Below are 57,671 nucleotides of genomic sequence, written 5' to 3'. Positions count from 1 at the left end.
TGCAGCAATTCTTTCATGCTACTTACCATCTCAAACTGCTCACGAATCAAGCCAGCTGATCGACGGCCCGTTACCGCTTCGATACGGCGTACACCAGCTGCTACAGCAGATTCACTCACAATCTTGAAGAAGCCGATTTTGCCTGTAGCCGACACATGCGTACCGCCACACAATTCTTTTGAGAAATCATCATCAAAAGTGATCACACGTACGTAATCGCCATATTTCTCTCCGAATAAGGCTGTCACGCCAGATGCAATAGCTTCTTGATATGGCGTATTGCGCTCTTCTTTCAGCGCGATGTTTGCACGTATTTTGGCATTGACAATATCTTCAACTTGTTTTATTTCTTCGTCTGTCACTTTCGAGAAATGCATTATATCGAACCGGAGTACATCTGGCGATACCAACGAACCTTTTTGCTGCACATGCGTGCCCAATACTTCGCGTAGCGCAGCGTGCAATAAATGCGTTGCAGAGTGATTAGCTTCAGAATCAGTGCGCTTTTCAGCATCTACCGTTGCAACAAAATCTCCTTCTAATGAAGCAGGAAGTTGGTCGACAAAGTGTACGATTAGCGCATTTTCCTTTTTGGTCGATACAATATTTATTTTTTCCTGTGTAACGGTGTTGACCAAAGTACCCACGTCGCCCACTTGGCCGCCACCTTCGGGATAGAAAGGCGTCACGTCCAAAATTAATTGGTATTGATCTTTGCCTTTGGCTGTTACTTTACGATATTTCACGATCTGAGCTTGTGCAGATAATGTATCATAACCCACGAATTCGGTTTGTACATCGTCTTGCAATACGGTCCAATCCGATAAATCCAATATGGTTGCCGCCCTCGACCGTTCTTTCTGTTTGTTTAGCGCCGCTTGAAAACCTGCCATATCTACCGTCAGGTTTTTCTCGCGAGCTAACAGTTCGGTCAGATCGATTGGAAAACCGTAGGTATCAAATAGCTCAAACGCAAATTCACCATCGATTTGCTTGGCAGTATCATCATAACTCTCAAACCGTTGTATCCCTGTAGTCAGCGTTCGTAAGAAAGACAACTCCTCTTCGAGCACTACTTTTTGTACAAAATCTACCTGATCACTAAGCACAGCGAAAACACCTTTGAACTGTTGCGATAATATCGGCACTAATTCGTTCAAAAATGGCTCTTTGAAACCTAGAAATGTATACGCATACCGTACGGCACGACGCAAAATACGACGGATAACGTACCCAGCTTTATTATTAGATGGCAATTGCCCATCTGCAATGGTAAAACTGACGGCACGTACGTGATCGGCCAATACGCGCATGGCAATATCTGTTTGCTCATTTTGCCCGTACGGAATTCCAGATCGTTGAGAAGTAAATGAGATTAAAGGTTGAAATACGTCGGTATCATAGTTAGATACTTTTCCTTGAATCGCGCGTACCAAACGCTCAAATCCCATACCGGTATCTACGTGTTGTGCCGGTAATGATTCCAATGCGCCAGATTTCAAACGATTATATTGCATGAATACAAGATTCCATATTTCGATCACTTGCGGATCATCCTGATTGACAAGATCAGCACCTGAAACCGCTGCACGCTCAGCATCGGGACGCATATCATAATGAATCTCTGAACATGGACCACATGGACCAGTATCGCCCATTTCCCAGAAATTGTCCTTCTTATTTCCTAAGAGAATGCGATCTTCCGCGATGAATGCTTTCCAAAAATCGTATGCTTCCATATCCTTGGCTAGGCCGTCGCCTTCGTCACCTTCAAAAATGGTGACATAAAGACGGTCTACATCCAGTTTATACACTTCAGTCAATAATTCCCAAGCCCAAGCAATTGCTTCTTTCTTGAAATAATCGCCAAAAGACCAGTTGCCCAGCATTTCGAATAAGGTATGATGGTAAGTATCAATCCCCACTTCTTCCAAGTCATTGTGCTTGCCCGAAACGCGCAAGCAGCGCTGACTATCAGTCGCACGAGAATAGCTGGCCACGCGCTCTCCTAAAAACAATTCCTTGAACTGATTCATACCTGCATTGGTAAACATCAGTGTGGGATCATTTTTGACGACGACAGGTGCCGATGGTACAATTTGGTGTCCTTTTTGATTAAAAAAGTGCAAGAATGCTTCGCGAATTTCTCTACTAGTCATTAAAAATGTGCCTAAAAATTTGAATCGCAAATTTACTTAAATTTGCCGAGGAAATGATGCTCAAAGGGCAGGTTTCGAACAACAAATCAAATATATTCCCTATATTTAAAAAACAAAGACACGACTATAAGCTATACTATGCGAAATACAATTCTGGCGCCGACAGATTTTTCACCCAACTCACGTAACGCCATACACTACGCTTGCCAACTTGCTAAACTCAAGGGATATGATGTTCATTTGCTGCACTTTTACACCAGTAATACAGCAAATTTTACTGATGAATCAAATCAAGATGAACTACCGGAGGATAGCCACATACTGAAGGCAGATGTGATGATGCAGGAGTTGAAAACAGAGCTGGCAAACGCTTATCCAGAAATTGTCATTACGGCTGTATGCGAAAGGGGATTAATTGATGAAAAATTGCCGCAAGAAGCCGCTGAGCAGCGTTATGTATTGATTGTAATGGGCGCTACTGGAGCATCAGCGCGAAAATCGATCTATTACGGTAGCACAACAGTCGCCATTACAGCGCAATCACCAATTCCGGTCGTAGCCGTACCCGAAGGCTATACGTCCTTTTCTTTTCAACACATTAGCTTACTTACCAAATTCAAAACTGAAGAACTGGAAACCCTGCGCGCCTTTATTGCGATTATCGGCGAACCTAAAAAGCTTTCGCTGACGCATGTATATCGGGAAGAAAGTGACGTTGATGCGATGCAAGAGCACCTGGAATCTTGGGCTTTCAACATCAGGGAAATGGACATCATCAAACAAGTGGATATTGATTGTGCGCCTATTGCTAAGAATGACGTCAATCTGGATACAGTGCCCGAAGTGGTGAACAGCTTAATTGAGAAGGGAAATCCTGACATCATCCTTGTCACCAAAACACGAAAATCTTTCTTCGAAAGACTATTCAGAAGCTCTGTCTCGAAAGCAATCGCATTAGAATTGCGCAAACCAACATTTTTTGATCGCATTGACGAAGCTTAAGTACTTCTGCCATGCAGACAACAGTCACTTAAAATGGTTAAAAACGATCTAATACCAATCGTATTGCCCGTTCAATAACATCTTGTGGCTGCGTACTAAATGTCGTATTTACGCGACTTGCCAATATTGCATTGATAGAGATAGCTCGATGCCCAAACATATTAGATAAGGCATAGATTCCCGCGGTTTCCATTTCCAGATTTGTAATGTGCCGACCTACCAAATCCAGACTGGCAGCAAGCTCGATAAACTGAGGAACTGTCGTTTGGGTACGCACCTTTCGACCTTGAGGGCCATAAAATCCTGGAGCTGTCACCGTCACTCCTTTATAAAGATCGTAAGCATATTTTTCTATAAGAGCTGTATGGGCTTTGCCTACATAGGGTTTCATCCCCATATCTGCGAATGCTTGAGCCATTATTTTCTGAATTTCCACTTCCTCCTCGGTATACTGCTTCTTATAAAACTGCATTAATGAATCGAACCCAACCGCAAACTCACTAACAATAATCTGATCCACTGGAATATCGCTACGCACCGAACCGCTCGTACCAATTCGAATTATATCAACATACTTGATTTCTGGCTTCAGCATCTTGGTTTGTAAATCAACATTGAACAATGCGTCGATCTCGTTAATGACGATATCGATATTATCGGTACCAATACCAGTTGATACGACCGATATGCGTTTGCCCCTCAAGTACCCCGTATGAGTGATAAACTCACGCTTACCTTTTTTAATTTCAATCTCATCAAAATACTTCGAAACCAAGGGAACGCGTTCCTGATCGCCTACAAAAATAATGGTATCAGCAATATCTTCTGGGAGAAGATTAAGATGGTAAACGCTGCCATCTTGGTTCAGTATTAACTCAGAATCATAAATCATATCGTCTTTAGATAACGTAGGCTAGTCTGCTCAACCTTCTCCAATCGGCCAACAATGGCATTGACTTGTATTTTGCGGATCGAAATACGCACGAGGCAGTCATTGTCGAATTCTTGTTGTAGTAGGCTAATATTCTCTTCCTTAATGATACGCATAATGTCATTCATTTGCAAGTACGGAAATCTCACTTCGTAAACATCATTAATTGTTTTCTCGATAATTGGCACCGATTCTAATGCGATTTGCGCAGCATTTTTATACGCATTGATAAGACCAGGCACACCGAGTAACGTACCACCAAAATAACGCACAACCACTACGAGGATATTGGTTAAATCCAATGATAGTAACACATTTAAAATCGGTCTTCCAGCGGTGCCAGATGGCTCACCATCATCGTTAATGCGAAATACGGATCGATCTGGTGTGAGCCGATATCCGTAACAATAATGCCGCGCTTTGGGGTGCAAAAGCTTCAGCGCAGCGATCAGTTCTTTCAACTGGGATTCATCTTCAAATGGGTACGCAGACGCAATAAATTTACTACCCCTATCACTGAAAACACCTTCACCAGCACTACTTATCGTTCGATATGAATCTTCAAATAAACTCAATATATTTTTCTTTAATACAACAAAAGGATTGTGGACTAGCACACGCAGCCTAACTGCAGGTATGCATGGTCGCTAGCTACAAATATCATCATTACAACTAAGAATCATGGTTTAATATTCAAAGACCACACCGAAAAAATCAGTTCTTCCTGCTTTTCGTACCGCTAAAACTATCGTCAAAATAATTGCACCCTTAGCATTTACTGCATAGATAAAGATTAACTATTAAACTACTCTGTTACAACGAAAAATAATTATTCACGCAAACACGATAATAACTGACTTGCTAAAGCGTTTTTTGTAAAAAAATATTCTTTTTACGAAAAAAATAAAAAATATATAAAAATAGCTGCGTACAATTGTTTAATATAAAATTCTTAATTATGTAAATTTTTAATCTAAACTAAATTATTATGAAAAAATTATGTCTTTTATTGCTTACAGTATTTCTCTTTTCCTGTTCAAAGAACGACGAGATTTTACGGGTTGAATCTCAAGATGAGGCAGATGCTGCGACTCTCCTTTTTAACGCAACAGGTTCAGCTAACAAGAAGTACGGGAAAGCAGGACCGTACAAAGTGTCTACAAATGCCGTACAAGGAGATTGCCGCCAACTACTAGGGATAGCACAACGTATTCTTGGTAAATTCAAACTTATAAATCCGGAAATACGATGCAGTTCGTCATTTCCCTATGGATTTGAACAGCGATTATTGACCGAGGTATCCTATCCTACGAATATTAGCTCGTTGGAAAAACTTCCAGTAATCAGCTTTGTAGGAGGATTATTATCCAATCACGGTAATTACGATGCATTAGTCAAATTGTGGGTTAGCTATGGATTCGTTGTGGTAAATAGCAATAATTTTGGGAACTTCTCACCGTCGGTACATTTGCATGGCCTTCATGAAATTGTACGCTTAAACAACGACCCTGCATCTCCGCTCTATAACAAGGTAGATTTTTCCAGAACATTACTTTCCGGACATTCGGCCGGTGGATCGGGCGCCATGGAGATATCGAAATTACCCGACGGCGCACTTAGTGAAATTCATGCCGACCTGAAATTAATAGGTTCATTCCCTTTAGAAGCTAGCTTCGCGGCAAGTGGAGTTGGCGTCAATGTACCCACATTAATACTGACTGGATCTCTTGACATCGCAGTGCCGCCATACAGCTTTCCACTTACCAATCAGTTTTATCGAATTACTAATGCGCCAGCTTGGTATGCCTGCGCCAGTAAAGCGGATCACGGAAGTCCGATCCTAGAACTGAAAAGAAATGAGTTTGCTGGCATTAGCGTTGCGTTTATACTTTACAAGGCTAAAAATGATGCTGCGGCTGCGAAGTATTTTGTAGGTTCGAAATATGAACTTACTAAAGATAGCCAATTTGTACAAGACAAAAGCTTAGCTCAGAAAGCTATACTATTAACAAAAAGACAAAATATTGCTGTCCAACGGAATGCGCTAGCAAGCAGACTTTAAAAATCCACGAAGTATTAGTAATGAACAAACCTTCTTCCAAAGACAAAAAAATACGTTGACTTGGAAGAAGGTTTTTATTACAAAGAAATTTCTGCTCCAGACCACATCACGCGAGGACATCCATAATAAAAAACATCAGATAAAGATTTACGACACATTGAACCTTATCTGATATTAATAGATTCTTTTCTAACACAGGTGACTTGCACCATCATTATCTGTAGCATTAAAGATTTATGCTTATTTGATAAATCATGCTTTCAGCAAAGTCAGAAAGACCAATGCCAACGAACAATAACATACCCTAAAGCCTATATCTTTAAAAATATTATTCATCATAACGATAAAATATCACCTCCATCTTACACACCTTATTATAACTTCAGTAAAAAATAACAGCTTTTTAAGAAAATAATTATTACAATTGAGAATTTTAAATATGTAAAAATACATGTTTCAGATGGTTTTGATTGCTTTAGTTATATTTTTAATTTATTATTTTATTTATTTTAATAAAATTGATTATCATTATAACAATCAACAGAATGTAAACCTTTATAGCAAAACTTACCACCATGAAAAAATTATGTGTTTTATTCGCATTCCTACTTCTTTTTTCTTGTTCGAAGAATGAAGAAATTCTGAAAGTGGAGACCAGTGAATCTCCCCAAGCTCAGATCCCTCCTGGATTAAGAGTAATATTTCAAAATCTTGTGAACGATACTCGAGCAAATCAGTCACTTAGCAACGCCATTCTTTCTGGTATTTTTAAAAATGATCCTGCCTTTGGTATAGCAAATAATGAGTACAATAGACCAGGTCCTCATCGTGTATCGACGATCAATGTGGAAAGGAATATGTGCAGCGGCCTGGGTGCAATACAAAACTTTTTAGGCTACCTTGGCATTGTAGATCCTGGTGTACAATGTAATAATGCATTTCCATACGCTACGCCGACAGGAGAATCACGGAAATATTTTATCCTTCCGATATTCAATCGCTTGAAAATGTACCAGTAATTAGCTTCGTAGGCGGCCTCCTTTCTAATGCAGCCAACTATGATGCATTGATCAATCTTTGGACGAGCTATGGATTCATTGTAGTGAATAGCAATAATTTTATAAATTTTAGCCCAACGCTACACTTTACTGGGATACAGCAACTTGTTGCCGAAAATAACGATCCTAGCTCCCCGCTATACAACAAAGCTGATTTATCCAAAATCTTGGTATCAGGTCATTCTGCCGGAGGAGGTGGAGCCTTATTAATCTCATCTTCGCTCGTGAGACCGTTTTTAAGAGCTGTTGATCCAAATATTAACATAGCCGGCTCTTTCCCGATGCAAGCTAGCTTTAATGCTACAGGCCTGACCGTTGATGCGCCTACACTAATCTTAACTGGCCAAAATGATCTAACAGTTATCCCATACCTGCAAGGGCTTTTAACACAATACAATCTTATTTCCCGAAGTCCAGCATGGTATATCTGCACAAGGAATTCGACACATCTTACTCCAACTGTAGAACTTGCACGCAACGACTACGCTGGCATTACAGTGGCATTTATACGTTTCTTAGGACAAAACAATCGTGACGCAGCAAGATATTTCGTAGGCACACCATATAGAGCAACGCAAGACCCAGCATTCATTCAAGCAAGCACGTCCATTATTCCAACTCCTACTCATCCTATAAGAGTTCAGCGAAATAACCCAGCAAATTTGTTACCTACACCAGCAACAACAGAAACAACAGCCACATCTATACCATTTGAATAGTAAGCTAGTAGGCGTTTAATCTTTTTTGTATCGAATAATGTACCATCCCCTTTAATGTCAACTATGAATAAGTTGGGCATTAAAGTGGATGGTACATTGTGTTTAAAAAAGCTATATCAAAAATCAATAGAAAACACGATATGGCTTAACCACAACAAAATACTTTGTTACAATCAGAATATGTATAAAACAGAAATTCACGAATGAGATATAATTAAACGAATTAACTTAAAAATAATAATAAAAAATAAAAAAAATATCATAAGATTGATTTCAATTAACACGTATAATGAGTTTTTTATCATTTAATTAAAATCACTATTATGAGAATCTTAAGCATCTTATTAATGACATTGATTCTTTTTTCGTGCTCGAAAAAAGGCGATCTACCACCGGTTCAGATTACTGAAGATGATGCTAACGCATCGTTATTATTCAATGCCACTGGCGACGCAAATAATGAATATGGAAAAATGGGGCCGTACACAGTATCTACTAATGCCGTTAGAGGTGATTGTTTACAATTAGTCGGAGTAGCCACTAAAGTACTGGGCACCATAAGGATATTAGATCCCGGCATACGTTGTAGCTCATCATTTCCTTATGGATTCGACAGCCAGTTTTCCACAGAAGTTTTTTACCCTGCAAATATTAAATCACTTGACAAGCTACCTGTCATAAATTTTGTAGGTGGTATCCTATCAGATCAAGGACATTACACCACACTAGCAAGTTTATGGGCTAGCTACGGCTTTATAGTAGTAAACTCTGGAAACTTCATAAACACGGTGCCTACAATGCACATTTTTGGAGCTAAAGAAGTGTCGAATTTGAACAATGATCCGTCTTCAGATTTATACAACAAAGTAGATTTGTCAAAAATGATAATAGCAGGACACTCTGCTGGCGGAGGAGCTACATTATTAACATCGAGCTTGAGTCAGACAGCGCTGAACTTAATCGATCCTCATATACGCATCATTGCCTCACTTCCAATCCAGCCAGGCCCATTAGCTTTGGGCTCCACCGCTAAAGCCCCTACTTTTTTACTGACTGGTTTACTAGATCTTGTCGTACCTGCTTGGGGATGGCCACAATTGCAAGGAAACTTTATTAGATCTGTGCCAGCTTGGACTGCTACCGCAACAACTGCAACACATTTGAGTCCTACAGAACCATTAGGTAAAAACGAATATGCCGGCATATCCGTAGCATGGATGCTATACAATGGCAAGAATGACAAAGACGCAGCAAATTACTTCATTGGCAAGGACTTCAGACTATCGTCAGATGAGCAATTTGTTCAGGGAGGCTCCACACCTAGGCTTGTACCATTGAGAGTTCAACGGAATAGTTTGGCGGAAAGGTTGTAGAACGCTATTTTGAATAAGGTTTCAATCATTAAACGAAGCCACACTATCGAATCTTTTCCCGTCATCATATTCAGTATTATCATGTTATCTTGACGGGAATTGATTTTCGCTTAGTATTACAAATAAGAAATCATCAGTACCGAAACGATGGCTAGAGCAATCCCTATCATATTCATCTTCGAAAGCTTTTCATTAAATAGCCACACGCCTACTATTGCACCCAATGCGATCACGCCAATATTCATCCCGGTAAACACAACAGATGGGCTATCGGCAAGAGTTTGATGTGCTTTCATATAAAATAAGATATTACCAAAATTGAGCACACCCAAGATTAACCCAAAGAAAAGTGCGCTTTTCGATATCCTACGGTTATGCATAGCGCGATCATAAGTGAGCTTACAAAAAGCAAACAGCATAGCGCCACAAAATATGAAAAACATAGAGGTAGTGTAAGGCACGCTGCGCTCTAGCGCCACCATCTTAAATAAGATATCAATAGCTCCATAACCCACAAATACAAGCAGTGGAAATAATAGATAATGTGATTGACCACGCGACTGCTGCCCCTTTCTCCAACCTATTAATGCAATTACAGCCAAGAATCCGACGACAATTCCTGCTAAACGAATAAAACTAAACTCTTCGTGAAACAACCAAGCCGCAGCAAGAATGGATATCACGAGCGATAGCCGCTGTGCCACCTCGGTACGTATCAAACCTGCATGACGTAAAGATTGTGATAAAATCATAAACAATGTAGGCAACAATATCGCGACAGCTACGTAGATAGCCCAAGGAAGAGACGATAGCTGGATACCGGAAAAGCTAGGTTGAAAAATGAAATAGGTAAGACATACCGCTGCTGGATAATTCCAAACGATCATTTGCCAAATATCCAAGCCATTCTGACGTGCGTACTTTAGTAAGACGGCAACCGAAACAGAACATAGAACGCTAAATAATACAAAATGCATGATTTCGCAAAGCTAAAAAACAAATTCCAAACTCTGAACAACCATATTTCTGGTCAAAACAACAAAAATATATCACAGTAAAAAAGAATATTTAGACGCTTAAAAAACGCATTTTTAACCATCATTTTTTTAACAAAAAATAAGGCTAATTATTACATTAAAAAATCATACAAAAAAAACATAAAAAAACACCTTAAACTAATTTAAACAAATCTTAAGATAAGTAATCACGTAAATTCAATGACTAAATTCCGTCAAAAAAAGACCTATTTTAAGCGATTTTTAAAGCAAAAAAACAGCACAATTTATCATTGATATTACAACACTTTCAAACAAAAAAGTCAAATAATTTTGCAATTATCAATTTTTGAACTACTTTTGAAAACAGAACGAGACGAATGAACAGATTTTATACACAACCGTATTTTAGCTTCTTTTATTATCACGAATAATAACAGGGATACTATTGTGTACATACTATAAAAAGTAAACAGAGGTCCCGCAGCAAAACGGGGCCTTTTTTTTTGAATTACATCTACATGGAACCAGAGAAATTAAAGATTGCAATACAGGGCGTGAAAGGCTCTTTTCATGAGGAAGCCGCCTACAAATACTTTGGCAACGACATCGAAACCTTGGAATGCGAATCCTTCAAAAGAACCTGCGAATTACTGAAGCAGGGCAAAGCAGATTTCGTGGTAATGGCGATCGAGAATTCTATTGCTGGAAGTATTCTCCCGAATTACAATCTATTGCGCGATTATCGCTTTCACATCTTAGGCGAAGTGCACTTACATATTCAGCAGCATTTGCTCGCATTGCCGGGCACAAAACTGGAAGATATCAAATTTGTAGAATCTCATCCGATCGCTATTCGCCAGTGCGACGAATTTTTGAGCGAACATCCTGAGTGGATAGTTAAAGAAGGAATGGATACAGCAGCCTGCGCACAAGCTATCGTCTCAGACAAGCTGACCAATACCGCAGCTATTGCTGGTGAGGCCGCCGCAAAGATTTACGGACTTGATATTATCGAGCGCCGTATCGAAACAAATAAAAAAAATGCAACCCGTTTCCTAATTCTTTCTAACGATGTAGTTGAACAGAAGAATGCAAATAAAGCTTCCCTATCATTCCAAACGGGCAATGCAGTAGGCTCGCTAGCGATCATATTGCAATGCTTCGCCGAGCAAAATGTAAATCTGAGCAAGATCCAATCTATGCCAGTAGTAGGCAAACGCAATGAGTACGACTTCTACGTAGATGTAGAATGGAAGAAACAATCGGATTATGACGCTGCAATCCGTAAAGTATTGAAGCACTCGGTGAATTTTAACATCATGGGCGAATACATTAAAAACGAACGCGTTTAACTTTTTATCAGAAAAAATAAAAACATATATACAATGAAACATTCATTAGACATTTTGCCATTAAGTTCATGGATTGATACGGGCGACAAGCCTTTGGTAATTGCAGGACCTTGCAGTGCCGAAACTGAAGAACAAGTGGTATCAACAGCTCACCTATTGGCGAATACCGGAAAAGTGCATGTATTACGTGCCGGAATTTGGAAACCACGTACTCGTCCAGGAGAATTTGAAGGAATCGGAAGCGTTGGATTAGAGTGGTTGAAAAGAGCAAAAGCAGAGACTGGATTGCCGACGGCTACCGAAGTTGCAACTGCAAAACACGTGGAAGAAGCGTTGGCAGCAGGAGTAGATGTGCTTTGGATTGGCGCACGTTCTACCGCTAACCCATTCACGGTACAAGAAATTGCCGATGCTTTGCAAGGCGTAGATGTTCCCGTGATCGTGAAAAACCCAGTAAACCCAGATTTATCGTTATGGATTGGTGCCTTGGAGCGTGTAAACCGTGCCGGCATCAAAAAACTGGCAGCAATCCACCGCGGGTTCTCCTCTTTCGAGAAAACCGCTTTCCGTAACGAACCAATGTGGGATATTGCAATTCAGTTGAAAACCATTGCACCAGAATTACCGATTATCAACGACCCAAGCCACATCTGTGGAAACCGTGAATTGCTTCCATATATCTCACAAAAAGCGTTAGATATGGATATGCAAGGATTAATTATAGAATCTCATATCGACCCTTCAGTAGCTTGGACAGATGCCAAACAACAACTCACACCAAGTGCACTAGCTGATATGCTGAGCAATATTGCAGTACGCCAAGCGGAATCCAACAACCCTGCTTTCGAAGATAAACTATCGGAACTACGTCAAAACATTGATAAACTTGACAATGATATCATCAAAATGATAGGCGATCGCATGAAAATTGCAGAGAAAATCGGCGAATACAAACGTGACAACAATGTAACCATCTTACAAGTTAACCGTTGGGACGAAATCGTACAGAAACGCGTACAATTAGCCAAAGCGTTGAATATCGGCGAAGACTTCGCGGTGAAATACTTAGAGTTATTGCATAACGAATCTATTCGTAAACAGAATGAGGTAATGAATAGCAAAACGATTGCAGAAGCATAATGAGCGAACTTAAAAAAGTCTCCTTATCGCATGCTAATAAGACTATAAGCGGAACGGTAGTGCTCACGGGTTCAAAATCCGAGAGCAACCGCGCCCTTATCATTCAGGCGCTCAGCAAAGGCAGCGTTAGCGTAGCCAATCTTTCGGAAGCGGCTGATACGGTTACGATGGGCGAAGCCCTTGCTATTGCAAGCGAAGCGTCTTCTAATAATGATCGGGCGAAAATCGATATCGGCCCTGCGGGAACAGCGATGCGATTCTTAACATCATTTTTAAGTTTATCGAACGGATCATTTGAACTGACCGGAAGTGCTCGAATGCAAGAGCGGCCAATCAAACTTTTGGTAGATGCTTTACTATCTATCGGCGCTAAGATCGGCTATGCAAAGCAAGAAGGTTATCCTCCACTGCATATCGAAGGCCCATTAGAGCAAACGCAAAACGCCGTTTCCATCGCAGGCGATATTAGCAGTCAATACATTTCGTCGTTGCTACTGTTAGCTCCGGCGCTGCCACAAGGACTAAACCTTCAAATTGAGGGCGAGCTAACTTCCAAACCATATGTGAGCATGACGCTTGATATGCTACGCGAAGCAGGAATAGAATATCAATGGAATCAACAAAAGATTAGTATTCCAGCGCAATCATTTGGAGAAGCAACCTTGTATATAGAGCCCGATTGGAGTGCGGCATCCTATTGGTACGCGATCGTTGCTTTGGCCCAAGAAGCTTCCTTGTTTTTGCCTGGCTTAAAGAAAAGCAGCTTGCAGGGAGACATTGCCATTGCTAATATTATGACACATTTTGGCGTGCATACTACTTTTGGAGAAGATGGTATTGCATTGCAGAAAGGTGCCCCTACTAGCAAACCAGTATTCTTAGATTTAAAAGAATGCCCAGATTTGGCTCAGACTATTATTGTCATTGCGGCAGCACTAAAGATCCCGACGACTTTAACCGGATTAGAAACCCTTAAGATCAAAGAGACGGATCGCATCGCGGCACTACAAAACGAAATCGGCAAATTTGGCTGTAAACTTCATGAGAACAGCGGCACGTACACGCTCGATACTACGGCATATTTTGTACCTGAAGAGCTGGTGATCGACACCTACGAAGACCATCGGATGGCTATGGCATTTGCGCCGCTTGCGCTTCATTTCCCGCTAGTTAGCATAAATGACCCTGCGGTAGTCAACAAGTCTTACCCTGACTTTTGGCAACATTTACAAGATCAGCAATTCAACTTAGTTTAGTGATCGATTCAACGATCACGATCACATAATTACAAATAATTCGGCATCAAAAATTTCACTTTTGATGCCGAATTGATATATTTACAACCTAAACTTAACTATGGCAGGAAATTCTTTTGGCGATCTGTTCCGTATCACGACGTATGGTGAATCTCACGGAAAGGCTATTGGCGTGATCATAGACGGATGCCCGTCGCAGATTGATATTGATGAAGAATTCATTCAGGCGGAGTTAGACAAACGCAAACCTGGGCAATCAAAGATCACGACGCAGCGTAAGGAAAGCGACATAGCTCACATCTTATCTGGTGTGTTCGAAGGAAAATCTACCGGTACTCCGATTGCGATCAATATTCCAAACGAAGATCAACGATCCAAGGATTATTCTCATATCAAAGATAAGTTTCGTCCATCGCACGCCGATTACACCTATCAAGTGAAATATGGTATTCGTGATTATCGAGGAGGTGGGCGTTCTTCCGCGCGCGAAACCGCTGCCAGAGTAGCAGCAGGTGCGATTGCCAAATTATTTCTAAAAAAACATGGCATAGAGATTTTTGCTCATGTTTCTGGCGTAGGGCAGCTGGAAGCTCCAAATGTGGACGTATCTGACCTCGCAGAATTGCTAAAACTTCGCGAAAACAATATTGTACGATGTGCTGATCCGGCAACTGCCGCCGAAATGATCGAATTCATTGATCAGGTTCGCAAAAATGGCGATACTGTTGGTGGAAGAATATCTACAGTTATCCGCGGATTGCCAGTCGGGCTGGGCGAGCCAGTATTCGATAAGTTACATGCTGATCTGGGTAAAGCTATGTTAAGTATCAATGCTGTACATGGCTTCGAATACGGATCGGGTTTTGCTGGTTCAGAAATGTTGGGATCAGAACATAACGACATCTTTGTAGCAGAAGAAGGCAGACCTGCGCGTACTAAAACCAATTTTTCGGGAGGCATACAAGGCGGGCTTTCCAACGGGATGGACGTTATGTTTCGTACCGCTTTCAAACCAGTTGCTACCATTATGCGTGATCAACATACGATCGATGATAAGGGTAGCGAAACAACTATTTCAGGCAAGGGCCGACATGATCCTTGTGTGGTGCCACGTGCCGTCATCATTGTCGAAGCAATGGCTGCCTTGGTGATTGCCGATCATTTATTAAAATACCAAACTAATGCGCGATAATCGCTTTGTTCTAGCCTGTGATATTGGCGGAACGCACATAACTTCTGCTATTGTAGATACCGAAACTTGGCTTATACTATCGGATACAATTACGCGGCAACACGTTGACTCATCTACAGATGCTAAATCGATTTTATTGAGTTGGACAGACTGTATGCACGCCTGCATAAACAACAGTAAAAAAGAAATCAACGAAATAGGCATTGCCATGCCCGGTCCATTCGACTACGAAGAAGGCCGCTCTTTAATGATAGGTCAAACCAAGTATGATAGTTTATATCAAATGGTGGTCACGCAGCCAATCATAGAAAATTTGGTTGGACTACCGATAAAAAAAATCTCCTATATCAATGATGCTGCCGCATTCTTACAGGGCGAGATATTTGCGCAAGGTTTAGATTACAAAGACAAGATCTTGGGCATAACCTTAGGTACAGGGCTGGGAAGTGCCGTCTGGAGTAATGGTCAAAAAGCATTTGATGCGGCTCTATGGGAAGCCCCATTTCGAGATACGATATTTGAAGAATTTCTGGTCACAAGATGGTTTACTAAACGTTTTAACGAACTGACTGGGCTAACTAAGCCCGGTTTGAAGGAAATCCTCGAAGAACATGGAGAGCTTCGCGAGACCGCAATTCTATTGGACGAATACGTTAAGCATTTACTCGACTTTCTCGCTTATTTCAGCAGCCAACACGGAGCTACAGATTTTATCATTGGAGGCAATATCACGAAGGCATGGAATAAGATTTGCGCTAGCCAAAGATCAGCTATAGCGCAGTATAATATTGAGCTTGGCAAATATCAAGAACACGCTGCCATTATAGGCGCTGCCTCGCTATTTAATACGCAGCAATCGATCGCTAGTAGTAACGCTAGATGAAAAGTTGAAAAAGAACAGTCTAGGGACTGTCCTTTTCAACTTTTGTGAAACCATTAAAGACCCGTATTCAACCTTTAAAAAATAGCTGGATACTTTTGAGGATTAGTTTCACTAATCATCGCATATACCATTTCAATAACATCATCTACAGAAGGTTTGGTAAAATAATCACCATCGGAGCCATACGGAGGACGGTGTGCCTTTGCCGTCAAAGTACGAGGTTGGCTATCTAATGAGTAATAACCTTTTTGATCTTCCAGAATTTTATTTAATAGGTAAGCTGAAGCACCGCCTGGAAAGTCTTCATCTACCACTAATAATTTATTGGTCTTTTGTAGCGAATTAGCGCAAATCTTATCACGATCAAAGGGAATTAAATATTGGGCATCAATAATCTCCAAAGAGATACCTAACTTATCTAATTCTAACGAAGCTTCTTGCACAATTCTTAAAGTAGAACCGTATGATACCACGGTGATATCATGGCCTTCGCGTACCACTTCTGCCACACCCAGAGGAACGGTAAAATCACTAACGTTTTGTGGCATCTTCTCTTTCAATCGATAGCCATTCAAACACTCTACAACCAAGGCTGGCTCGTCAGACTTTAGCAACATATTATACATACCTGCCGCTTGTGTCATATTGCGTGGCACGCAGATGTGTATACCTCTTAAAGCTCCCAGTAGTACAGACATTGGCGAGCCAGAATGCCATACGCCTTCTAGTCGATGACCACGAGTGCGTATGATTAGTGGAGCCTTTTGTCTACCTTTGGTGCGATAACTAAGACTTGCAAGATCATCGCTCAGTACGGGTAAAGCGTAAAGCAAATAGTCTAAATACTGAATCTCTGCAATTGGCCGAAGGCCACGCAAAGCCAGACCAATACCCTTTCCTATAATAGTAGATTCACGTATACCGGTATCGAAAATTCGATCTACACCAAACTGCTCTTGCAGGCCGGCAAATCCTTGATTAACATCTCCGATTTTACCAACATCTTCTCCGAAAGCTATCAATCTATCATCTTTGGCAAAATGCTCACGAAAACAGGCATTAAGCACTTCTCTCCCATCTACGACGGGAGATTCGCTTTCGTAACTCGGTTGAATGGTATCTACTAAGGAGGGCTGTTGACTGGTATTAGAAAACAGGAAATCATTGTACCTATCTTTATTAATTTCTTGCTGTTGACGATACCAACTTAATAAGGCTTCCTTACCTTCAACGACCTCGCCGCGAAGCTCTCTCAATGCGCGACGTATATTCCCGTAAATTTCATGCAATGAGTATTCGGTTAAGGATTGTAGCGTCTTGAGTGGAATCTCGACACGCTCGTCATCAATACTATTCAACAACGCGACTGCTTGATCAAAGTCTTTTTGCAAATGCTTTTGGTAATCAGTCCACGCCCGTCGCTGCTCGGCGCGTACTTTTTCTTTACTCTCCTTTTCGATACTTACGAGTGTGTCTTCTGTTGCGATTCCAGACTCCATGATCCAGTTACGCATTTTTAAGTTACAATCGTATTCTTCCTCCCATTTCAAGCGGTCGCCAGTCTTGTAACGCTCATGCGAACCTGAGGTCGAATGCCCTTGCGGTTGCGTCATCTCACATACATGTACGATGCATGGTTGATGTTTTTCTCTTGCCAAATCGGCAGCTTTTTTATAAACTTCGCAGAGGCCCGGATAGTCCCAACCACCTACTTTAAAAATTTCAAAGCCCGCACCATATTCATCCCTTTGAAACCCTTTAAGTACTTGAGAAATATCTGACTTAGTAGTCTGTACATCATTTGGAACGGAAATTCCATAACCATCATCCCAAATAGATACGACTATCGGCAGTTGCTTAACGCCAACAGCATTAATTGTTTCCCAAAAAACCCCTTCTGAGGTAGAGGCATTGCCTATATTACAAAACACAACCTCATTTCCATTATTTGAGAAATACTTCAAATAGCTCAGTGCATCATTATCTCTATAATGTTTGGATGCTAAGCCCAAACCGACAGAACGCGCCATTTGGCCTCCTGTTGTAGAAATATCTGAAGCCGAATTTTTTTGCTGTGTCTGATTCAACCATTGTCCTTGTTCGTCTAGCAGCTGAGTCGAGAAGTGGCAGTTCATCTGCCTACCACCAGAAGCTGGCTCGATATCTAAATCAGGCGTTGCGTATAATTGACTAAAAAATTGATAAATATCTGTAAAACCTAAGGCAAAGGCCATCGTTTGATCGCGATAATAACCCGAACGCCAGTCACCATCTTGAAAAACTTTAGATAAAGCGATTTGAGCTAATTCTTTGCCATCTCCAAATATTCCGAACTTCGCTTTACCAGTAAGCACCTCCTTTCGCCCTAATAAACTTACCTGCCGGCTCTCTACAGCTAGCCTGTAATCACTAATTATCAGATCACGAAACTCTTCGAAACTGAGCTTTGATGAATCAAAATCTACGGTGTGGGTCGCGTTCGTATTAGACATTATTTAATATGGTTTCTAACAAAAATAGTAAAATTTTATATCGTTCTTATCACGTTACTCTAATAAAAAACAGCCATATTGACATACTTGAAACGAAATTCCGCAAAGATTCATTACTTTTAGCATCTTTGAAGCAATATGAGTACGATACACTTTTTTGATGCCAATAAACATTCTTCCGGTTCGATGGGTAACTTGGAAAAGACGATCAATCTGCAACATCTACTAGACATTCCTTTGGCTAGTCGGGATCCGAAATGGGTGGCAGATTTTTTAGATAATATCGATGAGTGCAATCTGCAGTTGGCGGAGCCTGAGGTAGCGGTTGCCAATGATAGCTTTGCGTACATGAATGCGCATACAGTTGATGCCGAAAAGAACTTTAGAGCTTTTGTGATTCGCAATGAATTGGATACGATATTGGCCAACGGATTTGGTCTAGTGATTAATGCACATAAGGATCAGCCTGATTGGATATTTTCTCATGGAGATCTTCTTAATCTGAAGCTCAACAATGAATTTTATACGGATGATAGTGCTTTCTCCGAGCACGGCAAAGATTTTGTACTTCCTAAAGATGAAAGCGTACTGGTTGGGCAACCTTCGGAAGATATTTTGCCTACCCAATCCCGCATGCATATTAGATCATTTTTGGAATATACGGGCATAAGTAATGGAAAAGTAATGCTAATTGCTCGTAATTATGAGAACGAAGAGCTGATGACTCAGGATCTTATATTTAATATTACACCAAAGATGTTTGCCACTCAAAATGCATATGTGCAAGTAATGAATACGATCTCGTGGTTTTTACCAAGGCACTATTCTATCGCTGGAGTAGACGAGCTCAGTGTAGAATCTGGCTTCGAACAAATCTAATAATATCTTTAAATACGAAATTTTAAATACATGTATTTATTTAATGTAAGGGTTTATGGAATATTAATAAATCAAGAAAACGAGGTACTTGTAAGCGATGAGCAAGTCGGAAACTTTTGTTTTACTAAATTTCCAGGTGGCGGATTAGAATATGGAGAAGGCTTGCTTGATGCATTGAAGAGAGAGTATTTGGAAGAATGCAATCTGGAGATTGACATCGTGCAGCACTTGTATACGACAGATTTTTTTGAAAAGTCATCATTCAATGACAGCCAAATCATATCGATCTACTATCTTATAAGACCAAAGTCTGGAAAAGATCTAACGGCAGATCATGCGATGTTTATGCCGACACACGTACTTGCTGCGGATAATCCTGATAAGGAGATTAAATTTAGGCTCGTGGCTGCTACACAAGACATTACAGATATTTTCACATTTAGAACTGATAAAGCGGCTTGGGATAGCTACCTAAACTGGAAAACAGCGCAAAGAACAAGATAATTTCCCTAAAAAACATGTTAATAAAAAAATTAAAAAGCTTAAAATCAATTAGTTGTATTATTTAAGCTAAATATTGGGGTTTTTTTCTCATTCCTATTGTATAATATAGCAATACTATTTATCTTTATATATCGCTAAACGAAAAGTTGAGCTAATAAGCGCGAAGCTTTGCGCCGCTTTTTGTATAGCCTTTTAGATTCGAAAAACACCTAGTTCCATAGGGTTTTTATTAATAGTTAGTGTGATTATAGGCGATACTCCCCGTATCGCCTTTTTTATTAATCTTTTCAAAAAGATTGATCTGGCACTATTCAACTTTTTTCAAGAATTATTTCCAAAGCTTTGTTACACACTTTCGCCAAATCGCGCGTGAAGCTTTTCTTACTGGTCAACACCTGTGAACAGTAGGCTAAAAGTGTACTGGTTGATATCAGATCCCCTTTTACTTTTACAAAACCATATAACATTTTTTTTAATAACGCTAAATCTTCTGACTCGAGTGTAGCAGCTATTTTGTTATTAGCTAAATAATGGTCTATAATCTTCTCTGATTCTTCAATCATTTTCAAATATAGAAATTATTTTAACTATATTTACTAATTAGGGTAAATAATTTTTAAATTTAAATACTGTTATTAAATTATAGATTTATTCTTAATAAAAAAGACAAGCATCCAATTGGATGCTTGTCTTTTTTATTAGCTGTGTGCTGTACTTAGCTAAACAACTTGCTCTGGAGTTTTTGCATAGCTATCGTTATGCACATTAGCTACTGCGCGACCTGATGGATCGTTAACATTTTGAAATGATGCGTCCCATGCCAATGCCTCCGGCGTGCTACAAGCCACTGATTTTACAGATGGCACAGTACTCGCTGCTGCTTCAGATGGAAAATGGGATTCAAAGATCGTGCGGTAATAGAACTCTTCTTTATTCTTTGGCGTATTGAGAGGGAAACGCTGTGCCGCCTGCTCAAATGCAACGTCACTTACCTTTGCTTCTGCCTGTGCCTTTAATGTATCAATCCAACTATAGCCTACGCCATCCGAGAATTGCTCTTTTTGCCGCCAAGCAATACTTTCTGGCAAATAATCTTCAAAAGCTTTACGCACTACCCATTTTTCCATACGACCATCTTTGATCATTTTGTCCGCTGGATTGATACGCATCGCTACGTCCATGAATTCTTTATCTAAGAACGGTACGCGACCCTCTACGCCCCATGCAGCAAGCGACTTATTCGCACGCAGACAGTCGTACAGATACAATTTTTTTAGTTTACGAACAGTTTCTTCGTGAAATTCTTGGGCATTTGGAGCTTTGTGAAAATACAAGTATCCACCAAATAGCTCATCAGAACCTTCTCCAGAAAGCACCATTTTGATTCCCATTGACTTGATGACACGCGCCAAGAGATACATCGGCGTTGACGCTCTAATGGTCGTTACGTCGTACGTTTCTAGGTGATAAATCACATCTCGAACTGCATCTAAACCTTCTTGAATAGTGAAATTAATTTCATGGTGAATCGTGCCTATATGATCAGCGGCTTTCTTCGCTGCAATTAAATCCGGCGCGCCTTTTAATCCTACCGCAAAAGAGTGCAAACGAGGATACCATGCCTCTTCTGCATCATCCGATTCTACGCGTTTAGAAGCATATTTTTTCGTGATCGCCGCAATTACCGACGAATCCAATCCTCCAGAAAGCAATACACCATAAGGAACATCAGACATTAATTGGCGATGCACTGCATCTTCCAAAGCTTGCTTCAGATCCTGGATATCAGTATCACTTTCCTTTACCGCATCGTACGATTCCCAGTCCTTGCTGTACCATTTTTTCGGAGTAAGCCCTTCCGCGCTATGGATGTAATGCCCCGGAGGAAATTGCTCTATGCGGGTACAAAAACCTTCTAATGATTTCAACTCTGAGGCAACAAACAATTGTTCGTCCTCGTCATATCCGTAATACAATGGTATGATACCCATATGATCACGAGCAACTAAAAAACTATCGTTGCGTGCGTCGTATAATGCAAAACCAAAAATCCCATTTAAATCGGCAATGAACGAAGCTCCATGCTTTAAATACAAGGCGAGTATTACTTCCGAATCGGATTGTGTCGCAAATGGATAATCAGGTAATGTCGCACGAAGTTCACGATGATTGTAGATCTCGCCATTTACAGCTAAAACCACTTGTTTGTCTTCGCTATATAAAGGCTGGCTCCCCGACTGCGGATCTACGATCGCTAACCGCTCATGCGCCAAAAGCGCTTTAGCAGAGCTAAATATGCCTGACCAATCTGGTCCTCTATGGCGTATACGTTTAGACATTTCTAAGACTTGAGGCCTTAGCGATTCTTCTGTTTTTTTTTATGTCAAATGCTGCAATAATCCCGCACATACAATCTTAAATTTTAATCGAATTGAATCTTCTATCAATACTATATAACAAAGAAACAGATTAAAAAACTAAATTCATAATGTTTTTAATGTTTTGTTGAATTATTTACAACATAAAGACAAAGTGATTAATACGATCGTATTAAATTTTGAAAATACTTGAAACAAACATTAAATAATACCGTGAAGCGGCCCTCCTCTTGTACCTAATTGATCTATGCGCCTTTCTACGGCTGGATCTTTGATCAATGCTGGCGCATGATGAGGTTTTGTACGTGCATCGATGATTAACGGACCATTACACCCCCAGTGTTTGAATCTGACGGAAGCATCTACTCCATAAATGTCATGTGATGGGTTGCTCCGTGTGAAGGTGACCCATACAAAATTAGCTGGTGATGCTGCAGCAAATTCAGCATCGTCAGCTATAACGATCAACCTAATTCCGCTTAACCGATCTACGGCAATCGAATTACTCCAGACATCGATTTTCTGCTGCTCCGACTCATAGCTTTCAAAAACACTTCCATCTACCACTACCACGCCAGGCAAAGCCATTTTTGCGGAGCCAAAAGGTCGCTGAAAATCTAAACCCACAGGTATTTCTGTCGCCAATGTATATTTGGGTGACCCGACAGCAGCAAAAACTACCTTCGACCCGGCATTCAATCCGTCACCAGAGTAATCCAAGGTATCTATTGTCGTATTGGTCTGAAAATGCACATCTCTATCCCACTCTATTCGCTCGAGAATATGACTGAGATAGCCTACCACATCATGAATATCAAGCTTTGGATTGTCCTCAAAAGAAGAAATAAACAAGTATTTTGCTAGACTCAATTGATTCTTACCCAATATCTGATTGGCGATCGTCAAAAGTTCCTGCGGACGGTCCACTTTCTGATAAGGTGTATATCTTTCGCTACCTATAGCGAACAGCAGTGGATGCACACCAGCAGCGTCAACAGCATGTACTGCATGTAAACCATTGATCTCCATCGGAATCGCCGCTCCTGTTATTTCGTGAATTAGCGCACCAAAACTGGTATCTTCTTGTGGCGGTCTGCCCACCACGGTAAAAGACCAGATCGCATTTTTGCGGTGATACACCCGATGTACTTTCATCAGCGGAAATGGATGCGTTAGCGAATAATAGCCAATATGATCACCAAAAGGGCCTTCGGGCTTATTCTCATTAGGATATACGGTGCCAGTAATTACAAAGTCGGCATCTGCCGAAAGGCAAAAACCTTCTTCATCATAGAAATATCTAAATCTTCTGTTGCCCAATGCGCCAGCAAAGATCGTTTCAGACAAACCTTCTGGCAGCGGCATCACGGCAGAAAGTGGGTGAGATGGCGGGCCACCTACAAAAATCGAAACTTTCAATGGCTTACCTAACGCATTAGCTTTAGCTTGATGCACTCCTATTCCACGATGCAATTGATAATGTAAACCAATCTCTTCATCGGGAATATACTCATTGCCAGAAAGCTGAATACGATACATGCCCAAATTGGCATTCATGATTCCAGGACGATCTGCATCTTCTGTATAGACCTGAGGCATTGTGACGAATGCACCGCCGTCCATCGGCCAGTTGACAATTTGGGGCAAAGCAGAAATCGTAGTACGCCCGTGAAGAATTGGAGCACCACTTTTCTTCTTCCAAGGTAATGCACCAAGAGCAGTCATTGCCGAACCTGCGTAGTAAAATGGTTTTTTTACTACCGACATGGGATCCATTTTGACGTCTACTAGCTTTTTTACATTGGCTAGTGAGTCGCGGAACATAAACTTCGATCTATCTAGCGTACCGAACAAGTTTGAAACTGCCGGAAATTGACTTCCCTTAATACGCTCAAAAAAGATTGCTGGTCCAGCAGCATCATACACCCGCATATGTATCGCAGCCATCTCTAGGTAAGGATCTACCTCTTCTTTTATTCTAATAAGATGACCATGCTGTTCTAGATCTGCAACGCAATCGGCTAAACTTTTGTATCCCATATCATATTCTATGTAGCTAACACAAAAGTAACAGTATAAACACCGTCTTTTTATTAAAACGCTAAAAAATACCTATTAAAGTTTTTGGCGATTTACTGGTCATACAATATGACTTCTTCGATTGGTGTGAAGGAAAAGGAAACACGTTTGGCCCAAGCTGAATTATCAAGAGGATATTCATAACGAAACATTCGTTTGATTTCGAAGTGATCCTCTTTATGTAATTTTCTTTTACGCTGAAAAAACAAGTTGTATAAAAAGTGAGGCACAGCGACGCGACGTTATTCACCTTATTGAGGCTTTTATACAATCGAAATAGCTCTTTAACGCTCATCTTCTGCACACCACCCAACTCGAGTATCTGATTGATGAACTCAGTCTTCCAGCTGATCGAACGAATCCACCGAAGCACATCAAGCGCAGCTATGGGTCTAAACTCTACATTAGCCATAGCCTCATCGTACCACACATATTTTTCGGACATAAGTTGTCGGAAATAGCGATCAGCAAGGCTGTGTTTTCCTAAGGCAATATTAGCGATGACAATTGTGTAGTCGATAGCATACTCGATAAATAACTGTTGGATGTATCTGATATAATTTTGGTCTACCAAGCGAGCAAAGTATATAACACGGTTACATTTGTTAGTTTGTAGTAGAGTGATGAAATTTTTGATTCTGGTAAGTTCAACCTGCAAACTTACTTGATCATCAAGGTTGGTTGAGGGTGCAAAACAAATCCCTACCTCAAAATCGTTCACTGCACAATCCATATAAGCATGCTCTTTCCTCAATAAATCGACCGACAGCAAATTAGCTGTTACAGGCTCAAAACCAGTTGCCTCAAACAGCTTTACGTCTCTAATCAGCCCAAATACCTGAAATTCGTCTGAAGCTAAATTACTCGCCGCTCGCCTCCCCAAATAGCTATTAAGTCCGCTAATAAGCATACTCATACTCTGAATTTATTTTTTAGTTCTCGAAGAACTTATAAGTAGAATTATTTTCAAGATTAGAACACCCACGTTTGATGTTTTGTTTTATTACGGTCTCGTTCCCGATTTTATACGTGTTGTACAATGTCTTAATCGTGTCAAATATAAGACCTATTGCCCTATTGCGCTCTTTAAAACTTATATTTGTAATAAGTAAGATTCACACAATTTATGGATAAAAAGAAGGTTGTTCTTGTTTGGTTCAGGAATGATTTGCGCTTACACGACAATGAGATTCTACTCGAGGCAGTCCAAAAAGCTGATTTAGTAATTCCAGTATATTGCTTCGATCCCCGCTACTATAATACCAACAAATATGGTGGTAAAAACACGGGTGCTTTGCGTGCACAATTTATCCTTGAAACAGTACAATCTTTTAAAGAGAGCTTACGCGATTTGGGAGGAGATCTTTTAACTTACTATGGATATCCTGAAGAGATTATACCCCGTTTGGCAGTAAAGTATGACGCAGATGAAGTTTATCATCATCGTGAAGTCGCTCAACGCGAGACACAAATTTCCGAAAAAGTAGAATCTGCTTTATGGCAATCTTGCCGCATCAATCTGAAGCATTTTATTGGGCATACAATGTATCATAAGGAAGATCTTCCTTTTCCGATACGAGATATACCAGAATCATTTACGCTGTTCAAAAAAAGGTGGAGCGCGAGAGCCAAGTAAGACCGGTGCTACCTGCGATTGATCAAATTCTTATTCCAAATCATTTAGAATCTACAGAAATTCCCTCGCTTGCAACTTTAGGGTTTTCAGAGCAAGAAGTTGATTCCATTGCGGGCAAGAAGTTAATTGGTGGTGAGCAGAATGGCCTCAAAAATCTGGAGATGATTTTAGAAGATGCATATAAAGGATTTCATGATTTCACGTTGATATCACCTTATATGGCTACTGGCGTGCTATCGCCCATACTTGTTTATCATCGTTTGCATGCGGCAATGACGCCAACTAACAAAAAGCGTTTGGAGCGAAGAACTGCTCGTCTTTTTTGGCGCGATTACTTTCGCTTTATGCTCAAAAAGTATCCTAATGTATACTTCAAACTATCGGGTCATCATGGCACGACAACTCCAGAACGAGCAAACGTGTTAGATGAAGCAGACTGGAAGTCGGGCCATACCGGCGAGTCTTTTATAGATGAAACGATCGACATCTTAAAAAGCACGGGAAACCTTCCTTCAGAAGCGCGCACGGTTTTATCCCTTTATCTGATACAAGAAACTAACTGCTCTTGGCTAGAAAGCGCTGCTTTTTTTGAAGAATACCTCTTGGATTATAATCCGGCTACTACGTATGGTATTTGGTCTCACGTAGCAGGAGTTGGTACAAGTAAAAAAGACAATCTAACAGGAATTAGTTGGAAAGAAGCGCTTGCTAAACATTATCCCAAAGGATTACAGTATACACAAAATCCCTCAAAAGCTTAATCAGCATTTCTCGTGATTTGATCCATAAGCCGTAGTGCCGCCATATCAGCGACACGCGAGATTATGATCTTAGCGATCAAAATAGGATGCTTGCCGTACTAATAAGCTCGGTATTTATTAAACACGGCGGATTTGGAAACAAAACCTTGATAGTAGCCGTTTTCATCTAATACGGGCAAAATCCACACATCTTCACGATTCATCTTCTGCATCACGAGCTCCATATTTGCATCAAGAGAAACGGTATCGATCGGTTTTTCTGCCAGCTCAGCCATAGTTTTTTTCAAACCTTCTGGATGTTCGCCGAGTAGAATTTCTAGTAAGCGTTCGCTATAGATAACTCCCAAAAACTTACTTTCAAAATCCACCACCGGAAAGATATTACGTTTAGTATGAATAATATCATGACTCCGCTCTTGCGGAAACTCATCAGGCCGCAAGATGGTAAAATTATTCTCCAGTACATAGCGTAGCTTCATCATACTCAACACGGTACGATCTTTATCCTCGTGGCTTATCAAATCGCCTTGCTCAGCCAATCCTTTGGTATATATGGAATGCTTTAAGGTTACTCGATTTATAAAATAAGCTATTGCCGTAACTAACATCAAAGGTACCATCAATGCATAGCCACCGGTGATTTCGGCGATCAAGAATATAGCGGTTAATGGCGCATGCATCATACCTGCAAGAGCTCCTGCCATGCCTGCCACAGTGAAATTCGCAATATTAAGATCTACCACTCCTGTGAGATTCAGACCGTACGAAAAAGCAAATCCCAACAAACCACCAACCACTAGGCTCGGACCAAAAACGCCACCATTACCACCACCATTCAATGTGATTAGTGCGGCAAATGTTTTGGCAAACACCGTACATAGGGCAAATATCACGACCATAATACCGGTCTGACTGTAGTCGGCAAATATGCTATTCTGCAACATGGCCATATGGTTACCATCAAGAATTTGTTGGATTGCCAAATAGCCTTCACCATAGAGGGCAGGGAAGATAAAAATAAGTATTCCCAAACTGATACCGCTAATCCAAACCTTGCGATATGGATTGTGCACCTTATTGTATTGCATACGTAACCAACCGGCAAGCTTGGCAAAATAGATCGAAAAACCTCCTACAATAAAGGCAAGTAAGATATAGAAAAACAAAGCACTAAACACCCAATCGTCGGTGACTAAATGGAATAATGGCTCGCTATAAATGGATCTAGAAATAACGGCTGCTGTAGCTGTAGAAATCAATAAAGGGATAAATACCGGAATGGAAAACTCAGGTAGTAGGATTTCGATAGCAAAAATCATACCTGCAACCGGACTATTAAAAGCTCCAGAAATACCAGCAGCAGCACCGCAAGCTAGCAACAATGTAACTTCGCGATAGCTCAGACCAAAGAAGCGCCCCATGTTTGAGCCAATCGCTGCTCCAGAATATGCAATAGGCGCTTCGAGTCCTGATGACCCTCCGAAACCAACTGTAATGGCACTCGTAACAATCTGTGAGTAGATATTATGAGGTTCAATCTTGCTGGAGTTGCGCGATATCGCATACATTATAGGTGTCATCCCGTGGCCCAATTCTTTTTTGCGGATAAATCGGCGCACATACACTACACTTAGTAGAATACCTACTAAAGGAAAAAGCAGGTACAAATAATATTTATATTGGGAGCGCACTTCATCTTGCAAAAATGCTGCGATGCCGTGCGTCATGCCTTTCAGCAGCGCCGCTGCCAAGCCTCCTACAATACCAACCAATAAGGCCACCAGAATCAAAAAATTTCTATTAGAAATTTTTTGCATACGCCATTTGTTGAGCTGATCGATGAAGCGGTAGAGCTTGGTGGTTATGTTCATTATTATTGAATTATTGACAGGAATGGATAACGTAGTATGTAATTCAATGCAAAATTAGGGATTGTGTTTGGAATTCAGCAAATTTCGGATTTTATTTACGTGCTATCTTTCCGACCTTTGAAATATACATACAATAAGGACATGGAAGACCTGACCGCCGTCAATTACAAACGGATTGAAAAAGCGATTGCATATATCACTGATAATTTTGGAAAACAACCTAGTTTGGAGGAGATTGCACAGCAAGTACATTTGAGCCCATTTCATTTTCAGCGGCTTTTTGCAGAATGGGCAGGCACAACTCCGAAAAGATTTTTACAGTATATCAGCGTATCACATGCGAAAGAATTGTTGAGAAAAGAGAAAGCAACACTTTGGCAAGCTAGCGAAGCTACTGGCTTATCAAGTACTAGTCGATTGCACGATATGTTTGTACAACTAGAAGGGATGACTCCTGCCGAATACAAGCACGGAGGCAAACACTTACAAATCGACTACCATATAAACACGACACGATTTGGCGAAATATTGATCGCCAATACGAGTAAAGGCATTTGCCATCTGAGTTTTATAACTCAAGATCGGGAATCGCAGGTACAGCATTTGATTGCCCAATTCCCTAATGCAACGTTTGCAGCGCAACATAATGAGATACAGGCAAAAGCTCTTCGCATCTTTCAGCACGACTGGACAGATATGCCTCGAGTCAAATTACATCTAAAGGGTACGGAATTTCAACTCAAAGTATGGCAATGCTTATTAGAAATCCCAACAGGATCGTTGTGTAGCTACGGACAAATTGCTCATGCGATAGGTACGCCACTAGCGCACAGAGCAGTTGGGACATCGATCGGAAGAAATCCAATCGCCTTTTTGATACCTTGCCACCGGGTGATTCAGACAGCTGGAGGCATTGGCGGATATAGATGGGGCATTAACAGAAAAAAAGCAATTATTGGATGGGAAGCAGCAACACATCAATAGAATATTTACCAATGGACGGTAGTGCTATCTACTTTGGCATTATCTGGACACAAGAAGACGCTAACGCGCTATTGGAAGAACTACTTGCTAACATTATGTGGAAGAATGATGAGGCAATAATCTTTGGCAAGCATATTATCACTAAAAGAAAGGTGGCTTGGTATGGCGATCAGGCCTATGATTACACCTATTCTAACACGACCAAGCGCGCTTTACCTTGGACAGCAGCGCTAATGACCATCAAAAAGAATGTAGAAAAACTAACTGGAGAGACGTATAATTCCTGCCTTCTCAATCTGTATCATGATGGTGCTGAAGGGATGGCGTGGCATAGCGATAGCGAATCAGCATTAAAGAAGCATGGAGCCATTGCCTCAGTTAGTTTTGGCGCACAGCGCAAATTTTGTTTTAAACACAAAGAATCGAAGGAAAGGATCGATCTTCAATTAGAACACGGCAGCCTGCTGGTGATGTCTGGCGTTACACAACAACATTGGCTACATCGGCTTCCGCCAACCAAAAAAGTACTAACTCCACGTGTCAACCTGACTTTCCGAACCATAATCTAGCACGTCATAAATGCACATACTAAACATGAGATCACGTAATCTCGGCCAACCTGCTGAAGAAAACGCGTACGATGCTCACAAAGTTCTGTAAACTGAAACAAAATGAATGATCTTAAAAAAATACTTAAAAGCATATACCCCCTACCGGATCAATCAGTGGCACTAATGGAAGAAAAAATAAGCTTTATAAAGCTAAAAAGGGTCATTTACTAATGCAAGCACATCGGTTGGAAAAGCATATGTATTTCATTTCAAGTGGTGTTGTACGAGCATATGCTGACTCCGAGAGAGGCGAAATTACATTCTGGTTTGGCCAAGAAGGAGAAGCGGTACTTTCTATGGCAAGTTATGTGATGGATATACCAAGCTACGAAAACATTGCTCTTATCGAGGATTGTGAACTTTATAAAATCGAGAAGCAAGATCTGCAACAACTTTATAACGAAGATGTACATCTGGCCAATTGGGGTCGAAAATTAGCGGAGTACGAATTGCTAAAGGCCGAGCGCCGCGCTATATCACGAGAGCTGATGTCAGCCACAGAGCGTTATGCCAAATTATTAGCCGAAACCCCCAATCTGATCAAACGTATTCCACTTAAATACATTGCGTCTTACCTAGGTATCACACAAGTAAGTTTAAGTAGAATTCGTAAAGGAAATTAGGGATGTTCTATAAAACTATCCCTATCTTTATTTGTTCAATAAAAAAACAATAATTAGGTCATGATGAAATTTTCTAAAGCAACATTTTTAGTAACTGCCTTGCTAATGGGTCAGGCAGCCATAGCACAATTTAAACAGGCGCCCCTTCCTTATGCTTACGACGCACTTGAGCGCGCCGTAGATGCGCAAACAATGGAGATCCACTATTCTAAACATGGCGCCGCATATACTGCTAACCTCAATAAAGCGGTAGCTGGTACAGCAATGGAGAACGAAAGCGTAGAAAAAATTCTTGCCAACGTATCCGCTAATAGCGATGCACTTCGTAATAATGCTGGTGGGCACTACAATCACGAACTGTTTTGGACCATATTGACGCCAAATAAAGACACAAAGCCATCTGCCGCATTAGCCAAAGCTATTGACGGCGAATTTGGATCATTAGACAAATTAAAAGAACAATTAAATAAAGCGGGTGCCGATCGTTTTGGATCAGGTTGGGCATGGTTATCAGTTGATAGCAACGGTAAGTTATTCGTATCCTCTACTGCTAACCAAGACAATCCAATGATGGATATCGCAGAGAAAAAGGGTACTCCTATTTTGGGAATTGATGTATGGGAACATGCTTATTATTTAAAATACCAAAACAAAAGAGCAGATTATTTAGGCGCATTTTGGACCGTAGTAAATTGGCCCGAAGTAAGCCGTCGTTACGAAGCAGCTGTTAGCAAATAATATTGCACATACTTGCAATGTGCTTGAAAGAATAGGGCTTGTTTTCCACCAAAGAAAATAAGCCCTATGTATTTTTATAAGGTATGATGAGATAGCTCATGCCGATCGACAAGCACTAAATAGGTCAATTGGATGTAATTTCTATTAGCGAATGCGACACTTACTTTCAGCTACTATGCACAAGCACATGGCGCAAAAAACTCATTGACAGAACCTAACGTCCAAACGCATAAATCATGGAGCAGTAAAAAATAACTTCTGATTTATAATAACTTTTCGCGATATTTGCATGTATTTTTGCACAGGCAAGTAAGTATGCACTTCCTTATTATAGTTGAGATGATAACGCATACTAGAAATTCGAGAAGATTTGCGTTACAAAAATAGATAACTATACACAAGAATAAACGTTTACAGGAGAGATACAGTTGCAGAGCATGTACAATAAACAATACGCTTCGATCACAGCGATAGGTGGTTACCTTCCCCAACAAGTAAGAACAAATCATGATTTAGAGCAGGCTTGTGCCACATCTGATGAGTGGATTGTAAAGCGTACCGGAATAAAAGAACGACGCATACTAGAAAAAAATTTAGCGACTTCGGACATGGCTGTAGCTGCGATACGGAATATGGTTGCAGAATACAAACGCGACATTCATGATATCGACGCTATACTAGTTGCCACATCTACTCCGGATATGCTGATGCCGGCTACAGCCAATTTAATTGCAGAAAAACTGGGTCTTACCAATATTTGGGCATTCGATGTAAACGCAGCCTGTTCGGGCTTTTTGTATGCACTGGATTTAGGCGCATCTTTAGTAGAAACGAACCGTTATCGCAACGTAGTGGTTGTTGGTGCTGATAATATTAGTTCATTTGTTAACATCGAAGATCGAAGCACCAATATTCTTTTTGGTGATGGCGCAGGCGTAGTATGGCTCGAGCCATCGAAAGAAGAAGGCATTATGGATGCTTTTCTTCAAAGTAACGGAATCGGCAAAGAGTACTTAAATATCGAAGCTGGTGGCTCGTTGTATCCATTTAATGGAGATATCGTAGTAGATAATGATCGAAAATATATCCGCCAGGACGGCAAAGTCGTGTTCAAGCAAGCTATTCAATCCATGAGTGACGCTTGTAAGCATGTGCTAAGCAGAAATAATTTGACAATAGAGGATGTACGTTGGTTGGTACCGCATCAAGCGAACAAGCGTATCATAGATGCCGTCGGTAAGGAAATAAATATTGAGGAAGGCAAAACACTTTCTAACATTGAATATTTAGGAAACACGATTGCAGCAACAATTCCCTTATGTATTTGGGAAAATGTGAAGAAACTGAATAAAGGGGATTTGGTGATGTTAACGGCCTTTGGAGCTGGGTTTTCTTGGGGTGCCAGCCTATTACGATGGATGATCGAGTAAGCCTGTAAGACGAAATTCAAAAACACTTTTATCAAGGCTATTAAGCAGGAACGGTGCAAAGTTCGCAAACTTTACACCGTTTTTTTATCTACGTAAACTCATCTAAATAGATATTAGATACCTGCCAATCCCCACAACGCAATGCCTAGCAAAATCGCCCAGACACCATTATATTGAGCTTGGTTCATTACCCATCCCCACGAAGGATAATACAAAGTAAAATATTTAACGTAGGTATTGTAGGTCATTAAGGAAACAGTGATACTAATCATTGATGAATAGCTAGATCGCTGCTGATTACTACCAATCGGAAAGCTACCGACGGGACTAAAATGAAATGCTGGCTTCTGATATCGACATTGTTTAGAAAAACACTCCCTTAAAGAGACACCAACAGAGACATTCGCGAACAATCATTAAAAGCATGCAAGTTTAGCGTACTAACGTCACATATCACGAATTATCTATTTTCCATCACTCGACAAAATTCACATTTCTCTCACCTATTTCCTCTAGATCTTGACAGTAGAAATTAATATATTATTTTTCATACCACTGTCAATTAAATCTATAAATAAGCATCAGAAACAATTTATCGAAATAAAAATTTATTGTGGCACAGCCATTTACAAATGCTAATCTAAAAATAATTAATTAATAAAATATCATTAAAGTGAATTTTTTTATAAAAAAGCGAATTGCTATTAGGGTATAAGTAACATATACTGATAAAATTATTGTGTGGCTTAGCTTATAAAAGGATCAAGCAAGAGCAAAAAACCTAGCTGCTATTCGGACAAACTTCACGATAACTTAACAGCAAATTAGTTTTAGCTAATCATGCCAAACATATGTTTGTAGTATAAAATTTAGGTTTATAATTGGTTAGTAAAGATTTTCATTCTCCCCGTTTGAAAATCTTTTTTTTCATTTAGATAGTAATGCATGAAATGATGCGCACATCAATATCATTTTGCATGCTTCTGTAGATTTTTAAGTGTCTCCATAAACTCATTTTTATTCTTGCCGACGGAGTTTAGCATAATGGTAAGAACCAAGTAAATTTTTTATTTAATTTTTTCTCTTGATCATCCATAATTGTTAGAAAGCACCCGTTGGCGTAGCCCCCTAAAAATCAAAACATTTAACGCATTTCACTATGCCAGCATAGCATAGTGAAATGCGTTAAATAGTTCGACACCTGTAAAATTTTCCCACATATTACTCTAAATATCATTTATAGCTAAAACATTTTAGTGACATCGCAAAAATTAAAAATGAGAAAAACTATTGATGTTTACACTTGTAATATGTATCTTTGTGCATTCATAATTTTAGGTTAATAATTGGTTAGTTTAAAGACTTTCAGCCTCCCCGGTTGAAAGTCTTTTTTTTATGTATTCTAACCACTTGAGTAAATAAAAAACAACCCTACTGATACTATCACAATTACCGTTAATATTTATGTCTTAAAACATTGGCATACTTGTTGCGAATGTAGTTCAGAGAAAGACACTAACCCATTTTTTTGAGGGGAATTAAAATTAATATTATCACACCAACTATATAAGAAGGTGGTCATAAACTGGCCACCTCTCTTTATTTTAAAATCGATGCATTTTAGAGTAAACTTGAGTAGCTATATCTGCTAGCTTGCCACACCCATAAGCTTATTTGAGTTTCGCGGATCAAATAGCGATATTTGGCCATGAGATATCTTCGATCCTTTATCTGTATCATAGTGCATTTTACTGCAATCTTACCACTATTTTCACAACAAATATCTTCTTCTAGCGATTTAACAACTGTGATTGAAAACGGTGATTTATTATTTGTAGGAGCTTCAAACGAAAACCTTTCGGGAGCAATAGATCGAGTTACGCAAACCAATTCCTCAACCAATTTCGATCATGTCGCGCTACTAGAAGTAATAGATGACTCTATTTTTGTACTGCACGCCAACACCAGGAATGGATCAGTAAGAGAACCACTGAACAGCTTTTTGTCGCATGATTCCATTTCGCAAAAACAATACGCCGTGTATCGTTTAAAACCAGCATATCAAGCCGCCATCCCTGCTGCATTAGTAGAAGCTAAAAAATGGTTGGGTCTACCATATAATTTTACCTACATCTTGAACGATGAGAGCCTGTATTGTTCAGACCTTATAGAGCGAATCTTCAGAGCAGACCAAATCTTTACACTAGAACCGATGACTTTCTTGGATCCGGCTACGCAAAAGACAGATACCTTCTGGGCCAACTATTATTTTAAAATGAACTTGGAAGTACCTGAAGGCTTGCCGGGTTGTAATCCCAATGGATTAGCCGCCAGCGACAAATTAGAGTTTGTAGCGCAGTGGAAGAATTTGTAGCAAGATTTTCTACAGATGGTCCAAGGTAGGATTCAGAAAAGAGAATCCGGCATCCTCCACTTTTCGAGATGACACGGGAGCATGTTTCAGCAATTCCTGGGATAGTTCGCCTAGGCCAATTTTCAACAATGAAGCTGGTATAGGAATCTGGATTGCGAAAGTAGATTTTTTCTTTAGAAGTTTTTTGGTCAACATTGCTTGCCCTTCGGGTTTGGGCGCGACAGCGTTGAAAGCTCCTGCTAGTGTGGGAGTAACGGCAACAAAAGTATACAAGCGAAGCAGATCTTCCAGACTGATCCAGCTAAATACTTGTTTACCATGGCCGAAGCATGGTGCTACACGAAAAGCAAATGCCTTGCGCATCGCCTTCCACATGCCGCCATCGGGATGCAAAACAAGACCTGTACGTATCCACACAATACGAACCTTGCTGGCTGAAAGTGATTGAGTTGCAGCTTCCCATTCCGCACATACGTGCGCCAAAAAATCGTTCGCAGCTGGATCAGTTTCGATAAAAGATCGCTCGCCAGAAGCAGATCCGTACCAACCGATGGCAGAAGCCGACACAAAAGTCTTTACGTTCTTTCCCATGTTATTGACCCACTGTGTCAATAGCTTCGTACTTTCGGTACGGCTTTCTAACAAGACTTTTTTACGTTGCTTTGTCCAACGCTTTGCCGCAATGTTTGCCCCTGCCAAATGAATAATGGTGTCAATATCCGTAGGCACATCGGAGGATATAAAACTACTTTTAACATCCCATTTACAGTAACGTACTCTCGGTTGTGATTTACTATCGCTTTCATCACGAACCAATACGGTAATCTGTACATCAGGAAATGTGGCCAAGAGATGGTTGATCAATCGACTACCTATAAAGCCGGTTCCACCGGATATGAGGATATTTTTCATCGCTACATTCGTTTTTTCAAATGTGACATACTTGTAGTAATTGTCTTCGTAGTACAACAGCGAATCGCCTGCAATTGTTCGATAGCATCATAGATTGCTGCAATCCATAGTTATTGTATGCTAAAGGCGTAGCAAGTTTGCTACGCCTTTAGCATACAAAATTCAAATGCTTTAATCGAACCGGTCAGCATTCATGATTTTAGTCCAGGCTTTGGCAAAATCCTGCACGAATTTCTGCTTTGCATCGGCACTACCGTATACTTCGGCGATGGCACGTAGTTCAGCATTAGAACCAAAAACCAAATCTGCCCGACTGGCCGTCCAACGAAGCTCGCCGCTGGAGCGGTCGTGTGCTTCGTAGCGTTGTTTATCTGCCGTAACGGCTTTCCATTCGTTTCTCATATCCAACAAATTCACGAAGAAATCGTTACTTAGCACGCCTGGATTAGTTGTAAATACACCATCAGAACTTCCATTATAATTCGCTCCCAATACACGCAATCCACCTACCAGCACGGTAAGTTCGGGACCAGTAAGTCCGAGTAGCTGCGCTCTATCCACCAATAATTCTTCTTGGGATGCGCTGTATTGTTTAGGATGGTAGTTTCTAAATCCATCAGCAATAGGTTCTAGGTATTCAAAAGATTGCACATCAGTCTGTTCTTGCGTGGCATCCATCCGTCCAGGTCGGAATGGTATTTGGATAGCATGGCCCGCAGCCTGCTCTACAGCAGCATCACCAGCCAGTATTATGAGATCTGCTAGCGATATTTTTTTACCATCTGCCTGCGATTGCTCAAAGGAGGTTTGAATCTCTTCTAGTTTGGCCAACACCTTTTGTAATTGGATAGGATTATTAACTTCCCAGTCCTTTTGTGGAGCTAAACGAACCCGAGCACCGTTTGCACCCCCACGTTTATCAGATCCTCGGAAGGTAGATGCCGACGCCCATGCCGTACTAATTAACTGGGTTGGTGTTAGGCCAGAGTGTAATACTTGTTCTTTCAACTTGGCGACATCCTGATCATTGACCAATGGATGATCAACAGCAGGAATAGGATCTTGCCATAACAAGATCTCTGCTGGCACTTCTGGACCAAGATACAATTCCCGAGGCCCCATATCTCGATGGGTTAGTTTAAACCATGCGCGTGAAAACGCATCTGCAAACTCATCTGGGTTCTCATAAAATCTTCTGGAAATCTTTTCATACTCCGGATCAAAACGCAAGGATAAATCGGTAGTCAACATGGTCGGCGCATGCTTCTTACCTTCTACAAATGCATCAGGAATAATATTTTCAGCATTTTTCGCCACCCATTGGTGTGCTCCTGCTGGACTTTTGGTAAGCTCCCACTCAAAGCCGAAAAGATTCTCGAAAAAATTATTTCCCCATTTCGTAGGCGTAGTTGTCCAAGTGACTTCCAATCCACTGGTAATCGTATCACCACCTTTTCCGGATCCAAAACTATTTTGCCACCCCAGTCCTTGCATTTCTAAGCCAGCCGCTTCTGGTTCGACACCCACGTGATCGTCAGCTGGTGCTGCGCCATGCGTTTTACCAAACGTGTGTCCACCAGCGATCAATGCTACAGTTTCTTCATCATTCATGGCCATGCGGCCAAATGTATCGCGAATATCTTTGGCTGCGAGAATAGGATCCGGATTGCCATCAGGCCCTTCCGGATTCACATAGATTAACCCCATTTGTACTGCAGCCAGTGGTTTTTCTAGATTTCGAGAATGCACATCACCATCGGCATCGTCGTCAGATACTACAACGCCGTGTTGTTTATCTGCTCCGTCGGATCCATGACCATAGCGTAAATCTCCGCCAAGCCAGGTGGTTTCTGATCCCCAGTACACATCCTCATCAGATTCCCATACATCTGCTCGGCCACCTGCAAATCCAAAAGTTTTGAAGCCCATAGACTCTAGCGCCACATTACCTGTTAATATCAAAAGGTCTGCCCAAGAAATATGGCGACCATATTTCTGCTTAATTGGCCATAACAAGCGACGTGCCTTATCTAAACTGACATTATCAGGCCAACTATTTAATGGCGCAAAACGTTGTTGCCCAGAGCCTGCGCCACCACGACCATCTCCTACGCGATACGTGCCTGCACTATGCCAGGCCATACGAACGAAAAGTGGACCGTAATGGCCGAAATCTGCAGGCCACCAATCTTGTGAATCGGTCATCAAAGCGTGTAAATCTTTTTTTACCGCTTCAAGATCCAAACTATTGAATGCATCTGCATAGTTAAAATCAGGATCCATCGGATCGGACAAGGCAGAATGCTGCCTTAAGATATTTAATTTAAGTTGCTTTGGCCACCAGTCTTTATTAGCTGTACCATGCCCTGCTACTGCTTTCGTCGACGCTCCATTACCATTATGAAATGGGCATTTTCCTAAATCGTTCGATTCTCTTTCCATTTGTATAACGTATGATTTAATAAATTTTATCCCTCATGCACTTCAATCTTCATAAAGATATGATAATATGTAAATTAATGAAAATCAATTAACTCGATAGTGATATAGCCAAAAACTATTCACTACAGTCTTATGTATACGCCCGCTTGCAGGTTACCGCTTTTACAACTACCTTTAATCGCACGTATACTTACGAATTATATCATGGCGGATCGCAAAGACCAGAAAATAGCAATGTTAATAGACGCGGACAACGTGTCTTACAAAAAAATAGAAGAAATTTTAAACGAGGTCAATCGCTACGGTGTACCCTCCATCAAACGAATTTATGGTGACTGGACCAGTCCATTTGTAGAGAATTGGAAATCTAGTTTACTAACGCATGCCATCACCCCCATACAGCAGTATAGTTATACACAGGGCAAGAATTCTACCGATTCAGCACTGATAATTGACGCGATGGACATTCTTCATTCGGATCGAGTTGATGGATTTTGTATCGTGTCTAGCGATAGCGATTTTACGCGCTTAGCTACTCGACTACGCGAATCCGGCAAACTAGTTATCGGCATTGGCGAACGCAAAACGCCAAAGCCTTTTATCGCATCCTGCGATAAATTCATCTACGTGGAGATCCTAGACCACAAGTCGGCGTCTAAAAAGAAAACAACCGACAATACCGCGCCTACGACTGGTAATAAACCAACACCAAGACCGGCAACCAAAGAAAGTACTCCTTTAGATGAAGACACATTATTATTACTAAAAGATACGGTAGATGATACAGCAGATGAGAGCGGATGGGCCTTTTTGGGAGAAATCGGTAATCTGCTCATCAAGCGCAAACCTGATTTCGATGCGCGAAATCACGGCTTCGAAAAGATATCGCATCTCTTTAAATCGCGAAAAGCTGATTTCGAAGTGGATGAAAGAACCACAGAAAAATCAAAAAATAAGCTGTACTATGTACGTAATATCTTAGGGAATGAAGCAACCACCGAAGTAGCTGAAGCCCCCGCAGCGGTAGCAGAAACAGAACCCGTCATGGATTATATCACGCTGCCATCAGCAGGAAATAAAATCAGTGCAGATGATGTCAGAAAACATCAAATACGAATTACGAAAGAGCTAAAATATTTCTTCCCAGCACGTGCACGCAAAATCACGATCGTTATTAAAGACAAATTTGAATGTACACTATCGCATCGGAGAGATCGATCGGATGTATTAAACCTAGGTAAAGATGCTGCTGCGCAGTTGGGTCTAGTGGAAGGGGCAACATTTGTTGTAAATAAAGTGAATGAAACAACGTACCGCATGTCCAATAGCAACGATATAATTACCCATGATGTTAAAAAAAGTTAAGCAATGAACTTGACTGTACTATTTCAGAATTACATGCGTTCTATAGGCAGTAGTAATTTTTTCATAATAGGTTAATAATTGGTTAGTTAGTTTAGAAGTCCTGAAGTTCCCCACTTCAGGACTTCTTTTTTTGATTGACTGCATGGAAGCGATACTATGAAGTGGTAATAAATACGTGTTTTGCAAAAACACAAGAATTAAACACATAAAAAACTGAAATTTCTTACATATGGCACAAATATTGTTTTCATCATAGTGTTTGGTTAATAATTGGTTTGTCGAAAGTCTTGAAGCTCCCATTTCAGGACTTTCTTTTTTTTCTATAGTCGTACTCCTCGTTTCAAATCACCAACCGCCTTTTGGAGAAATTTGATATATTTGTTGTAGAGCTACCTTATAAATCTATGATAAATTCGATGCACCCTACTGAGGCAACCATCGTAATTGCCGATGACCATCAAGAAATTTTGGACTTTATAGCCGATGACCTGGAAGAGCAATACCGTGTAATAAAAATGACTAACGGTCAAGAAGCCTTGGATTATATCAAACTATATCCGGTAGATCTTATCGTTAGCGATTTAATAATGCCCATCATGGATGGCTATGAGTTATGCACCGCTATAAAGGATGATTTGCAGTACAGCCATATCCCATTTATTATGCTTACGGCAAAGAATAGCTTGCAATCCAAAATTGAAGGATTAGAATTTGGCGCTGATGCTTATATCGAAAAGCCTTTCTCACCAACCTTCTTACAAGCTCAAATTTCTAGCTTACTGCGAAATCGCAAATCTTTGCGGGCGCATTATGATGCTACTCCCCCTGCCCAATCAGATGTCGACGCGGAGGCAACCGGCGATCAGTTGTTTTTGCAGAAATTGAATACACTTATCTTAGAAAACATGTCCGAGCAAACTTTATGTGTGGATATGCTGGCAGAACGAATGTGCATGAGCAGGCCGACTTTATATCGCAAAATTAAGGCTCTTTCTGATCTGTCACCCAATGAATTAATCAATATCACGAGATTAAAAAAAGCTGCTCAGTTGCTAACAAACCATGGATATAAGGTGTACGAAATTGCTAATAAATTAGGTTTTAGCACTCCGTCACACTTCACCCGAAACTTTCAAAAACAATTTGGCATCAGTCCGAAAGAGTTTATTATTAAGATGAAGAAAAATGCATCGTCATCTCATAATTAGCTGAAAATATCTGTGAAATATTTAAACCATGAAACGTAATTATTCCATGCTGCTGCAGAAAATTTTCACAATCCGGAATCTTGAGCATTGGAATGAAAATATTCTGATATTAGGCGTCAATTAAACAATTGGGAGCAGATGAGACGACTAATCGCAAGCATTCAGTATGCAGTACAAGGATTACGTACTGTATTCACGCAGGAAGCGAATTTCAGGATACATCTCATCATTATGCTATTAGTGATCGCTTTAGGTTTGATGCTATCCCTCTCCGCAGTAGAATGGACGATAATCACTTTAAGCGCTGGATTGGTGATCAGTATGGAATGTATCAACTCCGCATTAGAATATCTGGCCGACTTTGTGTCGTCCGATATACATCCACAAATTAAAAAAGTAAAAGATGCAGCCGCCGCCGCTGTACTAGTCACGGCAATAAGTGCTGCTGCTGTCGGGCTATTCATTTTTATACCCAAGATTTCGAATCTTCTTTGATTTCGTGTTATGCATTAGCTTAACACCGTAGCTTCGTTATTAACCAGTTGTCTCAGCGCTACTTCGTAAGCCTTAGAGGATAACATTATTTTCTGGGAATTCTCATTTCTGATTTTTTGCAAAGCCGTAAAGATTACCTGAGATACATCTGTGAAGAGAGCTTGATCGCTAATTTCGATATTAGGTTGCATTAAATAGGAAAACACACGTGCCATGCCACAATTAGCAATAAAATCTGGTATAACCGCAACATGCCGATCTGCAAATTCCATCACTGGGCCGTAGAATATCTCACGATCGGCGAAGGGAACATTGGCACCAGAGGATATCAGTTCCAATCCGTTAGCAATTAGGCTTTCTACATTACTTTGAGAAACTAGTCGTGATGCAGCCGCAGGCACAAAAATCTGTGCTCCAATTTGCCAAATCTCTTCGTTTATCTCCTCGTATGGTCTTAACAGTGGAGACAACAGCATATTGCCATCGCGCTCTAGAAAAAGTTTTTTAATTTCTTCTAACGTGAACCCTTCCGTGGCAATAAGTCCGCCTACGCGATCGATGATTCCTACAATTTTTACTCCCATTCTGGCCAGATAGAATGCCGCAGAAGCCGCAACATTTCCCCAACCTTGTATAATTGCACGCTTGCCTACACAGGAACCATCGTATAGGGTATAAAAATGCTGGATTGATTGTGCCACGCCATAGCCCGTAATCATGTCAGCGACTCGATACTTTCTTTTCAGATCCGGAGAATACTGCACATCTTCTATTACTTTAGAAACACCATATCGAAGTTGGCCAATTTGATGGATACGCGCATTTTCTTGCACGTTGAAATGTCCGCTCAATATCCCTTCTTGTGGATGCCACAAACCATACTTTTCGGTAAGCGGAATCACATCATGAATTTCGTCGACATTCAGATCACCTCCCGTACCATAATAGGCTTTTAATAATGGTGTAACTGCTTTAAACCAGCGCTTCAATACGCCATCGCGCCTAGGGTCAGTGGGATTGAAATTTATTCCTGATTTTGCACCACCAATTGCTGGCCCAGAAACCGTGAATTTCACCTCCATGGTTTTTGCGAGACCTACTACTTCTTCACGATCGAGTCCCAAACGCATTCTTGTACCACCACCTGCTGCACCTCCACGCAATGAATTGATTACAATCCATCCTTCTGCATCTGTCTCAGTGTCTTTCCACTCGAAGATGATTTCGGGACGTGTATGCTCGAATGTCGACATTAAATCTTTCATATGTGCTCACAATTATAAATTACCTCTTAGTTCCTGTTCGCGTTCGATTGCTTCAAACAAGGCCTTAAAATTTCCAGCACCAAAACTTTGCGCTCCACGCCGTTGAATTATCTCATAAAACAAGGTTGGACGATCCTCTATTGGTTTAGTGAAGATCTGCAATAAATAACCTTCCTCATCCCGATCAACCATGATTCCTAACGCTTTGAGTATTTGTATCTCCTCTTCAATTGCCCCTACACGATCAGGCAGCATGTCATAATAGCTATCAGGCGGCGGCGACAAAAATTCCACACCTCTTGATTTTAATGCTCGAACAGTCGCTACGATATCATGAGTGGCTAATGCTGCATGTTGCACACCTTCTCCTTCATAAAATTCTAGATATTCTTCAATCTGAGATTTCTTTTTCCCCTCCGCCGGTTCGTTGATCGGGAATTTTACAAACCCATTGCCATTGCTCATAACTTTGCTCATCAACGCAGAATATTCGGTGTTAATTTGCTTATCATCGAAGGATAAGATGTTGACAAATCCCATTACATTCTGATACCATTCGACCATATGATTCATGCGATCCCAACCTACATTTCCAACACAATGATCCACATACAATAAACCTGTTTCTATTGGATTATAATCGCTTTCCCAATGCTTATAACCAGGCATAAACGATCCACGATAATCTTTACGCTCTACGAATAAATGTACTGTTTCGCCGTAAGTATATATTCCCGCCATACGTACCGCACCATGTTCGTCGGTTAATACTTGCGGCTCTTGGTATGCACGAGCACCACGCTTTACTGTTTCTTCAAATGCTTTATAGGCGTCATCTACCCACAAAGCCAATATTTTGACGCCGTCGCCGTGCTTCTTAACATGCTCAGAAATTGGATGTTCGGATCGTAGTGCAGTCGTCAGTACAATCCTGATTTTGTTTTGTCTTAGTACGTAAGAACAGCGATCTCGAACACCGGTTTCGGGACCAGCGTAGGCTTCGGATTGAAAGCCGAATGCAGTCTTGTAAAAATGTGCGGCTTGCTTAGCATTGCCTACATAAAATTCGATGTGATCAGTACCATTGATCGGCAAAAAATCTGCTGCTTGAGAGATTTTTTGGGCAAAAGTTTGAGTCATGATTTTGGATTTAAATTGTATTACCGTACATAAGTAATCATCTACTGTAAAACGAAAAATAGGGGAAAAGCAACTCGAACAGCATTTGCTCGAGTAGGGTACTAAAGGTTAGTGTTGGGCAAAAACCATATCGGCTAGTATATTCTTACGAAATAGAGCCAAACCGAGGGAACGAATTATAATCGTTAGAATATTGAGCGCTGTCATAAATATTATATGCACAAATATAATTAATTTACATTTTAAAATATAATATTAATTATAAAATAATTAAATATCTAATATAATACTATTTTGATATTATCATTGTGAGCTAGACGTATACCATCGTTGATCAACTTCTGGATTAGAGGTGTGTTATTGGATAGATTTATTAGTAAGTCTTCGATGCGTGCGGCAGCTTTCACATTCCTACTATCTAATGCCAATTCTAGTAACTCGACTAGAGCAAGCCAGTTCTGGTTGAGTACGGCGATATGATCATCGAGAAATTGCTCAAAATTTATAGTCGTAGCTTGCTCCCTGATAGTACGTATCGTAGCATAAAGCGCAGCTAATTCCTGCTCTTTGCCACTATGAGCGAGATTTTCAGTTTTATGAACAGATATTGTAATCTTGGGATCAAAAGTGGATTTATCAGCAGCTCCCGAGTATACTGAAACAATCTGCTCACCAACTGCCATATCGTACCTGCCCCATGCAGGCTCAAAATAAATTTCTCCACTGCCAATATCCCGCACAGTACAATCACTAAAACTTAGCAGGCACAATTTCGATTTATAAAAAATATGGTCGATCAACTTACCACGTACTTGAATTCCTGATTTAAAGTTAATTTCCGCCATTTCACCTGCAATCAGACCTATTTTTTTTAGATCTTGCAACTGACAATCTTCCAAACCCCGTTCTGAGCCAATTATAGATCCCACAGGACTTCCAAAACCCTCCGGATGTTGTATTTTGCCATGATCACTCAATTGCTGATTGTCAATGGCAAGTGCTGTCGGACCTATTGTACCTATATAAGATAGCTGTTGCGGGTTTCCAGCTTGTAGAAATGTACCAGAAACTTGTAATCCTGAGCTATAAACACATGTACATGTATTACCACTAGCTATGGCCAAATCAACTCCATATTTTCCCCCTCTTCTAAAAGACATCCTATCGGCAAACTCGTCTAAAACTTTTCGTAAATGCGCAAAATCTGGAGTAACGAATAATTGAGGTTGCTCTGTCGTAATATCATATGAGTAAGCTATAGCATCGATCGTGTACGCTAACTTAGGAACATCCGACTGCATGCAGTTCGCGCTTTCGCCAATAGACGATAATAATCCCGCGCCATAAATTTTAGGGTTTTCGATGGTGCCGATCAACCCATATTCCACTGTCCACCAGTGCAATCTACTGAGCAGTGCCATTTCTGATGGCTCGCCCATATTTTCCTGGATATTGTTCAATACTGAATTTGCAGCTTCCAGCTCATCGCTAGTGACATCTGTGCGTTCTTTCAAGATTGATAGATGGCGAATGGCTTCATAAAGTTGAAAATCTTGTGCAGAGTACATCGCTTTACTGCCTACTTCACCAAAATATTGCAAGTAATCAGCATACTCTTGTTCGCCGATTATAGGCGCATGGCCAGACGATTCATGGATGATATCCGGAGCGGGCGTATATTCTATATGTTTTAGTTGGCGAATATCTGCCGCAATTACCAGTACACGATGTGCTTGAAATTCCATAAACGCCGATGGTGGAATAAAGCCATCGACCGTGACAGCTCCCCAACCAATTTGTGACAAGCTATCATTCATAGTTTGTAAATCAGGAATTTGCTCAATACTCAAACCTGCCTTACGCAAACCTGGGATATATGGATAGTAGGCTACGTCTTTTAAGTATGCGTAGTTTTGCCGCATTACATAGCGCCAAACGGCTTGATCAATGGCGGTATAGCGCTGATAATTTTGCGGCACTACAAATTGCCTAAGGTGTGCAGGCAAATTTTTGAGTACCGGATTATTGTACGTATTCATTTAAAAATAATTAAACACCAATTTAACTATTTTTTTAACCAATTGGCAAATTATATTCCCAATAGTTTTACTATGTGCCGTTCTATCGCATCTGGCTTGGCTAATGGTGAGAATCGCTTAATAGGCACGCCATCTTTATCGATCAAAAATTTGGTAAAGTTCCACTTTATGCGCTTACCAAAAGTTCCGGGCAGTTGTTCTTTAAGAAAGGCAAAAACGGGATGTGTATTTGGTCCATTCACATCTGATTTTGCCATTAACTGGAAGGTGACACCGTGATTTTTCTGACAGGTATGCGCCATACTTTCATTAGTTTCAGGTTCTTGATTTGCAAATTGATCGCAAGGAAAACCTAATACCACCAATCCTTTTTTGGCATATAGTTGATGTAACCTTTCTAAGCCTTCAAACTGTGGTGCAAGTCCACATTTGGTTGCTGTATTCACAATAAGAACCACTTTACCCTTTAAGCTTTCCATTAGCAATGGATCCCCAGCGGGTTTTGCTGCACTCAAATTATAAAATGTAGTCATAATTTCTAAATTAGCACAAAAAGCCAGATATGTCATACAGACAAAATCTGGCTTTTATAGTTGTTACGTAAAATGTCGCTAAAGGATTTTAGACATTAAGATCACCTTGACGCCCGACGTCTTTTTTGGCACCTGTAACTGCGCTGGCAGCGACTTTAAAGAAGGTGACCAACTTATTGGATTTGGTATCCCAGTAGTGAGCCTCATCTGGCACTACGCGCAATACGCGAATATTCGGATCCTCTTTTCCTTTTTCAAACCATCCTTCGATCATTTTATTCCAGTATTTATCAATACGGTCTTGATCTCTCGATATTTCAGCATGACCGTTGATGCTCAGAAAGCTATAGTTGCTTACGTCAGAATACAACAGACTAACTTTATCATTAGCCTCTAGGTGTATATGCGTGTCACTTTCTGCTGAAAATAGGAACCAGATGCTCCCAGAATCGTCTACTTCTTGGCGGCTCATTGGCACAGCGTGCACAAAAGTACTTGCTGTTGGGTAGCTGCCCAGCATTCCAATATCGATTTTGTCCACTAATTCTTTCAGTTTATCTATAGCTTCTTGGTTGTGAAGATTTTCTGTACTCATATCTATTTTGATTGTTTGATAGGATAACAATTGGGACAAAAATTTGTTGGAATACCATTCATAAAAATCAAATACTGCGAATAGTTGTTTATCCAATAGCATACATTAAACCTAGAAGACATGACACAAGAAGAAGCACTGGAAAAAGGAAAAGCCTACTATAAAAAGCACGTAGCTGGAAATAGTATCGAGGAAGAAAAAGGATTCCACATGGTAGAAGATACGGATGATTATTCGATTTTCTTGGATAATAATACGGCCGATATATCGGATCCCGCACTTTTATCCATCGGGGATGCCGATGGACACGAAAAGTTTTTGGAGCGCTATCAACACATTGAGGATAACAGTGCTTATTGCGAAACCATCGGATCGAGTATGTATCGCGTTTGTGCGATTCCAAAGTAGTCCGTATATAAAAGGGGCGCATTCAGATGCGCCCCTTTTAAAATTATTATACTAACCAGAAGGAAGTGTACGATCTACTCGATTGGTAGTTCTACTTCTTTGATCTTGTTTAAGACATAGTGCGGTGCAAGCTCGGAAGTGATTTCTTGCTCATCTTCATCAAGCTGTTTGATGTCGTTTTTACCGATCTTAAATTTTAGATTCACCTCTGTTCCTTTTAGATGAGCCACTTTACCACCATCATGCCACATGATTCTTCCATTATCATCGACTTTCTGATCACGATCTTCATAGTCTTGTGTGATTCGAAACGTGTCATTGTTGTTTAGCACCACTGTGGTTTTGATACCCGGACAATCCGCACAAGGTACTACGCCTTCATAAGTACCTGGCCAATCACCTACGGTTTCGGCCATCGGTGCGGAACCATCTTCTGCTGTAGATGCTGCACTCTCAGCTGGATCATCTGCGTTTTCTGTTTTGGATTGCCCGCATCCTGTCACGAGGGCTATACCTAGCAAATAAATAAAAATGTATCTCATAACGATTCGTTTTAGCTCTACCATTTACAAATTCCTTGCCATAAGCTGATGAAAGAATTCATCGCAAGTCGAGATGAGATAACGCATAATTTTCTAAAAAACTACGCAAACGTATACTATAGAAACACTAAGTATCTATCTGCATGGGAAAACCAACTGTAAATCGACTTCCGTATCCCGGCACACTTTCTACTTTCACGATGCCGTTATTATGCTTGATTAATTCGTGACAAAGAAGTAGTCCCAATCCAGCGCCTGGCTCATTGTCTGTCCCGAGGGATCGTTCTTGTATTGTGTGAAACAAGTATTCAGCTTGATCCTTTTCCATGCCAATGCCGTTATCTTGTATATGAATAAATCCATAGCCCATATCTTTCGATACCGATATTTTCACAAAATCATTAGAGTTACTAAATTTAATGGCATTGCTAAGTACATTTCGCAAAATAATCATCAGATGGTCCGGATCGACATACAACGGGAAATATCGATCGACATCTGCGATTATTTTTATCCTTTTAGAGTCGCTCGAGGCTTGAATGAGCGGGATTAAATTATCTACCACTTCAGCAACCTGAGTCGTAGCATTCAGCTTTTGCTGCCCGCGCATACTCCTACTGCTCCAGCTCAATATATCGTCTAATACTTCTTTTTGCTTTGCAATTTGTTTTTGTAATTGCAAGATATATTCTTCCGATACCGAGCCATTAATCACTTGTTGGTGTAGCAGAAAGACCATATCTTCTAGCATGGAAAATGGACTTCGAACATCATGAGCAACGATGGACATGATCCTTTCTTTGTCTTGGTTTAAAATCTGTAACCTTTGCCGTTGCTCTTCAATCTGCATCACATTATTATAAATAATATTTTTGAAGAAATGCACAGCTACCACAATAAAGAAAAGTGACCCAATGGTATTGATTAGAATTCGGCTTTTGGGCACGTGATCCGTCAGTAAAAGTTCTGGCGGAAAAAGCTTTATAGATACAATCCCAGCGATAACCAATCCGCCCATAAACCATTGTATTGTTCGATTATCGTAAAGCAACATGCAAACGATCATGATGCACAGCAGAAAATTTTCACCGGCATTACCATAGAACAAGGCTCCAAAATAAAAGAAGAAGAAATTGACTCCTAATAGGATGAATTTAGCAAACTCATGCTTCTTATAATACTGTAAAAATAGGATGAAAACACAGGAAATGCCATTGGAAAAATTTATGAGCGACAAGAGATAGCGACCTTCATATAAGTTAACAAGCGCAAATACAAACATTGCCGGAATACATATGATGGCAATTAGATTTACCATATGCACACGTTTTACTTCCATGTAAGCCATTTGATGGTTAACTCCCAGGTGAGATAGCATCCGCCATAAGCGCGAGAATATCGTCTTATTCATAATTTTCGGTGCAAAAATAGCGATTCTAGCGAAAAATTGTGTATACATTTTCAAGCTTCATACAAAACTGATATTGAGTTTACATTTTGCTTGGCTAAAGGCTATCGCCTAGCTTCGAGCAAACATATTTGTTCTAATGCCGTTGTAAAGAATAAACAGAGATACTATGAAAAAACAGATCAACATCGATGTCGCTTCATTTTACCAATCTGACTACCAGCACCTTTCTTGGAGTATAGAAGATGGTCAAGAGTCGGGAAAATCAGTGCTAGAGGGAAGCCAATCGGGAGCAACTTCCATCAGCGACGCATTAGCAAAACATTTGCAACAGATCGGCCAATCCCTTCGAGAATCGGATAGCTTAAGTGACTACGATATGTCTTTGTCGTTTGACGAAGGGATGGAAGATCAGCAAAAAGATGAGTTTACAGCGGCTTTTAATGATTCTAATACGCGAGACGAATCGTTTTAATAATGCCCGTTTTTATACAACGGCACCAATATCAAAGCCACCAATCTACCGATTGGTGGCTTTGATATTTGCAATAGTTAAGGAAGATTATGATGGATTATAGCCCGGATTTTGAACCAAGGTAGGATCTACTTGGAACTGTGCGGCTGGTATTGGATAAATAAAATATTGCTCGTTGGTCAACGTACTATATTTCGATAACGCCAATCCGGTACGACAGTAGTCGAACCACGTTTCGCCTTCAAACATTAATTCTTTTTCTTTCTCTTCCTGAATAGCGACAATGTACTCGTCGAGGCTCGTATAGCTGCCGATTGGCTGCAATACGCCCGCGCGCGCTTGTACTGCTGCTAAGGACTGATAAGAAGCATTGCTCACGGCATTGTCGACACGCGCTCGTGCCTCTGCGTGAATAAGATATACTTCTGCCAAACGAATTAAGGGAAAATTCTGCGTAGCCGGCACTATGTTCGGATATTTGGCGATGTACCAACGATCTGTAAGATCTGCACGCGTACCCAATCGTACCGTTGCCGCTTTTCTAATGTCCAATGAATCGTACAAATTGGCGACCACATTGCCTCTGGCAAAAGTACGGTTACCGTCGTTGTCTCCAATTTCGTTGGCCCAAGGATTGGTAGCTTGCTCGTCAAATTGCAGTTCGAAAATAGATTCTGTGGTATTTTCTGTTTGCCAGATATTGATATAATTATCCACCAGATTGAAACCACCATTTTGAATTACATCTTCCGATAATCGTACCGCCTCGCTATAATCATTGCTAAACTTCGTGGCATGATATAAGTATACTTTGGCTAGTAATGCCTTTGCTGCCCAACGATTCGCTCTACCCTTTTGAGCTAAACCCGATCCGGCAGAAAGCGGCAATATCTCGACAGCTCGTGTTAGGTCTTCGATGATTTGAGTATATAATTGCTCCGTATTGGCTTGCGGAGCGTACTCGTCGGTCTGCTCGCCAGAAGGCGTAAGCTCCAACGGAACATTGCCAAATGCGCGCGCCAAGAAAAAATAGTGTAAAGCTCGTATGAACCTGGCTTCGCCCTCCAACTGACCTTTTCGCTCATCGCTTATCACCGCAGCATCCATTTGAGGTACCATCATAATAATGCCGTTTGCTGCATTAATCGTTTGATAACTTACCTGCCACATATTCGCTAACCAGATATTGGAGGGTGGTAGTGGCTGTGAGGTTCCACCATCGGGATTGATGATACCATGCGTAGCAAAATTTTCGAACTCGGGAAAGCTACTCACATGTGCCAGATGATTGGCCGAGAACTCTGGAATCATGAGTATAGCTTGACCATAAGAGAAGCTATTCATCATAGAGCGATACATACCATTGACCGCTGCATTAGCGCTTTCTTCTGAGGTAAAGATACTTTCGGGAGAACGCTGTGCTACGGGCATTCGATCTAAAAAATCGTTGCAGGATGTCGTAAAAATGGTCACGAAAAGGGCGAAGAATAAAACGGCTGTATTTTTAGTTTTCATATTGTTCAAAGCTAATGCGTGATTTAAAATGTTAAGTTAACCCCGGTGGTGAAAATGCGCGGCTGCGGATAGCTGCCATAATCATATCCGTAGATCAAGCCGGTATTGGCTCCGCCATGACTCGATGCGACCTCTGGATCGTAACCGCGATATTTGGTAAATACGAAGGCATTCTGTACCGTGAAGTACCAGCGCAGGCCTTTCGTGCGCAAGCGCGAATTCACACCTTCTGAAAATGTATATCCCAACGTGATGTTGCGCAGGCGAAAGAATGATCCATCTTCTACAAAGCGATCTGAAATTGTAGCATTATTGAGGTCGCCTGGAGATACGCGTGGCACATCGGTGATATCGCCCGGCTGGCGCCATCTATCGACCCAATCCACCAAACCGTTGCTACTATTATTGAAGCCCGATAGGGCCGTAAATAAGTTGTAATTGAAGATATCATTGCCATAAGAAAACTGTCCCATAATGCTAAGATCAAAGTTCTTGTAGTAGAAATTATTGGTGATACCACCAAAAAAGTCGGGGTTGGGATCGCCAATGACCGTACGATCGCGGTACTCTGTTGGCAGCACGACGTCGCCATCTACACCACGATAATCAATCATACCCGTCTGTGGATTGACACCGATCGTTTGCCAACCGGAAAACGATCCGAGCGGTAGGCCAGGTTTAGCAATATTCAAATCGCCTACACCGCCAAGCATTTCATTTACACCTTCTGGCAAAGAGATTACCTTATTGCGATTAAATGTCATATTAAGTGAAGTCGTCCAACGAAAATCTCCGACTAGGTTTCGGGAAGTCAACTCAAATTCAAAACCTTTATTTTCAATTTCACCAAAATTTGTAAAACGATTGATAAATCCTAAACTATGCCGAATAGGCACACTGATCAATAAATCGGAGGTGCGTTTGTAATAATAATCTGCCAATACAGAAATACGATTATTGAATAAACCGAAGTCGACACCAATATCGGTTTGCGTCGTTGTCTCCCATTTCAATTGGTTATCGCCCAATATATTTGGAATAAAACCGGGCGATCCGATATAATTATTACCGGCAGAATAGAGCGTATAACTGGCATAGTTACCGATGTTCTGATTTCCGGTTTTACCCCAGCTGGCACGCAATTTCAGATCACTGATGGTCGGAGAATCTTTCAGAAAATCTTCTTGAGAAACGCGCCACGCAGCAGCAAATGCCGGAAATACCGCCCAACGATTGTCTGCGCCGAAGCGTGAAGAACCGTCCCAACGCACATTAGCATTCAGGATATATTTATCTTGAAAAACATAGTTGACGCGACCAAATCCAGATGCAATAGCCCATTCTTCTGGAAAAGCATTGGCGCCGGTAATGATACCGCCTCCGACGATCTGATTGACATCGTTGTCTACAAAATTAGATCGTTGTGCATGTACAAATTCTAACCGCGATTCCTGTAGCGAGAAACCTGCCAGCGCATTGATATAATGATCGTCATATCGCTTATCGAACGTCAAGGTAGTTTCATTGATCCATAATTGATCGCGAGTATTACGTCTTGCTCCTATACCCCGTTGTGCTGTGAAAGCACGTAAACCGGTTGGAGGCATAAAAAAAGTTTCATCGATGAAACTGACATCGACGCCAAAACGCGTCATCAACGTCAAAGAAGGAATAAAGTTATAATCCACCTGCCCGTTAGCCAAAATCCTGAAGGTTTGTGCTTCATTGGTCGGCAATTGCAACATGGCTACTGGATTTTCGCGAGACGTAATTACCTCATCGTACACGTAGCGGCCGGATTCATCAAATACAGGCAAATTTGGTGGCGCTACAAAACCGCTTTTGGTAGCTCCTTCGCGCGAGTTTTCTTCCTGCACTCTTTTGTTCATCGCGCGCGTAATGTTTACTGCGGTCGAAAATCGCAATTTGTCACTATGCTGATGATCCAAGTTCAACCGACCGCTTAAGCGATTGAAATCAGAATACAACAAAGTACCGCCCTGACGCATATACCCCACAGAAGTATAGTATTGAGTACGCTCGCCACCGCCTCTGGAAGATATCTCGTAATTGCGCGTAGGTGCAGTTCTGAAGATTTCATCTTGCCAATTGGTATTGATATTCGGATTGCTTAGAATCTGTTCAGGAATGGTAATGATCGTATCTGGATTAATTGCTTGTGCCTGCCGCTGCATCTGCCCGTAAAAATCTCGCATGTAATCTTGATATTGTTCCGTATTCATCATTTCGTAATAACGCTCGCGCGGTACCTGAGAAAAACCTTCATACATATTAAAGCTGAATTCACTTCCCCCTGCACTACCTTTTTTGGTGGTAATTAGCACGACTCCGTTGGCTGCTCGAGAGCCATAAATGGATGAAGAAGCAGCATCTTTCAGAATCTCTACCGACTGTACGTCAGATGGATTGATAGAAGACAAAATATTGATTCCTTGAGTACCGCCACCAAAATCAAAGCTAGAGCCGCCCGTAAAATTGGTGGTACTATTTACCGGTATTCCATCTACTACATAGAGCGGATCTGAACTGGCATTGATGGAAGTCGTACCGCGCACTCGGATATTGAGCCCGCCACCTGGTGATCCAGATTTTTGAGTGACCTGTACACCGCCTGCTTTTCCCTGAATTGCTTGAGAGATACTTGGCAATACTTCATTCTCGATTTCGTCTGAGCCGATGCTGGATACGGCTGTTGGTAGTGTCTCTCGGCGCATGGTGCCATAGCCGACGGCCACTACTTTCACCGATTCAATGGTATTGGTTTCCGGCGTCATCACGATCTGTATGTTTGCTCGATCACCTACCGGCTGTGTGACGGGCTGAAATCCTAGAGAAGTGAATTCCAAAATCTGCTCGTTGCTGGCTGACAATTGAAAACGTCCTTCATTGTCTGTAGATACGCTGGTCGATGTGCCTTGAATCTTTACGCTGACGCCGCCTAATGGGCCGGAAGGGCCAGACACAACACCACTTCTTTGGATTTCAGCAATCGCCGTATCTGTCGCAGCCGCAGTTATAGTGGAGGTTGTGCTATCGGTTTGGTCATTCTGGCCTATCGCGGTAATACTCGTATCCTGCGCTACGGCACTATCAGCTCGTTCCTCGGCAACTAATTCGGCTTCGGCTAACGTAACTGTTAGCGTGATATCGAGTTCGCGCTGATTATTGACAAAAACCTCTTTGACGGCATAGGGAGATTTCAATACCATCAATGCTCCATTGGGGTTAGCGCTAATTGAAAATTCTCCATCAGTGTTGGAGGTCACGGAATTGGAGGTTCCTTTTTCTGTGATGACGGCACCCGCAATAGCGACGCCTACAGAATCTGTGATTTTCCCTTTCACTTCAATGGAATCTGCTTTTACCGTTAGATGATGATCCGATGTGTTATTCGCGTGTAGTGAATTGCCTGCCCACACAAAAAGGCAGGTCAATAGGATGATGTAATAGCTGTGCTTTGCCATGAGTCTCTTCTTAAATTTGGAATGCTTTTCTGAATGGAGGTGGTAAATGGTATTGCTACGTCTTATTTCTGAACTTTCGTTTGGAAGCTCAAATGCCTCTGTAATATATCTGAATTGTTACATTAGTATGTTTTTCTACCAATTAACGCACGGATCAGCACTTTGTTTGAAATATGAATACAAAAAAACGCCTGCTGCAAACACATATGTGCTTGTAGCAGGCGCTGTAAGGTGCGTAGTGCTTCGTACTACTATATTTTAGGAGCTTTACGCAATAATTGCTTGAATTTCGCTTATAATTTTTTGCGCAATATCTTCAGCAGCTTCCGGCGTCTTGCCTTCACTATAAATTCTAATAATAGGTTCTGTATTGGATTTGCGCAAGTGTACCCATTCATGTTCAAAGTCGATTTTTAGACCATCGATCGTGCTATGAGTTTCATGTGCGTACTTCTCCTGCATTTGCGACAATAATGAATCTATATCGAGTTCTGGTGTAAGCGTAATTTTATTTTTGGACATATAGTACTGCGGCAGCGACGCACGATAAGCTGATGGCTTTTGTTTTAATTTGGCTAGATGCGTTAAGAACAACGCGACACCCACAAGTGCATCACGACCGTAATGCGAATCTGGGTAAATAATACCGCCATTACCTTCACCGCCGATTACGGCGTTTACCTCTTTCATCTTCGTAACTACGTTGACCTCGCCTACTGCTGCAGCATAGTATTGGCCGCCGTGGTGTACTGTGACATCGCGCAACGCGCGTGTTGATGATAAGTTTGACACGGTGTTACCCGATTTCTGTGATAAAATATAATCTGCAACAGCGACTAAGGTATATTCTTCGCCAAACAATTCACCGTCTTCCATCATAAATACCAACCGATCCACATCTGGATCTACGGCAATTCCTAGGTCTGCCTTATTTTCAATTACGGCTTGGGAAAGATCAACCAGATGTTCTTTTAATGGTTCTGGATTATGTGGAAATTCACCATTTGGCGCACAATGTATAGGATAAATCGTCGGCACACCGAGCGCTTTTAACAAAGCTGGGATATAAATACCGCCTGAGCTGTTTACTGCATCAACGGCTATTTTAAAATTAGCCTGACTAATGGCTGCTGCATCTACCAATGGTAAAGCTAGCACGGCATCGATATGTTTTTGCAAATAGCTATCGTCTTCACGCACTTTACCCAACTGATTATATTCTGCAAAATCAAATTCTAGGCTTTCACCCAATGCCAGCACTTCTTGACCTTCTACATCGCTAATAAATTCGCCCTGCGCATTCAGCAATTTCAATGCATTCCATTGGCCTGGATTATGTGAAGCGGTCAAAATAATACCGCCTGCGGCGGATTCCAATGGCACAGCTATTTCAACAGTGGGTGTCGTTGACAAACCAAGATCCACTACATCAATACCAATACTTTGTAACGTACCAATCACTAACCTCGCCACCATATCGCCCGATACGCGGGCATCTCTACCTACGACAATAGTGCGAGAAGTAGCACCTTGCGTAATGATCTTGCCAAATGCTGCAGTAAACTTTACAATATCTATAGGAGTAAGATTTTCACCTGCTCTGCCGCCGATGGTTCCTCTAATACCAGATATCGATTTTATTAATGTCATATGCTATAAAATAAGATTACGGGCTAAAATACACGAAATAATCCATCAAATTGAATTTTTAATTTTGAAATCCAGATTGTCGGAGTATCTTTGTCGCAACATTGTTTCATTTAACAGCAAGAACGAAATTGCATTGAAATATTTTATAGATTTGGAGTCCTTAAAGATCCAGCAACCATCTGTGAAATTTTTATCATTATGCTTGAAAGAATTATTCAAATAGATCAGGAAGTTTTTCTGATGTTCAATCAGGGTGCCAGCAATGCGATTTTCGATTGGTTATTACCGATTCTTCGAAATCCGTTTACGTGGGCGCCGCTTTACCTTTTTTTGGTAATATTTTTCATTAAACATTACGGTAAGGTTGGTATACTAATCGTAGTAATGACGTTGGTTAACTTCGGTATTTCGGACGGGGTATCTTCACATTTGATTAAGAAAACGGTCAAGCGGGTACGTCCTTGTAATGATGAAACCTTCAAACAGCAGATCAATCTGCGCGTACGATGTAGTGGCGGCTATAGCTTTACTTCGTCTCATGCCACCAACCATTTCGCTATGGCTTTCTTCTGGATCGTACTCTTTCGTCGACGTTGGAAGCACGTTTTTTGGTTGGGTTTCTTATGGGCGTTTATGATTTCTATTTCTCAGGTATATGTAGGCGTACATTACCCTTTAGATATTCTGTTTGGCGCTTTGTTAGGTACTG

49 protein-coding genes (2 of these 49 only partly in view) are annotated in these 57,671 nt (G+C 40.9%); 26 read left to right on the top strand and 23 right to left on the bottom strand.

From position 1 onward, the window contains the following. Positions 1–2,159, bottom strand: the 5' portion of a protein-coding gene (alaS, locus tag A0125_RS05540; protein WP_066753384.1) for an alanine--tRNA ligase. The gene continues 457 nt to the left of window position 1, outside the view; 2,159 of the gene's 2,616 nt are visible here — the first part of the coding sequence; its start codon is at positions 2,157–2,159; its stop codon lies beyond the left edge, outside the window. Positions 2,160–2,297: 138 nt separating this feature from the next. Between alaS and A0125_RS05535 the strand changes: the two genes are divergently transcribed. Continuing rightward, positions 2,298–3,161, top strand: a complete 864-nt coding sequence (locus tag A0125_RS05535; protein WP_066753381.1) for a universal stress protein — start codon at positions 2,298–2,300, stop codon at positions 3,159–3,161. A 37-nt stretch (positions 3,162–3,198) separates the two neighbouring features. On the opposite strand, the gene A0125_RS05530 is transcribed toward A0125_RS05535, so the two are convergent. Beyond that, entirely contained in the window at positions 3,199–4,053 is an 855-nt protein-coding gene (locus A0125_RS05530; RefSeq protein ID WP_066753377.1) for a nucleoside phosphorylase, read from the bottom strand. Continuing rightward, complete coding sequence (locus tag A0125_RS05525; protein WP_066753374.1) at positions 4,050–4,667, bottom strand: IMPACT family protein; 618 nt, start codon at positions 4,665–4,667, stop codon at positions 4,050–4,052. Before A0125_RS05525 ends, A0125_RS05530 begins: the two co-directional genes overlap by 4 nt. Before the next feature lie 413 nt (positions 4,668–5,080). Here A0125_RS05525 and A0125_RS05520 point away from each other — a divergent pair, with 413 nt between their 5' ends. The 4 genes from A0125_RS05520 (at position 5,081) to A0125_RS05500 (ending at position 9,304) form a co-directional block, all read left to right on the top strand. Then, the gene (locus tag A0125_RS05520; protein ID WP_066753371.1) at positions 5,081–6,154 is read left to right on the top strand and encodes a poly(ethylene terephthalate) hydrolase family protein; all 1,074 of its coding nucleotides are present in this window, start codon (positions 5,081–5,083) and stop codon (positions 6,152–6,154) included. 575 nt (positions 6,155–6,729) lie between these two features. Then, positions 6,730–7,173, top strand: a complete 444-nt coding sequence (locus A0125_RS05510) for a hypothetical protein (protein WP_156472430.1) — start codon at positions 6,730–6,732, stop codon at positions 7,171–7,173. Next, positions 7,092–7,931 carry a poly(ethylene terephthalate) hydrolase family protein gene (locus A0125_RS05505; RefSeq protein WP_156472429.1) on the top strand — a complete coding sequence of 280 codons (840 nt, stop codon included), beginning with the start codon at positions 7,092–7,094 and terminating at the stop codon, positions 7,929–7,931. The genes A0125_RS05510 and A0125_RS05505 overlap by 82 nt, the downstream gene beginning before the upstream one ends. Before the next feature lie 323 nt (positions 7,932–8,254). Beyond that, positions 8,255–9,304, top strand: coding sequence for a poly(ethylene terephthalate) hydrolase family protein (locus A0125_RS05500; RefSeq protein ID WP_066753358.1), 1,050 nt, complete (start codon positions 8,255–8,257; stop codon positions 9,302–9,304). 116 nt (positions 9,305–9,420) lie between these two features. Here the strand turns inward: A0125_RS05500 and A0125_RS05495 are convergent, their stop codons facing one another. Next, the gene (locus tag A0125_RS05495) at positions 9,421–10,281 is read right to left on the bottom strand and encodes a DMT family transporter (RefSeq protein WP_066753355.1); all 861 of its coding nucleotides are present in this window, start codon (positions 10,279–10,281) and stop codon (positions 9,421–9,423) included. Between the two features lie 539 nt (positions 10,282–10,820). On the opposite strand from A0125_RS05495, the gene A0125_RS05490 reads away from it, so the two are divergent. From A0125_RS05490 to A0125_RS05470, 5 genes are all read left to right on the top strand, one after another. Further along, complete coding sequence (locus tag A0125_RS05490) at positions 10,821–11,654, top strand: prephenate dehydratase (RefSeq protein ID WP_066753352.1); 834 nt, start codon at positions 10,821–10,823, stop codon at positions 11,652–11,654. A gap of 33 nt (positions 11,655–11,687) precedes the next feature. Next, positions 11,688–12,794 carry a chorismate mutase gene (locus A0125_RS05485; RefSeq protein ID WP_066753349.1) on the top strand — a complete coding sequence of 369 codons (1,107 nt, stop codon included), beginning with the start codon at positions 11,688–11,690 and terminating at the stop codon, positions 12,792–12,794. Further along, the gene (gene aroA / locus A0125_RS05480) at positions 12,794–14,050 is read left to right on the top strand and encodes a 3-phosphoshikimate 1-carboxyvinyltransferase (RefSeq protein WP_066753346.1); all 1,257 of its coding nucleotides are present in this window, start codon (positions 12,794–12,796) and stop codon (positions 14,048–14,050) included. The genes A0125_RS05485 and aroA overlap by 1 nt, the downstream gene beginning before the upstream one ends. Positions 14,051–14,150: 100 nt before the next feature. Beyond that, positions 14,151–15,242, top strand: a complete 1,092-nt coding sequence (gene aroC / locus A0125_RS05475) for a chorismate synthase (RefSeq protein ID WP_066753344.1) — start codon at positions 14,151–14,153, stop codon at positions 15,240–15,242. Further along, positions 15,232–16,125, top strand: a complete 894-nt coding sequence (locus tag A0125_RS05470) for an ROK family protein (protein ID WP_066753341.1) — start codon at positions 15,232–15,234, stop codon at positions 16,123–16,125. Before aroC ends, A0125_RS05470 begins: the two co-directional genes overlap by 11 nt. A gap of 74 nt (positions 16,126–16,199) precedes the next feature. Here the strand turns inward: A0125_RS05470 and A0125_RS05465 are convergent, their stop codons facing one another. Beyond that, the gene (locus A0125_RS05465; protein WP_066753339.1) at positions 16,200–18,617 is read right to left on the bottom strand and encodes an alpha-ketoacid dehydrogenase subunit alpha/beta; all 2,418 of its coding nucleotides are present in this window, start codon (positions 18,615–18,617) and stop codon (positions 16,200–16,202) included. A 138-nt stretch (positions 18,618–18,755) separates the two neighbouring features. Between A0125_RS05465 and A0125_RS05460 the strand changes: the two genes are divergently transcribed. Both A0125_RS05460 and A0125_RS05455 read left to right on the top strand, forming a co-directional pair. After that, positions 18,756–19,496, top strand: coding sequence for a hypothetical protein (locus tag A0125_RS05460; protein ID WP_066753337.1), 741 nt, complete (start codon positions 18,756–18,758; stop codon positions 19,494–19,496). A gap of 30 nt (positions 19,497–19,526) precedes the next feature. Then, on the top strand, positions 19,527–20,000 hold the full coding sequence (locus tag A0125_RS05455; protein WP_066753334.1) for an NUDIX domain-containing protein: 474 nt from the start codon (positions 19,527–19,529) through the stop codon (positions 19,998–20,000). 311 nt (positions 20,001–20,311) lie between these two features. Here the strand turns inward: A0125_RS05455 and A0125_RS05450 are convergent, their stop codons facing one another. From A0125_RS05450 to A0125_RS05435, 4 genes are all read right to left on the bottom strand, one after another. After that, the gene (locus A0125_RS05450; protein WP_066753331.1) at positions 20,312–20,563 is read right to left on the bottom strand and encodes a hypothetical protein; all 252 of its coding nucleotides are present in this window, start codon (positions 20,561–20,563) and stop codon (positions 20,312–20,314) included. Positions 20,564–20,719: 156 nt separating this feature from the next. Continuing rightward, a complete protein-coding gene (asnB, locus tag A0125_RS05445) occupies positions 20,720–22,339 on the bottom strand; it encodes an asparagine synthase B (protein WP_231863136.1) in 1,620 nt (539 codons plus the stop codon). Between the two features lie 240 nt (positions 22,340–22,579). After that, entirely contained in the window at positions 22,580–24,418 is a 1,839-nt protein-coding gene (locus A0125_RS05440; RefSeq protein ID WP_066753328.1) for a UbiD family decarboxylase, read from the bottom strand. A 61-nt stretch (positions 24,419–24,479) separates the two neighbouring features. Next, a complete protein-coding gene (locus A0125_RS05435) occupies positions 24,480–25,373 on the bottom strand; it encodes a Rossmann-fold NAD(P)-binding domain-containing protein (RefSeq protein WP_066753325.1) in 894 nt (297 codons plus the stop codon). 210 nt (positions 25,374–25,583) lie between these two features. Between A0125_RS05435 and A0125_RS16060 the strand changes: the two genes are divergently transcribed. Next, the gene (locus A0125_RS16060; RefSeq protein ID WP_231863135.1) at positions 25,584–26,093 is read left to right on the top strand and encodes a deoxyribodipyrimidine photo-lyase; all 510 of its coding nucleotides are present in this window, start codon (positions 25,584–25,586) and stop codon (positions 26,091–26,093) included. After that, entirely contained in the window at positions 26,072–26,854 is a 783-nt protein-coding gene (locus A0125_RS16055; RefSeq protein ID WP_231863134.1) for an FAD-binding domain-containing protein, read from the top strand. The genes A0125_RS16060 and A0125_RS16055 overlap by 22 nt, the downstream gene beginning before the upstream one ends. A 98-nt stretch (positions 26,855–26,952) precedes the next feature. Here A0125_RS16055 and A0125_RS05425 read toward each other — a convergent pair whose 3' ends face one another. After that, positions 26,953–28,725 (bottom strand): chloride channel protein, encoded by a 1,773-nt coding sequence (locus tag A0125_RS05425; protein ID WP_231863133.1) that lies wholly within the window; start codon positions 28,723–28,725, stop codon positions 26,953–26,955. Between the two features lie 141 nt (positions 28,726–28,866). On the opposite strand from A0125_RS05425, the gene A0125_RS05420 reads away from it, so the two are divergent. The 5 genes from A0125_RS05420 (at position 28,867) to A0125_RS05400 (ending at position 33,111) form a co-directional block, all read left to right on the top strand. Next, complete coding sequence (locus tag A0125_RS05420) at positions 28,867–29,709, top strand: methylated-DNA--[protein]-cysteine S-methyltransferase (RefSeq protein ID WP_066753322.1); 843 nt, start codon at positions 28,867–28,869, stop codon at positions 29,707–29,709. Further along, positions 29,685–30,278: an alpha-ketoglutarate-dependent dioxygenase AlkB family protein gene (locus tag A0125_RS05415; protein WP_066753319.1), complete on the top strand. Its 594-nt coding sequence runs from the start codon at positions 29,685–29,687 to the stop codon at positions 30,276–30,278. The genes A0125_RS05420 and A0125_RS05415 overlap by 25 nt, the downstream gene beginning before the upstream one ends. Positions 30,279–30,517: 239 nt before the next feature. After that, positions 30,518–30,943, top strand: a complete 426-nt coding sequence (locus tag A0125_RS05410; protein ID WP_231863132.1) for a Crp/Fnr family transcriptional regulator — start codon at positions 30,518–30,520, stop codon at positions 30,941–30,943. Positions 30,944–31,048: 105 nt separating this feature from the next. After that, positions 31,049–31,681 (top strand): superoxide dismutase, encoded by a 633-nt coding sequence (locus tag A0125_RS05405; protein WP_231863170.1) that lies wholly within the window; start codon positions 31,049–31,051, stop codon positions 31,679–31,681. A gap of 437 nt (positions 31,682–32,118) precedes the next feature. Beyond that, positions 32,119–33,111 (top strand): beta-ketoacyl-ACP synthase III, encoded by a 993-nt coding sequence (locus A0125_RS05400; protein ID WP_066753316.1) that lies wholly within the window; start codon positions 32,119–32,121, stop codon positions 33,109–33,111. Between the two features lie 113 nt (positions 33,112–33,224). Here A0125_RS05400 and A0125_RS15525 read toward each other — a convergent pair whose 3' ends face one another. Continuing rightward, positions 33,225–33,383 carry a hypothetical protein gene (locus A0125_RS15525; protein ID WP_156472428.1) on the bottom strand — a complete coding sequence of 53 codons (159 nt, stop codon included), beginning with the start codon at positions 33,381–33,383 and terminating at the stop codon, positions 33,225–33,227. Positions 33,384–34,918: 1,535 nt separating this feature from the next. On the opposite strand from A0125_RS15525, the gene A0125_RS05395 reads away from it, so the two are divergent. Further along, positions 34,919–35,485, top strand: coding sequence for a YiiX/YebB-like N1pC/P60 family cysteine hydrolase (locus A0125_RS05395; RefSeq protein ID WP_066754237.1), 567 nt, complete (start codon positions 34,919–34,921; stop codon positions 35,483–35,485). Positions 35,486–35,494: 9 nt separating this feature from the next. On the opposite strand, the gene A0125_RS05390 is transcribed toward A0125_RS05395, so the two are convergent. Continuing rightward, positions 35,495–36,397, bottom strand: coding sequence for a TIGR01777 family oxidoreductase (locus tag A0125_RS05390; protein WP_156472427.1), 903 nt, complete (start codon positions 36,395–36,397; stop codon positions 35,495–35,497). 171 nt (positions 36,398–36,568) lie between these two features. After that, positions 36,569–38,839, bottom strand: a complete 2,271-nt coding sequence (katG, locus tag A0125_RS05385) for a catalase/peroxidase HPI (protein ID WP_066753308.1) — start codon at positions 38,837–38,839, stop codon at positions 36,569–36,571. 204 nt (positions 38,840–39,043) lie between these two features. On the opposite strand from katG, the gene A0125_RS05380 reads away from it, so the two are divergent. The 3 genes from A0125_RS05380 (at position 39,044) to A0125_RS05370 (ending at position 41,907) form a co-directional block, all read left to right on the top strand. Continuing rightward, entirely contained in the window at positions 39,044–40,204 is a 1,161-nt protein-coding gene (locus tag A0125_RS05380) for an NYN domain-containing protein (protein WP_082784914.1), read from the top strand. Positions 40,205–40,608: 404 nt separating this feature from the next. Then, a complete protein-coding gene (locus tag A0125_RS05375; RefSeq protein ID WP_066753306.1) occupies positions 40,609–41,412 on the top strand; it encodes a response regulator transcription factor in 804 nt (267 codons plus the stop codon). A 138-nt stretch (positions 41,413–41,550) separates the two neighbouring features. Continuing rightward, positions 41,551–41,907 (top strand): diacylglycerol kinase, encoded by a 357-nt coding sequence (locus A0125_RS05370; RefSeq protein ID WP_066753303.1) that lies wholly within the window; start codon positions 41,551–41,553, stop codon positions 41,905–41,907. Between the two features lie 14 nt (positions 41,908–41,921). Here the strand turns inward: A0125_RS05370 and A0125_RS05365 are convergent, their stop codons facing one another. The 5 genes from A0125_RS05365 to A0125_RS05345 all read right to left on the bottom strand — a co-directional run bounded on the left by A0125_RS05365 (position 41,922) and on the right by A0125_RS05345 (position 47,479). Continuing rightward, positions 41,922–43,172 (bottom strand): Glu/Leu/Phe/Val dehydrogenase dimerization domain-containing protein, encoded by a 1,251-nt coding sequence (locus tag A0125_RS05365; protein ID WP_066753300.1) that lies wholly within the window; start codon positions 43,170–43,172, stop codon positions 41,922–41,924. 12 nt (positions 43,173–43,184) lie between these two features. Further along, complete coding sequence (hppD, locus tag A0125_RS05360) at positions 43,185–44,312, bottom strand: 4-hydroxyphenylpyruvate dioxygenase (protein WP_066753297.1); 1,128 nt, start codon at positions 44,310–44,312, stop codon at positions 43,185–43,187. 278 nt (positions 44,313–44,590) lie between these two features. After that, positions 44,591–46,351: an aromatic amino acid hydroxylase gene (locus A0125_RS05355; RefSeq protein ID WP_066753294.1), complete on the bottom strand. Its 1,761-nt coding sequence runs from the start codon at positions 46,349–46,351 to the stop codon at positions 44,591–44,593. A 50-nt stretch (positions 46,352–46,401) separates the two neighbouring features. Further along, the gene (locus tag A0125_RS05350; RefSeq protein ID WP_066754235.1) at positions 46,402–46,884 is read right to left on the bottom strand and encodes a glutathione peroxidase; all 483 of its coding nucleotides are present in this window, start codon (positions 46,882–46,884) and stop codon (positions 46,402–46,404) included. A gap of 88 nt (positions 46,885–46,972) precedes the next feature. After that, the gene (locus tag A0125_RS05345) at positions 46,973–47,479 is read right to left on the bottom strand and encodes a pyridoxamine 5'-phosphate oxidase family protein (RefSeq protein ID WP_197464800.1); all 507 of its coding nucleotides are present in this window, start codon (positions 47,477–47,479) and stop codon (positions 46,973–46,975) included. Positions 47,480–47,599: 120 nt separating this feature from the next. On the opposite strand from A0125_RS05345, the gene A0125_RS05340 reads away from it, so the two are divergent. Further along, positions 47,600–47,887, top strand: coding sequence for a hypothetical protein (locus tag A0125_RS05340; RefSeq protein ID WP_066753289.1), 288 nt, complete (start codon positions 47,600–47,602; stop codon positions 47,885–47,887). Between the two features lie 74 nt (positions 47,888–47,961). Here A0125_RS05340 and A0125_RS05335 read toward each other — a convergent pair whose 3' ends face one another. Then, the gene (locus A0125_RS05335; RefSeq protein WP_197464799.1) at positions 47,962–48,429 is read right to left on the bottom strand and encodes a copper resistance protein NlpE; all 468 of its coding nucleotides are present in this window, start codon (positions 48,427–48,429) and stop codon (positions 47,962–47,964) included. Positions 48,430–48,556: 127 nt separating this feature from the next. Next, positions 48,557–49,840, bottom strand: a complete 1,284-nt coding sequence (locus tag A0125_RS05330; protein ID WP_197464798.1) for a sensor histidine kinase — start codon at positions 49,838–49,840, stop codon at positions 48,557–48,559. A 166-nt stretch (positions 49,841–50,006) separates the two neighbouring features. Between A0125_RS05330 and A0125_RS05325 the strand changes: the two genes are divergently transcribed. Further along, positions 50,007–50,312: a hypothetical protein gene (locus A0125_RS05325; protein WP_066753281.1), complete on the top strand. Its 306-nt coding sequence runs from the start codon at positions 50,007–50,009 to the stop codon at positions 50,310–50,312. An 87-nt stretch (positions 50,313–50,399) separates the two neighbouring features. Here the strand turns inward: A0125_RS05325 and A0125_RS05320 are convergent, their stop codons facing one another. The 3 genes from A0125_RS05320 to glmM all read right to left on the bottom strand — a co-directional run bounded on the left by A0125_RS05320 (position 50,400) and on the right by glmM (position 56,962). Continuing rightward, the gene (locus A0125_RS05320) at positions 50,400–51,827 is read right to left on the bottom strand and encodes a RagB/SusD family nutrient uptake outer membrane protein (protein ID WP_066753278.1); all 1,428 of its coding nucleotides are present in this window, start codon (positions 51,825–51,827) and stop codon (positions 50,400–50,402) included. A gap of 23 nt (positions 51,828–51,850) precedes the next feature. Further along, positions 51,851–55,312 (bottom strand): SusC/RagA family TonB-linked outer membrane protein, encoded by a 3,462-nt coding sequence (locus A0125_RS05315; protein WP_082784913.1) that lies wholly within the window; start codon positions 55,310–55,312, stop codon positions 51,851–51,853. A 267-nt stretch (positions 55,313–55,579) separates the two neighbouring features. Continuing rightward, complete coding sequence (gene glmM, locus A0125_RS05310; protein ID WP_066753276.1) at positions 55,580–56,962, bottom strand: phosphoglucosamine mutase; 1,383 nt, start codon at positions 56,960–56,962, stop codon at positions 55,580–55,582. 198 nt (positions 56,963–57,160) lie between these two features. On the opposite strand from glmM, the gene A0125_RS05305 reads away from it, so the two are divergent. Then, on the top strand, positions 57,161–57,671 hold the 5' portion of the coding sequence (locus A0125_RS05305) for a phosphatase PAP2 family protein (protein ID WP_066753273.1). The gene runs 92 nt beyond the window's last position; the window shows 511 of its 603 coding nt (coding positions 1–511); it begins with the start codon at positions 57,161–57,163; its stop codon lies beyond the right edge, outside the window.

This window comes from Sphingobacterium populi, assembly GCF_001586775.1.
GTDB lineage: Bacteria > Bacteroidota > Bacteroidia > Sphingobacteriales > Sphingobacteriaceae > Sphingobacterium > Sphingobacterium populi.
Note: the sequence above shows the minus strand (reverse complement) of the source record. Positions and strands in the feature narration are given on the sequence as shown.

Bases quoted from the DNA above. Each gene is read 5' to 3' on its own strand.
- A0125_RS05470 (WP_066753341.1), top strand. From the start codon at position 15,232: ATGCGCGATAATCGCTTTGTTCTAGCCTGTGATATTGGCGGAACGCAC.
- A0125_RS05460 (WP_066753337.1), top strand. From the start codon at position 18,756: ATGAGTACGATACACTTTTTTGATGCCAATAAACATTCTTCCGGTTCG.
- A0125_RS05520 (WP_066753371.1), top strand. From the start codon at position 5,081: ATGAAAAAATTATGTCTTTTATTGCTTACAGTATTTCTCTTTTCCTGT.
- A0125_RS05315 (WP_082784913.1), bottom strand. From the start codon at position 55,312: ATGGCAAAGCACAGCTATTACATCATCCTATTGACCTGCCTTTTTGTG.
- A0125_RS05405 (WP_231863170.1), top strand. From the start codon at position 31,049: ATGGGTCAGGCAGCCATAGCACAATTTAAACAGGCGCCCCTTCCTTAT.
- katG (WP_066753308.1), bottom strand. From the start codon at position 38,839: ATGGAAAGAGAATCGAACGATTTAGGAAAATGCCCATTTCATAATGGT.
- A0125_RS05490 (WP_066753352.1), top strand. From the start codon at position 10,821: ATGGAACCAGAGAAATTAAAGATTGCAATACAGGGCGTGAAAGGCTCT.
- A0125_RS05485 (WP_066753349.1), top strand. From the start codon at position 11,688: ATGAAACATTCATTAGACATTTTGCCATTAAGTTCATGGATTGATACG.
- A0125_RS05535 (WP_066753381.1), top strand. From the start codon at position 2,298: ATGCGAAATACAATTCTGGCGCCGACAGATTTTTCACCCAACTCACGT.
- A0125_RS05350 (WP_066754235.1), bottom strand. From the start codon at position 46,884: ATGACTACATTTTATAATTTGAGTGCAGCAAAACCCGCTGGGGATCCA.
- asnB (WP_231863136.1), bottom strand. From the start codon at position 22,339: ATGTCTAAACGTATACGCCATAGAGGACCAGATTGGTCAGGCATATTT.
- A0125_RS05390 (WP_156472427.1), bottom strand. From the start codon at position 36,397: ATGAAAAATATCCTCATATCCGGTGGAACCGGCTTTATAGGTAGTCGA.
- A0125_RS05440 (WP_066753328.1), bottom strand. From the start codon at position 24,418: ATGGGATACAAAAGTTTAGCCGATTGCGTTGCAGATCTAGAACAGCAT.
- A0125_RS05455 (WP_066753334.1), top strand. From the start codon at position 19,527: ATGTATTTATTTAATGTAAGGGTTTATGGAATATTAATAAATCAAGAA.
- A0125_RS05335 (WP_197464799.1), bottom strand. From the start codon at position 48,429: ATGAGATACATTTTTATTTATTTGCTAGGTATAGCCCTCGTGACAGGA.
- A0125_RS05355 (WP_066753294.1), bottom strand. From the start codon at position 46,351: ATGAATACGTACAATAATCCGGTACTCAAAAATTTGCCTGCACACCTT.
- A0125_RS05325 (WP_066753281.1), top strand. From the start codon at position 50,007: ATGAAAAAACAGATCAACATCGATGTCGCTTCATTTTACCAATCTGAC.
- aroC (WP_066753344.1), top strand. From the start codon at position 14,151: ATGGCAGGAAATTCTTTTGGCGATCTGTTCCGTATCACGACGTATGGT.
- A0125_RS05345 (WP_197464800.1), bottom strand. From the start codon at position 47,479: ATGAGTACAGAAAATCTTCACAACCAAGAAGCTATAGATAAACTGAAA.
- aroA (WP_066753346.1), top strand. From the start codon at position 12,794: ATGAGCGAACTTAAAAAAGTCTCCTTATCGCATGCTAATAAGACTATA.
- A0125_RS05330 (WP_197464798.1), bottom strand. From the start codon at position 49,840: ATGAATAAGACGATATTCTCGCGCTTATGGCGGATGCTATCTCACCTG.
- A0125_RS05400 (WP_066753316.1), top strand. From the start codon at position 32,119: ATGTACAATAAACAATACGCTTCGATCACAGCGATAGGTGGTTACCTT.
- A0125_RS05450 (WP_066753331.1), bottom strand. From the start codon at position 20,563: ATGATTGAAGAATCAGAGAAGATTATAGACCATTATTTAGCTAATAAC.
- A0125_RS05380 (WP_082784914.1), top strand. From the start codon at position 39,044: ATGGCGGATCGCAAAGACCAGAAAATAGCAATGTTAATAGACGCGGAC.
- A0125_RS05530 (WP_066753377.1), bottom strand. From the start codon at position 4,053: ATGATTTATGATTCTGAGTTAATACTGAACCAAGATGGCAGCGTTTAC.
- A0125_RS05415 (WP_066753319.1), top strand. From the start codon at position 29,685: ATGGGAAGCAGCAACACATCAATAGAATATTTACCAATGGACGGTAGT.
- A0125_RS16060 (WP_231863135.1), top strand. From the start codon at position 25,584: ATGGATAAAAAGAAGGTTGTTCTTGTTTGGTTCAGGAATGATTTGCGC.
- hppD (WP_066753297.1), bottom strand. From the start codon at position 44,312: ATGACTCAAACTTTTGCCCAAAAAATCTCTCAAGCAGCAGATTTTTTG.
- A0125_RS05320 (WP_066753278.1), bottom strand. From the start codon at position 51,827: ATGAAAACTAAAAATACAGCCGTTTTATTCTTCGCCCTTTTCGTGACC.
- A0125_RS05435 (WP_066753325.1), bottom strand. From the start codon at position 25,373: ATGAGTATGCTTATTAGCGGACTTAATAGCTATTTGGGGAGGCGAGCG.
- A0125_RS05500 (WP_066753358.1), top strand. From the start codon at position 8,255: ATGAGAATCTTAAGCATCTTATTAATGACATTGATTCTTTTTTCGTGC.
- A0125_RS05340 (WP_066753289.1), top strand. From the start codon at position 47,600: ATGACACAAGAAGAAGCACTGGAAAAAGGAAAAGCCTACTATAAAAAG.
- A0125_RS05365 (WP_066753300.1), bottom strand. From the start codon at position 43,172: ATGAAAGATTTAATGTCGACATTCGAGCATACACGTCCCGAAATCATC.
- A0125_RS15525 (WP_156472428.1), bottom strand. From the start codon at position 33,383: ATGATTAGTATCACTGTTTCCTTAATGACCTACAATACCTACGTTAAA.
- glmM (WP_066753276.1), bottom strand. From the start codon at position 56,962: ATGACATTAATAAAATCGATATCTGGTATTAGAGGAACCATCGGCGGC.
- A0125_RS05465 (WP_066753339.1), bottom strand. From the start codon at position 18,617: ATGTCTAATACGAACGCGACCCACACCGTAGATTTTGATTCATCAAAG.
- A0125_RS05420 (WP_066753322.1), top strand. From the start codon at position 28,867: ATGGAAGACCTGACCGCCGTCAATTACAAACGGATTGAAAAAGCGATT.
- A0125_RS05370 (WP_066753303.1), top strand. From the start codon at position 41,551: ATGAGACGACTAATCGCAAGCATTCAGTATGCAGTACAAGGATTACGT.
- A0125_RS05510 (WP_156472430.1), top strand. From the start codon at position 6,730: ATGAAAAAATTATGTGTTTTATTCGCATTCCTACTTCTTTTTTCTTGT.
- A0125_RS05375 (WP_066753306.1), top strand. From the start codon at position 40,609: ATGATAAATTCGATGCACCCTACTGAGGCAACCATCGTAATTGCCGAT.
- A0125_RS05495 (WP_066753355.1), bottom strand. From the start codon at position 10,281: ATGCATTTTGTATTATTTAGCGTTCTATGTTCTGTTTCGGTTGCCGTC.
- A0125_RS05410 (WP_231863132.1), top strand. From the start codon at position 30,518: ATGTATTTCATTTCAAGTGGTGTTGTACGAGCATATGCTGACTCCGAG.
- A0125_RS05425 (WP_231863133.1), bottom strand. From the start codon at position 28,725: ATGAACATAACCACCAAGCTCTACCGCTTCATCGATCAGCTCAACAAA.